The organism is Ruegeria sp. YTSA105, assembly GCF_059610225.1.
Genome location: NZ_JBXWNE010000006.1, coordinates 1 through 57,671 on the forward strand (window position 1 = coordinate 1; position 57,671 = coordinate 57,671).

Genomic DNA, 57,671 nt, shown 5'->3' on the forward strand with positions numbered 1-57,671 from the left:
TGTTATACCCCTGAAACTCACGGGTATGAATCACGCAGGCGGGATGACGGCAACCAAATTAATAGGTCCAGAACCTAGGGATTGTGCCGCTCAAAGGCGATAGGGCTGGCTAGGACGGTTGGCAAGATCGCGATGTGGCCAAGATCTTGGAGAAAGCTAACAAGTATAGAAGTGGCTACCTTGCCCGCGCAATCAGGCGCCGGGTAAGTGAAGTTTTTGCTAAGTATTAGCTAGAGCTTCACGCCGCCGCGACTGGGCCTGAAGTCCGAACCTTTTGGCCGTTGCTATCAGCGGACCCGGTTTCGGTTGGCGTTCCCTTGGCGACTTGCACCTGATTGCGCCCTTTGTCTTTTGCCATATACAGCGCGTCATCGGCGGCGCGCATCAAATCTTGCGGCATGGTGCCGTGCGCCGGGTAATGCGATACACCAACCGAAATCGTTATTCGCGGCAGCGACTTGTCACCGTATCGGACCGAAACCGCTTCGACCGACTGCCGTAATTTCTCGGCACGGCTCACCGCGTCATCCGGGGTGTTGTCCGGCAAGATCAGCATGAATTCCTCACCACCAATACGGCAGGCAACCTCGTCCCGGTCACAGCCCTGTTCCAAGGCGGCTCCGACTGCGCGCAGCACCATGTCGCCTGCATCATGGCCATGAGTGTCGTTGAACTTCTTGAAATGATCGACATCAACGGCGATCAGGCTCAGCGGTACACCGGTCTGTTGACTGCGTGAAATAGACTTGCGCAGGGTTTCCGTCATATGACGACGGTTGAACAGTCCGGTCAAAGGATCACGCACGGACTGGTCGTGCAGCTGATCGCGCATCCTCACATTTGCAATGGCCATGCTGATCTGTTCAGCGCAGAGCTGCGCCAGTTTCCTGCTGACGTGAAACTCTTCTTCGCAGTTTTCATGTGCCCGAAGATGCAACAATCCAACCGTCTCGCCATGAGCCAGAATCGGAAAACAGAAATATTGGCGCCCGTCATGCGGTTCCGCATGTTCGCAGATGAAATCAATCTCGGAGGCGCCGAATTCATAGGTACGCCCCCGGCGCAGACCCCAGCACCCCTCGGGGTGGATATGTGCCTTATGGGTGCCGCCGTTCCAACTGGCACAGCCATCAAGCACATCGCGCGAGTTCGAGTAGACGTAAACGCTGCCCTCTGCTTCGGGCAGGATATGGGTCATAAAGCGCGAAACCATATCGAACAGTTCATCCAGCGAACGGCTGGATTGCAGCCATTCGTTCAGCTCCCCTAGCAGCCGCACCTCACGCGCCAGGCGGAGCTGGTCTGCCATCAGATCACGCTCTTTCTCGGATTGTTTGTGCAAAGAGCGCAGTTGCGCCCGGTTGGTCCTGTAGGTCACCAATGACACCATCGCCAGCGCCAACAGGGCCACACCGCTTAGAACGATCAGCGAAATTCTCAGCCGGGTTATGAAGGTCGCCCGCAAATCCGAGATATCGGTAAAAAACTCTATCGCACCGATGAAGCGACCGTTTTTGGTAACCGGCATAAAGACTTTGACTATGTGATGCGCACTGGAGTTCTGAATGTTGCCTGTGTGCAAGTCCAAGCCGTCAATCTCGGATAGGGGCACAACCTCTTGTAAATAGTACACCATTCCCCGGGCAACATCGGCGCGAAAGAACGCGCTGTCTTCGCGCAGGCCGACCTCACCTTGACGAGTGGACCAGACCACGCGTCCACTCGTGTCGAACAACCTGAACCGGTAGACATCCGATGCTTCGGGCATCGAGGTCAGAAACTCTGCGTCATGCCCGTCTATATGGCCGGTTCGCAGCGTTGTTTCGGGGTCTTCAAGATGCAAAACAACCCGGCGTTTCCACAATTCTGACTGTTTGAGGATATCTGTCCGCAGCATCCGTTCCACCAAGGGCGCAGGAAGCCTATAGACACCCCAACCCGCACCAATGGCGAGGCTGATCAGCAATAGGGTGATCCCGGTCCATTTGAGTCGATGATTGATCGTCCCCCGCTCAGCCAATGCCATATCCATATGCTCCCAAACCTTTGGGCCAAGCATCTGACCTAAGGCTTTACAGAGAGTTAATGGCATCAGTCGAACACCGCTTCATTTGGTTAGAATTGAACGCAAGGAAAATCTTAAAAGCTTGTGAACAAGCCGTGAACAAAGCCTTTCCCTTTGCGCCCATCCGGCGTAGTTTGAGAGTATGAGCAGTTTTGACGAAATGGACGCCTTCGAGGGCGCATTGCTGTCGGCGCGGGCGATGCCTGCGGTGGCTGTCGACTATTTGAACGACCTCAACCCGGCACAGCGCGAAGCGGTCGAGCGGCTGGACGGTCCGGTTTTGATGCTGGCAGGTGCCGGCACGGGCAAGACCAAGGCACTGACCGCGCGGATCACCCATCTGCTCAGATCGCATCGGGTACGCGAGAACGAGATTTTGGCCGTGACCTTCACCAACAAGGCCGCGCGCGAGATGAAAGAACGGGTCGGGCGCATGCTGGGCCGACCTGCCGAAGGGATGCCGTGGCTGGGAACGTTCCATGCGATCTGCGTCAAACTGTTGCGCCGCCATGCCGAACTGGCGGGCCTCAAGTCGAATTTTACCATTTTGGATACGGATGACCAAAAGCGCTTGCTCAAGCAACTGACTCAGGCAGCCAATATCGACGACAAACGCTGGCCTGCGCGGATGCTGGCCGGGATCATTGATGACTGGAAAAACCGCGCGCTGACGCCAGATAGGGTGCCTGCTGCGGATGCCGGAGCTTATAATAACAAAGGCATTGAGCTTTATGCCCAATACCAGACCCGCCTGCGTGAGCTGAATGCGGTGGATTTCGGCGATCTGCTGTTGCACATGGTCACGATCTTTCAAACCCATCCGGATGTTCTGGAGCAATACCAGCGCTGGTTCCGCTACATCCTTGTGGACGAGTATCAGGATACCAACGTCGCTCAGTATCTGTGGCTGCGTCTGCTGGCCGGGGGGCATAAGAATATCTGCTGTGTTGGCGATGACGATCAGTCGATCTATGGCTGGCGCGGGGCCGAGGTAGGCAACATCCTGCGGTTCGAGAAAGATTTTCCCGGTGCTTTTGTGGTTCGGCTGGAACAGAACTACCGCTCGACCCCGCATATTCTGGCGGCGGCTTCGAACGTTATTCGGGGCAATGAAAGCCGGTTGGGCAAAGAGCTTTGGACCGACAGAGAAGAGGGTGAAAAGGTTCGCCTGATTGGCCATTGGGATGGTGAGGAAGAGGCGCGTTGGATCGGAGAAGAGATCGACGCGATGCAGAGCGGGACGCGTGGCGTGCGCCCGATCAACTTAGATGAAATGGCTATCCTCGTGCGCGCGTCGCACCAGATGCGCGCGTTTGAGGATCGGTTCCTGACTATCGGGATGCCCTATAAGGTGATCGGCGGGCCGCGGTTTTACGAGCGGATGGAGATTCGCGATGCCATGGCCTATTTCCGGCTGGTGGTCAGCCCCGAGGATGATCTGGCGTTCGAGAGGATCGTTAACACGCCCAAGCGCGGCCTTGGGGACAAGGCGCAGCAGACCATTCAAGTGGTGGCGCGTGAAAACGGGGTGTCCCTGGTCGAAGGCGCGCGGATCGTGGTCGAGCAGGGGTTGATCAAGGGCAAGGGCGGCAAGGCGCTGCGCGAGTTGATCGACGGGCTGGCTCGGTGGAATGCGATGACACGCGGACCACGTATCGAAGTGGATGATGACACCGTCATTGATGACGGGGTGTCTCCGATCCGCTATGGCGCGCCCGAGCACACGCATATCGAACTGGCGCAGATCGTGCTGGATGAATCCGGCTATACCGCCCATTGGCAGAATGAGAAAACGCCCGAGGCGCCGGGGCGGCTGGAAAACCTCAAGGAACTGGTCAACCAGCTGGACAATTTCGAGAACCTGCAAGGGTTCTTGGAACATGTCAGCCTGGTCATGGACAATGAAAAGGAAACGGATGGGGCAAAGGTCTCGATCATGACTCTGCATGCGGCCAAGGGGCTGGAGTTTCCCGCCGTGTTTCTACCGGGTTGGGAGGACGGGTTGTTCCCGTCGCAGCGGTCGATGGACGAGACCGGAATCAAGGGGCTCGAAGAGGAACGGCGCCTGGCCTATGTGGGCATCACCCGTGCCGAAGAGGTCTGTACGATTTCCTTTGCCGCCAACCGCCGGGTGTTCGGGCAATGGCAGAATTCGATGCCATCACGGTTTATTGACGAACTGCCCGAGGAGCATGTCGAGGTTCTGACGCCTCCGGGACTCTATGGCGGGGGGCAGCCCTCGGCCGGGATCGAAACCCGTGCGGCTGAGGCAAATGTCTATAACTCACCCGGCTGGAAACGGCTGCAGGCGCGGCAGGGACAATATGGCATGTCGCAACCGCGCGAAACCCGCAACACGGTGATCGACGCAACCGCGGTGGCAAGTTTCACACTGGGTGAACGGGTGTTTCACAAGAAATTCGGCTATGGCGCAGTGGAGGGCATCGAGGGCGAAAAGGTTGAGGTCGCGTTCGACAAGGCGGGCACCAAGAAGGTTGTCGCCCAGTATCTTTTTCCGAAGGACGACGTTCCGTTTTAACCAAAAGGAATGCGCCTGACGGCGCATGCTCAATGTTTTGAAAGGCGCCTGGGTGGGCGCCTTTTTCTTTGGGGGAAACGAAAAACGGCGGTTCCCAGGGAGGAGGAAGGAAACCGCCGTTCTTTTCAACACCAAGGCAGGGAGGAGGAGAGCCCCGATGTATCCGAACCCGGGTTTGATCCCGGTATGAGGAAGACGCGGCGACGTCAGGGAGGAGGAGAGACGTCGCCGCGTACTTTCAACATCAGGGCAGGGAGGAGGAGAGCCCCGATGTATCTGCTTCCGGCGTTCAGGGCCGGTATAAAAGGCGGCAACGTCAGGGAGGAGGAGAGACGTTGCCGCAGATTACAGACCCAAGGGAGGAGTAGGGTCTGATCTCTGTATTGCTGTGCGCTTAACGCGCGAATTGTTCTTCTGCGGCCTGCATTGCCAGCCGACGGATCATTGAGCGGTGCAGGCCCAGGTCGGCCAACTCGCGATCGGACAGCTCGGACAGTTCGTTAACCGTCTGGCGGTAGGCCCGATAGCGTGCAAACCGGGTTTTTGCGGTTTCGATCATCGAAGCCAGGCCGAATGCCGGAGCGCTTCTCAGAGCGGTTTGTTGTGTTGCTACACCCATCTGCGTAACCCGTTTCGTATGTTGGTGCCGAAGTGTTTCGGCGTTTGCTTGAGGATGAAAATAAGCAAATGCTGCGATTGCACAATAGTTGACGTCGTCAATGCTGCTATGCAGCAAATGCATGGATATCAAAGAGTTGAATGTTGGCAATCGAATATGTCTTAAAAATATGGGTTTGAGTTGCGCCAAGGGTGTCGCTTCTAATGCGGTTCCACTGAAAACAATAGGATCGTGACGTAAGGTCCGATTGCTTCGGTACGGTTATCGAAGCAGCCGAACGGCTGTGCTCGTGCGTATATGGGAAATCGTGGGTTCAGGTGGTTTTTAGTAACTTGGGAGTGCGTGGGAACCGAGCCACCTTTGTTGATTCGTAGTTTGGAATGGAGGATTTGCTGGCTCTATCTACGGGGAATCGACGAAAGTAAAAAAATGTTGGGAATTCATGGGACGCTCAGAATTTCTCTGATTTATCTATATATGGTTACTATAAGGTAGTTGTATCCTAATTCTGGTGTATAAATTGAGTTTCCATTCATTTTCTTATCGATTACATTGTGAGTTGGGGCATGAGTGTGAGAAATTTTCTATTGATTTCCATGAATTCCCATGCCATCCCTTAGTTATCCGATGAGGACGAGGCACATGGGGCGCTAAACGACCCCGAACCAATAAAATCAGGTTTCATACAGGCTTCTCGCTTTCATCAACCAAGAGATCCGGCGCGCGGGCGAGCAGACATCCCCCCAGGTGGCGCGCGCAGCTGGACATCCCGCAAAGCGGGTCAATGCGGCGGGTTGATCAGTGGCAGCAGATCAACCCGCCGTTTTAATTCTGGGGGGAGTGAGAATTTCAAGTGGGGCGCAAGCGAAAGGGACAGTCGTCTTGGCGCGCAGGTTTAGAGGTGAAAGCCACCATAAGGTGGACACGAAGGGCAGGGTATCAATCCCGGCCTCGTTTCGCCGTGTGCTTGAAGCTTCTGATCCCAACTGGAAGCCCGGTGACAATCCCGAACTTGTAATTGTTTATGGCGACCACAGGCGCAAATTCCTTGAATGCTATACTATGCAGGCGATTGACGAGGTTGACGCCAAGATCGATGCGCTTCCGCGCGGTTCGATGCAGCGGAAAACCCTGCAGCGTATGTTCCACGGGCAATCCTTTCCGACCAATGTGGACGAGACCGGGCGTCTGGTCCTGCCTGCCAAGCTGCGCAGCAAGATTGACCTAGAGGGCGAAGCCTTCTTTATTGCTGCCGGCGACACGTTCCAGATCTGGAAGCCTGAAACCTACGAGTCTGATGAATTGGCGGCGGCCGAAGAATGGCTGGATGATCAGCCCGAAGATTTTGACCCTCTGGTGTTCCTAGATGGCGTCGGGGACGCGTGACGGCATGGCCGGTGCGCAACCCTCTTCTGACAAACCACATATTCCGGTATTATTGCGCCCTTTGCTGGCTGCGGTCTCTCCGGTGTCGGGTGTTTGGTTGGACGGAACCTTTGGTGCCGGGGGATATACCCGTGGCCTGCTCGAGGCAGGCGCGGACAAGGTCGTCGGCGTTGATCGTGATCCGCTGGCCTTTGAAATGGCCGCGGACTGGGCCAAGGGCTATGGCGATCGGCTGGTGATGCAGCCCGGCGTCTTTTCGCGTCTGGACGAATACGCGCAGGACTTGGACGGGGTGGTGCTGGACCTTGGGGTTTCCTCCATGCAGCTGGATTTGGCCGAGCGTGGCTTTTCCTTTATGAAGGACGGCCCGCTGGACATGCGCATGAGCCAGGACGGAGAAAGCGCCGCTGATCTGGTCAACACCGCAAGCGAGGAACAACTGGCCGACATCCTGTTTCACTATGGGGAAGAACGCGCCAGCAGGCGTATTGCCAGAGCTATCGTCAAGGCGCGGGCGGAAGAGCCGATCACAACCACTTTGCGGTTGGTGGTGCTGATCGAATCCTGTTTGCCAAGGCCAAAACCCGGTCAATCGCATCCCGCCACACGCAGCTTTCAGGGGCTGCGCATCGCTGTGAATGCTGAATATGAAGAATTGTTCCAGGGCCTGATGGCCGCTGAGCGCGCGCTGAAACCGGGCGGGCAGCTGGCTGTTGTGACATTCCATTCGATCGAAGATCGCATGGTAAAGCGGTTCTTTCAGTCGCGGGCGGGCAAAACCGGCCGGGCCAATCGCTATGCGCCCGAAATTGAGCAGGACCTGCCGCAATTTACGCTTAAAACCCGTAAGGCGGTGGGGCCGGACGATCAGGAATTGCAGGAAAATCCGCGTTCGCGCTCAGCCAAGCTGCGTGTTGCTGTGCGCACCGAGGCTCCGGCAGGGGAAATTGAAGCCCGTGCCATTGGGATGCCGCAACTAGGGGGAAGGGCAAAATGAAGAGTGTATTGTATGTGTTGACTGCCTTGGCCGTGTTCGGGGTGGCCCTTTGGGCGTATCAAGAGAACTACCGCACCCAGCAAGTTGTGAAAGAAACGCAAACACTGCAACGAGAGATCGGCGTGGCACAGGTCCGACTGGCCGTTCTGAATGCGGAATGGGCTTATTTGAACCGTCCTGATCGTCTTCGAGAGCTGGCGGATCTGAATTTTGAACGTCTCGGCCTGCTGCCCTTGCGAGCTGAGCAGTTTGGACGCGCGGATCAGGTTGCCTATGCTGAGGATCCGGATCTTCCGATTGTCGATCCCATCGAATTGCAGGCGATAACCAACATTAAGGCGTTGGGAGAGGTGCAATTCCCATGACGCGCACGCCCCTCCGCCCTCTGGCCCGTGTCCTGGATGCGCGCGCACGCGGTGAAAACCCCAAGGTTATCGAGCGCGAAAACATCCAGAAGCGCCATGAAGATATGAAGGACAGGGCCCGCGCTCGGGCCGAGGGCCGTTTGCTGGTGCTGGGTCTTTTCTTCTTTTGCGCCTTCTCGGTGGTTGGCGTTCGGATGGGGATGCTTGCGACATCCGAGGCGCAAGAACCCTTGGCCAACGCCCCCGGTGCCACAATCGCGATGCAGCGCGCCAATATTGTTGACCGCGAAGGGCGCATTCTGGCCACCAACCTGGACACCTATTCCGTCTATGCCCAGCCGCCGTTGATGATCGATCCGATTGCCGCCGCGGATCAACTGGTCGCAATCTTCCCGGATTTGGAAAAAGACCGTCTGATCAAGGATTTCACCGGCAACCGCAAGTTCCTGTGGATCAAAAAGCGCATCTCGCCCGAGCAGAAGCAAGCCGTGCATGACATCGGTGATCCAGGTATTCTGTTTGGCCCCCGCGAAATGCGCCTTTACCCGAATGGCAAGCTGGCAGCACATATCCTTGGCGGGTCAGGTTTTGGGCGTGAAGGCGTGAGCGCTGCCGAGGTGATAGGCGTGGCCGGGATTGAAAAGCAATTCGACGATTATCTGCGGGACCCTGCCAACGGAAACAAGCCGCTGCAACTCTCGCTGGATCTGACTGTACAGGCCGCTGTCGAACAGGTGCTTTTTGGTGGCATGAAGATCATGAACGCCAAAGGCGCCTCAGCCGTTTTGATGGATGCGCATACGGGCGAGGTCATCTCGGCGGCGTCGCTGCCATCCTTTGATCCCAATGATCGCCCGCGCCCCCCGACGTCGGGGTTCGATCCATCGGACAGCCCCTTGTTCAACCGCTATGTGCAGGGCGTTTACGAGCTGGGATCTGTGTTCAAGATATTCACCGCCGCGCAGGCAATTCAGCTTGGTCTGGTGAACTCTGAAACGATCATCGACACCTCGGGTCCGATGAAAATCGGGCGTTTTCCGATTGGTGAGTTCAACGGCAAGAATTACGGCAAGATCAGCGTGGCGGATGTGATCGTCCACAGCTCGAACCGGGGTACTGGGCGTCTGGCGCTGCAAATTGGCGCGCAGCGGCAACAGGAATTCCTGCGTTCGCTGGGCATGTTCGAACCGACCCCGTTCGAGATTGTCGAAGCAAAAGGTGGCGAGCCGCTCAAGCCCAAGAAATGGGGTGAGCTGAGCACAGTGACCATTTCTTATGGCCATGGCTTGTCGACCAGCCCGATGCATCTGGCGGCGGGATATGCGGCGATTGCCAATGGCGGGTATTATGTCAGCCCAACGATTCTGCGCAGGAGCGGGTCACAATATGGCCCGCGCGTGATGTCTCTGGGCGCTGCGACGCAGGCGCAGAAGATGCTGCGCAAGGTTGTCACCGACGGCACAGCGAGCTTTGGCGATGTCGCCGGCTATGACGTGGCAGGTAAAACCGGTACGGCAGACAAACCGAAGCCGCGCGGTGGGTACTATGATGACAAAGTCATCGCCACTTTTGCGACGATCTTCCCGGCCTATGATCCGAAGTACGTACTTATCGTCACTCTGGATGAACCTTCCATCGTGGCCTATGGCGAAAAACGCCGTACAGCAGGGTGGACAGCCGTACCTGTGGCTGCGGAGCTGATCGGGCGTGTCGCGCCCTTGTTGGGATTGCGCCCCCGGCTTGAGCCTGAGGCGCGCGCTGCTATAACGCTGACCTCGAATTAGGCGTCCGGCGAAAGGTGGGTCATGGGCACTAGGACTAAGAAACTCAGCCAACTGGCCCTGACCGCACGTGCGGGTGCAAACCCTGAGATTACCGGGTTGGCCGTTGATAGCCGCGAGGTCAAAGACGGTTATCTGTTTGCGGCACTTCCGGGAACGCGCGTCCATGGCGCAGAGTTCATTCAATATGCTCTGCGCATGGGGGCCGCCGCAATCCTCACCGATGCCGAAGGGGCCGAGGTCGCAGCGGGCGTGCTTGCGGGGTCGGATGCCGCGCTGGTGGTGGTTGAAGACCCAAGGCAGGCGCTGGCAGGATGCGCAGCACTGTGGTTCGGAAAGCAGCCTCAGACCATCGTGGCTGTGACGGGGACCAATGGTAAAACCTCTGTCGCGACCTTTGTCCGCCAAATCTGGATGGAACTGGGTCATGCGGCCGTCAACCTGGGCACAACCGGGGTCGAGGGCGCATGGACTGCCCCTTTGGCGCATACAACGCCCGAACCGATCACCCTGCATCGGTGTTTGGCCGACGCGGCTGAGAACGGTGTGACACATGCCGCGATGGAGGCATCCTCGCATGGTCTCGAGCAGCGCCGCCTGGACGGGGTACAGTTGGCGGCAGCGGGTTTCTCGAATTTCACCCAGGATCATCTGGATTATCACGAAACCTTCGAGGCGTATTTTGCCGCCAAAGCAGGACTTTTCGACCGCGTGTTGCCTCAGGACGGCACGGTTGTGGTCAACATGAGCGATCCAAAGGGTGGGCAGGTTCGTCGTATCGCTGAAACCCGTGGGCAAAATGTGCTGACCGTTGGATTGGGTGATGCAGATCTGTGTCTGCTCAATCAGCGCTTTGATGCAACCGGGCAGGATCTGCGGTTTTCGTGGCAGGGTAAGGTATATCAGACCCGATTGAACCTGATCGGTGGGTTCCAGGCTGAAAACATCCTGCTGGCATGTGGGCTGGTGATCGCTGGTGGCGAAGATCCCAGGCGTGTTTTCGAGACCCTGCCACATCTGACGACGGTCCGGGGACGGATGCAACTGGCTGCGACGCGTGAAAACGGGGCTGCTGTGTTTGTCGATTACGCCCATACGCCAGATGCTGTGGCCACGGCACTCAAGGCTTTGCGCCCTCATGTTATGGGCCGGCTTATCGCCGTCATCGGTGCCGGCGGAGATCGTGATGCGACCAAGCGCCCGCTGATGGGCAAGGCTGCGGCCAATAACGCTGATGTGGTATTTGTCACCGACGACAATCCTCGCACCGAAGACCCAGCTACCATTCGTACCGCTGTGATGCTGGGCGCGCCCGAGGCAACCGAAGTGGGTGATCGTGCCGAAGCCATCCTGCGCGGCATAGATGCCCTGCAACCGGGTGATGCCTTGCTGATCGCCGGAAAAGGGCACGAGACAGGACAGATCGTGGGCGATCAGGTATTGCCATTCGATGACGTTGAGCAAGCCAGCATTAGCGTGGCCGCCCTGGACGGGAGGGTGGCATGACGCTCTGGACTGCGGCCGAGGCCGCTGCGGCCACGGGTGGGCGTGCCACCGCCGATTGGCAGGTCAATGGCGTATCCATCGACACCCGCACATTGCAGCCCGGAGATCTGTTTGTTGCGCTGAAGGCGGCGCGCGATGGCCACGATTTTGTGGCGCAAGCGCTTGAGAAGGGCGCAGGCGCAGCGCTGGTCTCGCAGATACCCGAGGGCGTTTCCCCGGACGCGCGGTTACTGATCGTCGAAGACGTACAGACCGGGCTTGAGGCACTGGGGCAGGCGGCCCGCGCCCGGACCGAGGCGCGCGTGGTTGGCGTGACCGGTAGCGTTGGTAAGACATCGACCAAGGAAATGCTAGCCAATATTCTGGAAACGCAGGGGAAAACCCATGCCAGCGTTGCCAGTTACAACAACCATTGGGGTGTGCCGCTGACGCTTGCCCGGATGCCGCGTGACACCGAATTTGCCGTGATAGAGATCGGGATGAACCACCCCGGAGAGATCGCTCCGCTCGCGCGTCAGGCCCGCCCGCATGTGGCCTTGGTTACCACCGTCGCGGCAGTCCATCTTGAGGCGTTCGACTCGGTCGCCGGTATTGCAGAGGAAAAAGCCGCGATATTCGAAGGGTTGGCTCCAGGCGGCGCGGCCATCGTGAATGCGGATATCGAACACGCCGACATCCTGCGCCAAATTGCAAATGAGGCCGGGGCAGGGATCGTTGGTTTTGGGCGCGCTGCGTCAGATTACGTGCTGACCGGAGTTGTGCAAAAACCTGACTCGGTCCATGCAACGGCCAGCGTCGACGGAAAAGACATCTCTTTTGATGTGCAATCAGCAGGCACTCATTTCGCCATGAATGCGCTTGGGGCATTGGCCGCCTGCGTTGAACTTGGTGTTGACCTGAACGACGCCATCACCGGCCTGCGCAACTGGTCGCCGGTAAAAGGTCGCGGCGTTCGCGAGCAGATTTCGCTGGCCGGTGGTGGTCAGATCGAATTGCTGGACGACAGCTATAACGCCAATCCAACCTCGATCGAGGCCGCTTTGGATGTTCTGGCCGCCTCACAGGGCAGGCGCCGGATCGCATTTCTGGGTGATATGAAAGAGCTGGGCGCGCAAGAGATCCCCATGCATGCAGCGATGGCGAATGTCGCGGCTATGACGCAGATGGATCAGGTTCACTGCATTGGCCCGCTTATGAAAGCGCTTTACGATGCGTTGCCAGCGGAAAAGCGCGGACTTTGGTTTGAGACCAGCGTTGAGATGGCTGAACGGCTGCCAGAGCTGATCTGCGCAGGCGACACTGTTCTGGCCAAAGGATCACTCAGCATGGCGCTGGCGCGAATTGTTGACGGTTTGCGGGAAATGGGGCAAGGGGACGCGCTTGAGCCATGATCGCCGCACGGGAAAGGTATTGATATGCTCTATTGGTTGACCGGCCTGTCGGACGGAGGGGATTTTTTCAATCTCTTCCGGTACATCACGTTCCGGGCGGGCGGTGCCTTTATGACAGCGCTGATTTTCGGGTTTATCTTTGGCAAACCGCTGATCAATGTTCTGCGCCGCAAGCAGGGCAAAGGGCAACCGATCCGGGATGATGGCCCCGAGGGGCACTTTTCCAAGGCGGGCACGCCGACCATGGGCGGCTTGCTGATCGTGGGCGCGCTTGTCACATCGACACTGGTTTGGGCACGGTGGGATAACCCTTATGTCTGGATGGTCTTATTCGTGACGCTGGCCTATGCCGCCATCGGGTTTGCAGATGACTATGCCAAAGTCTCCAAACAGAACACCAAAGGCGTTTCGGGAAAAATGCGGCTGGGACTTGGGGTGATTATCGCGGTTTTGGCCTCGGTCTGGGCCACGATGCACCACCCTGAGGCGCTGCAGAATCAGCTTGCGGTACCGGTCTTCAAAGACACGCTGCTTAACCTGGGGATTTTCTATATTCCTTTCGCGATTGTCGTGATCGTTGGGTCCGCAAACGCGGTCAACCTGACCGACGGGCTGGACGGTTTGGCGATCATGCCCGCAATGATCGCCGCATCGACCCTGGGGATCATCGCCTATGCGGTGGGCCGGGTCGACTTTACCGAGTATCTGGATGTGCATTACGTGCCCGGAACCGGCGAGATTTTCATTTTCACCTCGGCCCTGTTCGGCGCTGGCCTTGGGTTCCTATGGTATAACGCGCCGCCCGCAGCCGTGTTCATGGGCGATACCGGATCGCTTGCATTGGGCGGCGCTTTGGGCGCGATTGCGGTGGCCACCAAACACGAGCTGGTGCTGGCCGTCGTCGGAGGTCTGTTCGTAGTCGAAGCGCTGAGCGTGATCATCCAGGTGCTGTACTTCAAACGCACAGGACGCCGCGTGTTCCTGATGGCCCCGATCCACCATCACTATGAGAAAAAGGGGTGGGCCGAGCCCACCATCGTGATCCGGTTCTGGATCATTTCTTTAATCCTGGCGATGATTGGGCTTGCGACGCTGAAGGTCCGGTAGGCTCCCGCCAGGTTCGGAGGACAGCCGGCCCGCCGCCTCCAGTTGGGCCGGGCTCGCGCTGCGCACGAACCTGCTGTCGATCTTGCCAATGGCAGGTTCATCTGTGCAGTGTGTCGGCGCATTTGAAGTCGAAAGAAGGTGGGAAATATGATCCCGGTCAAAGGGTTTTCAGGACAGAAAGTTGCGGTTCTGGGGCTGGGTCGGTCTGGCCTGACCACGGCGCGCGCCTTGCGGGCCGGTAATGCCGAACCCGTCTGCTGGGATGATAATCCGGCTGCACGCGCGGCGGCCGAAGCCGAAGGGTTCACATGCTGCGATCTAGGCCGTCACCGGGCGTTTGATGAGGTTGCCTGTCTGATTGTCTCGCCGGGGATCCCACATCTGTACCCAGAGCCTAACCCGGTCGTGGCTGCCGCGCTTGAGGCCGGGGTACCGGTGGATAACGATATCGGTTTGTTTTTCCGCTCGTTCGCTGGGCCGGAATGGGACAATCTCGATACTCCGCCCCGCGTGGTTGCGGTGACCGGGTCGAACGGGAAATCAACCACCGCCGCCCTTATCCATCATATCCTTATCGAAGCCGGCCGTGAGGCACAGCTGGCGGGGAATATCGGCCGAGGCGTTTTGGACATTGATCCAGGGGGCAATGGCTCGGTCGTGGTGTTGGAGTTGTCGAGCTATCAGACAGAGCTTGCGCGGTCGCTGACACCTGATGTGGCCGTTTTCACCAATCTGTCACCGGATCATCTGGATCGTCACGGTGGCTTGGGGGGCTATTTTGCCGCCAAGCGCCGTCTGTTTGCCGAAGGTGGCCCTGACCGTGCCGTGATCGGCGTGGATGAGGACGAAGGCGCCTTTCTGGCTGGTCAGCTGGCCGAAGCGCCAACGGATGACCGGGTGATCCGTATTTCGGTTGCCCGCAAGTTGACCGGACCCGGATGGCAGGTATTTGCGCGCAAAGGGTTCCTGTCGGAGTATCGCAAGGGGCGACAGGCGGGGTCGATTGACCTGCGCGAGATCAAAGGTCTGCCCGGTGCACATAATCACCAGAATGCCTGTGCCGCCTACGCCACGTGCCGCGCGTTGGGGTTGGCCCCTCGGATCATTCAGGATGCGTTGCACAGCTATCCGGGCCTGCCGCATCGCAGTCAGATCATCGCCGAAGCGGATGGGGTCACCTATGTGAACGATTCAAAGGCGACCAATGTCGACAGCGCAGTAAAGGCGTTGAACGCGTTCAAGAAGGTCCGCTGGATCTGTGGCGGGCTTGAGAAAGAGGGCGGGTTGTCTGCACTCAACTCAGCCAGTGAACATGTGCTCAAGGCTTATGTGATCGGGCGCGAAGCTGCCGGATTTGCAATGCAGTTACAGGCAGATACCCTGGTTTGCACAACAATGGCAGAAGCCGTTGAACAGGCAATGAACGACGCGCAGTCGGGTGAGACGATTCTGCTGGCCCCTGCCGCAGCCAGTTTTGATCAATATGACAATTTCGAACAGCGCGGTGAGGATTTTGCTGAACAGGTTCGCAAACGGCTTTAGGACACGCCATTTGCAATAGATCGCCGGTTGGGCCAAGCTGAGATGCTATCAGCTTGACGCGCCATATTTTTTGGTTTTGCTACCCGTCAAATTCAACACGAGGTTATGACTATGCCATATCGTAAGTTTTCCCTGATCCTGCCTGCCATTCTGATTGCGGGTGCCTGCACCAACACTGGCGCAAACTACCAGCCGATCATCGATGGTCCGGTTGGCCCTAATTACAACGTTGATCTGCAGCAGTGCCAACAGCTTGCGGCATCGCAGGCATCTGTTGATGGCACCACGGCCGGGAATGCAGCCATCGGCGCCGTTGGCGCAGCCGCAGTGACCGGGATCGTACAGGACAGCAGCGATAATCTGGGCCGTGCAGCGGTTGCAGGTGCGTTGGTTGGCGCCGGTGCGGACGTGATCAACAAGAACCAGAACAAAGAAGTGTTGGTGCGTAACTGCATGCGTGGCCGTGGGTACAACGTCGTCGGCTAGTGCCGCGCAAATACCGTGTCGGCTAACCACGACTGGCGATTGCAGTTCCAGCGGCATGGCCTGAGGACCATGCCCATTGGAAATTGTACCCGCCCAGCCAACCGGTGACATCCACCGCTTCACCTATCGCATAGAGGCCGGGGACATCCCTGGCCTCCATCGTTTTTGACGACAGATCATCGGTGTCGATGCCGCCCAGCGTGACCTCGGCGGTGCGATAGCCTTCGGTCCCGGACGGGGTCAGATGCCAGTTCGACAGGGCCTCGACCAGGTCCGAAAGGGCGGTGTCCGATTGGTCGGCCAAATTGCCTTGCATGGGAATGTGTTGGCTCAGGAAATCGACCAATCGCGCGGGTAACTGCCGGGAAAGTTCAGTAGTCAGGGCTTTGCGTCCGCTGTTTTGGCGCTGATCTCGCAGCAGGTCGAACAGTGGCATATCCTGGATCAGGTTGACCCGGATCGCCTCACCCTCGCGCCAGTATGAGGATAGTTGCAGCGCAGCTGGTCCGCTGAGGCCGCGATGGGTGAAAAGCAAAGCCTCGTCAAAGCTGGTCCGGTCGTTCGACAGCCGCGTCGGCAGCGAGACACCGGACAGGTCCTTGAATCTGCCGTCGGTAAAGGTGAACGGCACCAGAGCCGCGCGTGTCTCGGTCATCCGCAATCCAAACTGGTGTGCGATGTCATAAGCCAGACCCGTCGCCCCCATTTTAGGGATCGACTTGCCACCCGTGGCCAGAACCAGATTGGTGCAGGTCAGGGCATGACGCTGTCCCTCGCGTTCAACCGTCAGCGCGAAACCAGTGTCGGTTTTGCACAGGTCCTTCATCTCGGTCCTTACCCACAGCTCGGCCCCGGCGCGCTCTATTTCATCCAGCAACATTTGGATGATCTGTTTCGAGGAACCGTCGCAGAACAGCTGTCCCAGTGTTTTCTCGTGCCAAGCGATGTCATGACGCCCGACCATTTCAATGAAATCCCACTGCGTGTAGCGCGCCAATGCGGACTTACAGAAATGCGGGTTCTGAGACAGGAAGTTGCCCGGCCCCGCGTACATATTGGTGAAATTACACCGCCCGCCGCCCGAGATGCGGATTTTCTCACCCGGCGCCTTCGCGTGGTCGATCACCAGAACGCGCCCAACGCAATGGGCGGCACACATCAAGCCAGCAGCACCGGCGCCCAGGATGATCGTATCATAAGTCATGCGCGGGGGATGGCGTGGAATGGCTGGGATGGCAAGGGGGAGACGTAAACACGCGCTGCAATCGTCCGTCCGTGACTGTGGATCCGTCCTCTGATTGGTTTGGGAAAATGGAATGAAATTGGCAGTTGGAACATTTGTGATATTGGCCGGAATACCATGTGCCAGAATACGCCCGACAAGGAAGCTCAATATGACGCACTGCACAGGAGGGCGGTTCAGTGATCACGCGCATTTCCCAAGTCACAGTTCAACTGGGAAAAAAGGCTGAATTGGTCGAATCCAGGAGGATAAAGCACTACGATCTTGTTCCCTAGGTGTTCCGAACGCCCGGGACGGGAAGCCCTGAAGCGGATCACTGGCTTGAAGGCGCCAATTTCCCTCTGTTGCGGCGTCATTCCACTAGCCCAAACACTAAAACCCCTGTAGACTCGCTCGTAGACCCCGAAAACGGGGCGTTGACGAGGCAGATAGTGGCGGTATCTCATGACTGAGATGGTGTATGGCGCGGTTCAGGACCAGCGCGGAGAACCGATTCTACCAAAGTGGTGGCGGACGATTGATCGTTGGACGATGTCCTGCGTACTGATCCTGTTTGTCATCGGGCTGTTGCTGGGGCTGGCCTCATCGCCGCCGCTGGCTGGTCGCAACGGGTTCGACCCGTTCCATTACGTCGAACGCCAGGCGCTGTTCGGCGGATTGGCGCTTGTTGCGATGCTGCTGACCTCGATGATGTCGCCCACACTGGTTCGACGTCTGGCGGTGTTGGGGTTTCTTGCTGCTTTTGTCGCGCTGGTCTTCCTTCCCGTCTTTGGCACAGATTTTGGCAAAGGCGCGGTGCGCTGGTATTCGCTTGGCTTTGCCTCGCTGCAGCCGTCTGAATTTCTGAAACCCGGGTTTATCGTTGTGGCGGCCTGGTTGCTGGCCGCGTCACAACAGATCAACGGCCCGCCCGGTCGGCTATGGTCTTTTGCGCTGTGCATGGCGATTGTCGCCATGTTGGTTATGCAGCCCGATTTTGGTCAGGCCTGCCTGATCCTGTTTGGCTGGGGCGTGATGTATTTCGTTGCCGGTGCGCCGATGTTGTTGCTGGTTGGTATGGCGGGGTTTGTCGTGCTTGGCGGTATGTTCGCCTATTCCAACTCGGAACATTTCGCCCGACGTATTGACGGATTTCTGAACCAAGAGGTCGATCCGACCACCCAGCTGGGCTATGCCACCAATGCGATCCGCGAGGGCGGGCTTTTCGGTGTCGGCGTGGGTGAAGGGCAGGTTAAATGGTCGCTGCCCGATGCCCATACGGATTTCATCATCGCTGTCGCGGCCGAGGAATATGGCCTGATCCTGGTGCTGATCATCATCGCGCTGTATTCCCTGATCGTCGTGCGGTCATTGCTGCGGCTGATGCGCGAGCGCGACATGTTCATCCGTCTTGCGGGTACCGGTCTGGCCTGCATGTTCGGGGTTCAGGCGATGATCAATATGGGCGTCGCCGTGCGCCTTTTGCCTGCCAAAGGCATGACTTTGCCGTTCGTCAGCTATGGTGGGTCCTCGCTGATTGCAGGTGGTATTGCAATCGGCATGCTTCTGGCGTTTACCCGCACCCGCCCTCAGGGCGAACTTGGTGATATTCTACGCGGACGAGGCTGATGGGCAAACCCTACCTTCTGATTGCGGCTGGCGGGACCGGGGGCCACATGTTCCCGGCTCAGGCGCTAGCCGAGGCGATGCTGCACAGGGGCTGGCGTGTGCGCTTGTCCACCGATACGCGCGGCGCACGATATACGGGTGGCTTTCCGCATTCGACTGAAATTGTCGAGGCGTCCTCGGCAACCTTCGCTCGTGGCGGACTGCCCGCCAAACTGATGGTCGGTCCCAAGATCGCAGGTGGTGTCGCCGGTATGGCGTTTCAGATGCTGCGCGACCGACCGGACGTCGTGGTCGGCTTTGGCGGTTACCCCTCGATCCCAGCGCTGGGCGCTGCGACGATGTTGAAGATCCCGCGCATGATCCATGAGCAGAACGGCGTTTTGGGCCGCGTGAATCAGCTGTTTGCGACCCGCGTGGCGCAGGTGGCTTGTGGTGTCTGGCCGACTGATCTGCCGGACGGTGCAAAGGGCATACATACCGGCAACCCGGTTCGGGCCGCCGTGCTGGACCGGGCTGCGGCGGGCTATATCCCACCGGGCGATTACCCGATGTCGATCCTGGTGATGGGTGGCTCGCAAGGTGCGCGCATCCTTAGTCAGATTGTGCCCGAAGCGATTGCCGCGCTGCCTGATGAGATGCGCCGACATATTCGTGTCGCGCATCAGGCCCGCGACGAAGACGGCGCCCGTGTTTCCGCGTTTTATGACGACCACGGTATCCGTGCCGAAGTGAAACCGTTCTTTCAGGATGTGCCCCGTCGCATGTCTGATGCGCAGCTGGTGATATCACGCTCAGGCGCGTCAAGTGTGGCGGATATATCCGTCATCGGGCGGCCCTCGATCCTGATCCCGTATGCCGCCGCAGCGGGCGATCATCAGACCGCCAATGCACGCGGGCTGGTTCAGGCCGGAGGGGCAATCATGATCCCCGAGAACCTGCTTGACGTTCCTTCGCTGACACAGCAAATCACCGCAGTTCTGACAAACCCCGAAGCCGCGCAAAAGATGGCCCATGCCGCCTTATCGACCGGCGCACCGGACGCGACCGAGCGCTTGGTCGCCCAGGTCGAACAGTTGGCGCAGAAGGAGACCGCATGACCCCAGCAACCAAACTGCCGCAGGATGTCGGGCCGATCCATTTCGTGGGTATCGGCGGGATCGGGATGTCGGGCATTGCCGAGGTGCTTTTAAATCTGGGCTATCGGGTTCAAGGCTCGGACCTGAAGGCGTCGAAGATCACCGACCGTTTGGCGGGTCTGGGGGCCGAGATCTTTGTCGGTCAAAGTGCTGAAAACCTTGAGAACGCCGCCGTGGTTGTGGTGTCGACCGCGATCAAACCGGGCAACCCGGAGCTGGACGGCGCCCGTGCGCGCGGCCTGCCAGTGGTGCGCCGGGCCGATATGCTGGCCGAGCTGATGCGCCTGAAATCCAACATCGCCATTGCCGGAACCCATGGCAAAACCACCACCACCACGATGATGGCGGAACTGATGGTGGCGGGGGAGTTTGACCCGACCGTGATCAATGGCGGCATCATTCACGCTTATGGCTCGAACGCGCGGATGGGGCAGGGCGAATGGATGGTGGTCGAGGCGGACGAATCCGACGGCTCGTTCAACCGTCTGCCTGCGACCATTGCCATTGTCACCAATATCGACCCCGAGCACATGGAGCATTGGGGCGATTTCGACCAGCTGCGCGACGGGTTCTACGAATTTGTCTCGAACCTGCCGTTTTACGGGCTTGCCGTCTGCTGCACCGACCACGCCGAAGTGCAAACACTGGTGGGTCGCATCACAGACCGGCGCGTGCGGACTTATGGTTTCAACGCGCAGGCGGATGTGCGGGCCGAGAACCTGACCTATAAGGGCGGCGTCGCACATTTCGACATTCACCTGCAATACGAAGACAAGAGGATCGAGGGTTGCACCCTGCCGATGCCCGGCGACCACAACGTCTCGAACGCATTGTCGGCCGTCGCTGTTGCCCGCCATCTGGGCATGAAAGCCGCCGAAATCCGCGAAGCGTTGGCTCATTTCGGTGGCGTCAATCGTCGCTTTACCAAAGTGGGTGAGGTCGATGGCGTCACGATCATCGACGATTACGGTCACCACCCGGTTGAAATCGCAGCGGTTCTGAAAGCCGCACGCCAGGCCACCGAAGGCCGAGTGATAGCGGTCCATCAACCCCACAGGTATTCGCGTTTGTCTAATCTGTTCGATGATTTCTGTACCTGTTTCAATGACGCCGACGTTGTTGCCATCGCCGATATTTTCGCTGCCGGAGAGGACCCGATCGAAGGGGCGTCCCGCGATGACCTGGTTCAGGGGCTCATCCGGCATGGGCATCGACATGCCCGCGCTTTGATGGACGAATCCGATCTTGAACGCCTGGTTCGTGAACAGGCCCGCCCCGGAGACATGGTTGTCTGCCTTGGTGCCGGTACGATCAGCGCCTGGGCCAATGGCCTGCCTTCGCGCTTGCAGAAATAACAGGCGATGTGACGTAATGGACTCTTTTGTGGTGCAACCCTAAAGAGTGATCGTGCAACCGCAGAAAAAGCGGTCTCGGAGGCAAGATTTGGCGTATTCGGTATTATTTGCAGGGTTGTGGGTCATAGCATCGACTATCGTGGCCATGCTACCGATGCGCCTGCAATTTCCACCGGGGATTGTGTTGGTTATCGTTGCGCCGGCGCTGATTGTCTGGCTGGGTTACGATTTCGGCTGGTTCTTTTCGGTCCTGGGCTTTGCGGCTTTTGCATCCATGTTCCGAAACCCAATTCGCCACTATTGGCAACGTTGGACAGGCCGAGGGGACGACGAATGAATTGGTCCATTGCCCTTGCCGCCCTGTGGGGAGTTGTTGCGAATGTCCTGGCGATGATCCCCAGCAAGGATAATCACTGGACCCGCGCCTATTTCTTGATTGCTGCGGGTATTCCTATCGTTGGCTATGTCACGCTGCAGAACGGTCCGTGGATCGGGTTGATTGTTCTGGTTGCTGGGATCTCGGTACTGCGTTGGCCCGTGATTTATCTGGGCCGGTGGTTGCGTCGGATCCTGGGTGCCGCGCAATAGCGGATACAGCTTGCTTTGGCGGTTCGAATCCGCGAATTAGCGGCCATGACTTCTGTTCCCTCGCCACGCGGCAAGCTCACCCAGAACCGCCCGCTGAATGATCTGACCTGGTTGCGGGTCGGAGGACCGGCGGATTACCTCTTTCAACCCGCCGACCAGGAAGACCTGCAGCAGTTTCTGCGCGACTTGCCTGACGATATCACGGTTTTCCCGATGGGCGTCGGCTCAAACCTGATCGTCCGGGACGGTGGGCTGCGCGCCGTAGTGATCCGGTTGGGCCGGGGATTTAATGGCATCTCGATTGAGGGCAACATTGTCACCGCAGGCGCGGCAGCGCTGGATGCGCATGTGGCGCGCAAGGCAGCTGATGCGGGCGTGGACCTGACGTTTTTGCGAACCATTCCGGGGTCGATTGGCGGCGCTGTGCGGATGAATGCGGGATGTTATGGCAGCTATACGGCGGATGTTCTGTGCAAGGCGACGATCATTACGCGGCAAGGGCAGGTCGTCGATCTGACGCCCGAAGAACTGAATTTTCGCTATCGTCAGTCGGATCTGCCTGAGGGTGCGGTGCTGATCTCGGCCACGTTCGAAGGCCCCCTAGATGATCCTGATGAACTGCATGCCCGCATGGACTCGCAGTTGAAAAAGCGGGATGAGACCCAGCCGACCAAAGATCGCAGCGCGGGCTCGACCTTCCGCAATCCGGCCGGGTTTTCCTCGACGGGCCGCGCAGATGATGTGCATGACCTCAAGGCCTGGAAGGTGATCGACGACGCGGGAATGCGGGGCGTGATGCGGGGCGGAGCGCAGATGAGCCCCAAGCATCCCAATTTTCTGATCAACACCGGCTCTGCCACCGCTGCCGACCTCGAAGGGTTGGGCGAAGATGTGCGAAAAAAGGTTTACGAAACAAGCGGCATCACGCTAGAGTGGGAAATCATGCGGGTCGGTGATCCGCTGACAGATTAAAGCTCCGACCGTCAGACCCAAAACAGGCAAAATAGGGCGACGGATCAAAGGCATAAAGCAGGACGGACCACCACATAAGGTCCGCAGGATTTGAGGCGCACGACGTGGGTAGTTCGAGCAGGACAAACCCCAAAGTGGCGGTATTGATGGGTGGACCCTCGGCGGAACGTGAGGTGTCTCTCAGCTCTGGGCGCGAATGCGCAGCCGCCCTAAGGGGAGAAGGCTTTGAAGTGGTCGAACTGGACGCAGGTCCGGACCTCTGTGCGCGCCTTTTGGATATCAAGCCGGATGTGGTCTTCAACGCTCTGCATGGTCGCTGGGGCGAGGATGGCTGCGTGCAGGGTCTGCTGGAGTGGTTGCGTATTCCCTATACCCATTCGGGTGTGCTGGCTTCGGCGTTGGCCATGGACAAGCAGCGCAGCAAAGCAGCGTTCCGTATCGCGGGTCTGCCAGTCGCCGAAAGTGTGATCGAGGCCAAATCCGAAGTTGCCGCGCGTCACACGATGGAACCGCCCTATGTGGTCAAGCCCAACAACGAGGGTTCCAGCGTCGGCATTTATCTGGTGCATGAGGGCGCCAACACTCCACCGAATCTGGCAGACGACATGCCCGAGCTGGTAATGGTCGAGCAATATGTGGCTGGCCGTGAATTGACCGTCACCGTCATGGGCGACCGCGCCCTGACCGTGACCGAGATCATGACCGACGGCTGGTACGATTATGATGCCAAGTATAAGCCGGGCGGGTCGTGGCATGTACTGCCTGCTGAAATCCCGCAGGACATTTTTGACCTTTGTATGGGCTTTGCCAAACAGGCGCATGATCTGTTGGGGTGCAAAGGCGTCAGCCGCACAGATTTTCGGTGGGATGACAGCAAGGGCGCAGAGGGCTTGTTCCTGCTGGAAACCAACACCCAGCCAGGAATGACGCCTACGTCACTGGCTCCGGAACAGGGCGCGCACTGCGGGATAACCTTTGGCCAGTTTTGCGCATGGATGGTGGAGGACGCATCATGCGACCGCTGACAGCCACCCGTGCGCCGGTTATCCACCGGTCAAAGCCACTTGCTGGTCCGGATGCCGATTTCGCTTCGGGGGACCGCAACAATGTAGAACCCAAGTTCCGCCTGCGGCGGCTTTGGGGGCGTAAGTCATCGGCGTTTGATCCGGCGCCGTCTCGCCTAAGCTATCGGTTACAGCGCTGGATGTTGACGCCTGGTGTTCGCCGTGGCCTGAAATACGGGCTGCCGGTCTTCGCTGTGTGTGCTGCGCTTGGCGGGTATTTCAGCTCTCAGGACCGGCGCGAAGCGATTGTGGCTCATGTCCATGATGTGAAAATCTCGATCCAGCAGCGACCAGAATTCATGGTCAACCTGATGGCGATTGATGGGGCGGGAACCAACCTTTCGGAAGACATTCGTGAAGTGGTGCCGCTGGACTTCCCAATCAGTTCCTGGGACCTGGATGTCGAACAGATGCGCGAAACGATCACAGGATTGGATCCGGTTAAATCAGCCTCTGTGCGCATCCGTCCAGGAGGTATCCTGCAGGTGGATGTTGTCGAACGGCAGCCCGCCATTGTCTGGCGTACCCGCCGAGGGGTCGAATTGCTGGATGAAACTGGCGCGCATGTTGAAATCATCGCATCGCGGCAGGATCACTCCAATCTGCCACTGATCGCGGGTGAGGGCGCGGATTCCTATGTACCCGAAGCGCTTCAACTGACGGCCACAGCCAGCAGTCTTGGCAATCGGGTGCGCGGTCTGGTGCGAATTGGCGAACGTCGCTGGGATCTGGTTCTGGATCGCGGTCAGCGCATCATGTTGCCGACAGAACGGCCAGTGCGCGCATTGGAACGCGTGTTGGCCGTGAACGAGGTTCAGGATCTTCTGGAACGCGATGTGGCCGTAGTGGATATGCGCCTGGGTCAGCGACCGACAATCCGAATGACCAAAGCCGCCAGCGAAGACTGGTGGAATACAAAAGTAAATGTGAGTAGTGGGCAGTAACGACAATGATGACCGATCTTTATCAGTCCCAACGGGCCATGCGGCAAATGCGCAGGCAGGCGATGCAACGCGGCGTTGTCGCTATTCTGGATGTCGGGAGCTCAAAGATTTCCTGCCTTGTGCTGCGGTTCGACGGCGCCGGGCGTTTGCACGAGGACAGTGGCATCGGGTCTCTGGCCGGACAATCCGGGTTTCGGGTGATCGGTGCCGCGACCACGCGATCGCGTGGGGTTCAGTTTGGCGAAGTCACTGCGATGCAGGAGACCGAGCGCGCCATTCGCACCGCGCTTCAGGCCGCGCAGAAAATGGCAGATATCCGGGTCGACCATGTGATCGCCTGTTTCTCGGGGGCAAACCCGCGGTCCTATGGTTTGGATGCCCAGGTGGATCTGGAAGGCCAGCTTGTCACCGAGGCCGAAGTCGGCCGGGTTCTGAATGCCTGTGACGTGCCCGACTATGGTGCGGGCCGCGAAGTCCTACATGCTCAGCCGGTGAATTTTGCGCTGGATAACCGATCGGGCCTGATTGACCCAAGGGGTCAGATGGGGCAATCGCTGGCCGTCGATATGCACATGCTGACCGTGGACGCGGTCTCGATCCAAAACATCGTGCGCTGTATTAAACGCTGTGATCTGGAATTGGCCGGTATCGCGAATTCGGCCTATGTCTCGGGCATCTCGGCGCTGGTTGAGGATGAACAGGAACTGGGTGCGGCCTGTATCGACATGGGCGGTGGCACCACCAGCGTGTCAATCTTCATGAAGAAACACATGATCTATGCCGATTGCGTGCGCATGGGTGGGGATCACGTGACCAGTGACATCTCGATGGGGCTGGGCGTTCCGGCCTCTGTGGCCGAGCGGATCAAGACCTTCAATGGCGGCGTTCACGCGACCGGCGCGGATGATCGTGACCTGATCGACATCGGAGGGGATACCGGTGATTGGGAACATGACCGTCGTACGGTCAGCCGGGCCGAGCTGATCGGCATCATGCGCCCGCGTGTCGAAGAAATTCTGGAAGAAGTGCGTGTCCGGCTGGATGCTGCCGGGTTTGAGCATATGCCCAGCCAGCAGATCGTGCTGACCGGTGGCGGCAGTCAGATTATGGGGCTCGACGGGTTGGCCTCTCGTATTCTGGGGCAACGTGTTCGCCTTGGTCGCCCGCTGCGGGTCCATGGGTTGCCGCAATCGGCCACGGGGCCGGGGTTCTCTTCGGTTGTGGGGCTAAGCCTGTTTGCAGCCAACCCACAGGATGAATGGTGGGATTTTGAAATCCCCGTAGACACCTATTCCGCACGCCCGTTCAAGCGCGCTGTGCGGTGGTTCCGTGACAACTGGTAAGGCCGCGATCGCGGCGCTGGTCATGGCTGTGCCGTCAGCGATAGAGGCTCAGACCCGTATCACACCCGAAGCCTTCCTGGGGGCCGTTCAAGGAAAGACCGTAAAGTTTCACGTCTATGACAGCGGTATGCTGGTCGGCACCGAAGAGTTCCTGAGCCCGACTCTCTCGGTCTGGCGTATGGAGGGCAAGGGTTGTGTGTACGGGAAAATTACAACTCCTAATGGGCAGATTTGCTTTCTGTACGACGATGACGAGGATGGTCTGCCAGTTTGCTGGTGGCCGTTTTTGTATGAAGACCAGTTGATGGTGCGAATGGTCGGTTTCTCCAGGACAGAAATTCAAGAGGTCAGGGACATTTCTGAGAAAGGTCTTAACTGCCCAAGTGCCCCAATTAGCTAAAGAAATATCTTGCAGGGGCTGTCAAAATCCCGCAAGATATCCACAGGGCCCGTCAGAGGCCTTGCGAGAGGGCTTGAGCAGTTTTCCGCAGACAGAATGTGAATAAATTGCAAGTGACGCGCCCGTCAGCAGTGGCGCGAGCGTCGCATGTTTTGTGGTGCTTTGAGATAATTCCGCAACATCTGGCAATCTCTGCCAAATACTGTTTCCAGGTGCCTTATTTTCTCCATATTTTGTGGATTTTCGCGATTTTTGGCGTGACGTTTGCCGTTTGGATCGGTAGGATTGTTAGTGGATAGGTAAGAAAAACACCGCGTTGGCGGGTTATATAAACAGGCGGACAGAAGCATGACATTGAATCTTTCGATGCCCGGGCACGACGAGCTGAAGCCTCGGATTACAGTTTTTGGCGTTGGCGGAGCGGGCGGTAACGCCGTCAACAACATGATTGAAAAACAGTTGGACGGTGTCGATTTTGTCGTTGCCAACACCGATGCCCAGGCGCTGCAGCAAAGCCAGTCTTCGTCACGAGTTCAACTGGGCGTGAAAGTCACCGAAGGTCTGGGTGCGGGCGCGCGTCCGACGGTGGGTGCGGCAGCGGCCGAAGAAAGCATCGAGCAGATTGTAGACCATCTGGCAGGCGCGCATATGTGCTTCATCACGGCCGGTATGGGTGGTGGCACCGGCACGGGTGCCGCACCGATCATCGCGCAGGCAGCGCGTGAATTGGGTGTTTTGACCGTCGGTGTTGTGACCAAGCCTTTCCAGTTCGAAGGCGCCAAGCGGATGCGTCAGGCCGAAGACGGTGTTGAAGCCTTGCAGCGCGTAGTCGACACGCTGATCATCATTCCAAACCAGAACCTGTTCCGTCTGGCCAACGAAAAGACCACGTTTACCGAGGCGTTTTCGATGGCGGATGACGTTCTGTATCAGGGTGTCAAAGGCGTGACCGACCTGATGGTGCGTCCGGGCCTGATCAACCTCGACTTCGCGGATGTTCGCGCCGTTATGGACGAGATGGGCAAGGCGATGATGGGCACGGGCGAAGCCACCGGCGAAGATCGCGCCGTACAGGCCGCCGAGAAGGCCATCGCCAACCCGCTGTTGGACGAAATCAGCCTCAAGGGCGCCAAGGGCGTTCTGATCAACATCACTGGCAGCCACGACCTGACCCTGTTCGAACTGGACGAAGCCGCAAACCGTATCCGTGAGGAAGTGGACCCAGAGGCGAATATCATCGTCGGCTCCACGCTGGATACCGCAATGGAAGGCGGCATGCGCGTTTCGGTTGTGGCAACAGGTATCGACGCCAGCGAAAAGCAGGATGATGTGCCTGTCGCGCGTCGTTCGATGTCGGCACCGCTGACCCGTTCGGTTTCTGCAGAGGAAGCGGCCCTGGAAGAAATGTCAGTGGCGGCAAGCGCCGAACCTGAACCTCAGCCCGAACCAACGCGTGAACCTTCGCTGTTTGAAACAACTGAAGAGCCGATGGAACCGCAGTTCCAACCGCGCGCAGAACAGGATGATGACGGCCTGCCACCCCCGGCCTATCAGCCGCGCGTGGCCGAATTCGAGCCGACTCCCGAGCCAGTCGAATACGCCCCAGAAAGCTTTGTCGCACCTCAGCCGCAAGCACCCGCAGGATCGCCGTCACCTGAAGCGCTGAGGCGCTTGCAGGCAGCCGTCCAGAATGTACCTCCGGCTGAAAGAGGTCATCCTGCGCCTCGACCGCAGGAGGTCTCCGATAATCATGGGGATGCCGACCGCCCGCGATTTGGTTTTAACCGCCTGATTGATCGCATGACCGGCCACGCAGCCGATACTCCGGCGCAGCAACCGGCCCGCCAGCAGCCGGTATTGCGCCAATCTGACGCTACGGCACCTGCACATGTCGAGGACGACCCGGAGCAGGATCGGATCGAAATACCGGCCTTCCTTCGCCGTCAAGCCAACTGATCGCGGTAACAATATACTAAAGAGGGGCTGCCATTTGGCGGCCCTTTATTATTTTAAAACAGTGCATTATCCCTATGTGAGCAGGGTTTTGCCGACCTGTCACATTCATGTTTCATTCGGTTGCAAAGAGTGAGTTGAGCCTTTTGACCTGCTTCCTTAGTTGAATGCCAACACGGCCATCACAGGTCGGACGCCACTCACCGAGGTCACACTTGCAACATACGCTCAAATCTCCGATCACGTTTACAGGCCTAGGGCTGCACAGCGGTAAGCCTGCGACGATGATCCTGAAGCCGGCTGCTGCTGGCCACGGCATCTGGTTCAAACGGACGGATATCGAGCTGGGCAATGCGTTGATCCCTGCAATCTACGATGTGGTCGATCGTACCCCGCTTTGTACCCGACTGGTCAATGAAGCGGGCGTTACGGTTTCCACCGTCGAGCATATCATGGCAGCTTTGGCTGGATGCGGTGTCCACAATGCGCTAATCGAGATTGATGGCCCCGAGGTGCCGATCATGGACGGGTCTTCGATTGAATTCGTTCGTGGCATCATGTTGAAAGGCGTGCGTCGTCAGGCAAGCCCGGTCCTGGCCTATGAGGTTCTTAAACCTGTGACCGCAACCCGTGAGGGTGCCAGTGCTTCGATTGCGCCTGCGGACGGTTTGATTATCGATTTTCATATCGATTTTGAAGACAGCGCCATTGGTCGTCAGACTAAGACGCTGGATATGTGCAATGGCTCTTTTGCACGCGAGCTTAGTGATTGCCGGACATTTTGCCGTCGTACCGACGTCGAAGCGATGCGCGAGAACGGCTTGGCTCTTGGCGGCACGCTTGAAAATGCTGTGGTCGTTCAGGGCGACGAAGTTCTGACCCCGGGTGGCCTTCGCCACGCAGACGAGGCAGTGCGTCACAAGATGCTAGATGCTCTGGGTGACTTGTATTTGGCGGGTGGACCGATTCTGGGTCATTTCACCGGCGACAAGTCTGGTCATGCGATGACAAACACGCTGCTGCGCAAGCTGTTTGAAACGCCCGGTGCTGTGCGTCCGATCCTGTGTACCCCCGAACAGGCCGCGCGTCTGCCCGGGCAGGGTCTGGTCTGGGACGAAATCCCCGAAGTCGCCTGATTGGTTCCACTCTGCTGACAAATCCGCCAAAGGGCCTACTAAGGCGTTTTGCACTGGAATTTTATGTGCTAGACCAAGGCCCAAACCGGGGTATTCCCATTAAGCAAGACGACAAGGATTGGCGGAATGATAGGCACCAAAGCGGCGGTCAGATTCGCAGGGGCGGTACTTCTGACAGCAGTTTTGACAGCGTGCAACAGCGGGGGCGCTGACCGCAATCAGAACCTAGAAGGGTTCACCCCCGAACAGATTTTCACGCGTGGGGAATTTGAGCTGTCAGAGAATCGTTCCGACGATGCTGCGTGGTACTTCTCTGAGGTTGAACGTCTTTACCCTTACTCTGACTGGGCAAAGCGCGCGCTGATCATGCAGGCGTTTTCGTACCACGCAGATGAGAATTACGAAGAAAGCCGTGCAGCAGCACAGCGCTATATAGATTTCTACCCAACTGACGAAGATGCGGCCTATGCCCAATATCTGTTGGCACTCAGCTATTATGACCAGATTGACGAGGTGGGCCGCGATCAGGGCCTGACGTTCCAGGCGCTTCAGTCATTGCGCACGGTGATCGAGGTCTATCCGGACAGCGAATATGCCACCTCCGCCGTGTTGAAATTCGATCTGGCCTTTGACCATCTGGCTGGCAAAGAAATGGAGATCGGACGTTATTATCTGCGTCAGGATCACTATACTGCCGCGATCAACCGGTTCCGCGTTGTGGTAGAGGATTTTCAGACAACTTCGCATACCGCCGAAGCGCTCTATCGCCTGATCGAGGCCTATCTCTCGTTGGGTCTGGTGGATGAGGCGCAATCGGCCGGTGCAATTCTGGGTTACAACTACCAATCCTCGGAATGGTATGACGCTGGCTATAAGCTGCTGACCTCTCGCGGGCTGAAACTCAAAAGCCGCGGCAACAACTGGCTCAGCACGATTTATCGCCAGACCGTCAAAGGTCAGTGGTTGTAATCGCCATGGCTAAAGGCGTGGGACGCTGAGACCCGATGCTGCGCGCCCTTGATATCCGCGATATGCTGATCATCGACCGGTTGGAACTGACGTTCCAGCCGGGATTGAACGCGTTGACCGGCGAGACCGGCGCGGGCAAGTCGATCCTACTGGATTCGCTTGGGTTCGTTCTGGGCTGGCGCGGGCGGGCAGAGCTGGTGCGTCAGGGGGCCGCTCAGGGTGAAGTTATGGCCGAGTTCGAGCTGCACGAAAACCACCCCGCACATGCGATTTTGGCCGAAGCCGGATTGCCCGGAGGTGAAGAGCTGATCCTGCGCCGCGTGAACACAGCCGAGGGTCGGAAAACCGCATGGGTCAATGACCGGCGTTGCTCGGGCGAGGTGCTGCGGGCCTTGTCGGAAACCCTGGTGGAACTGCATGGCCAGCACGATGATCGCGGCCTGCTGAACCCGCGGGGCCACCGCGCGATGCTGGATGATTTTGCCGGGGCAGGGGGGCAACTGGCCACTGTGCGCTCTGCATGGTCCGAGATGTCGCGCGCGCGCAAGCTTTTGTCTGAGGTCGAATCTGCCTTGGCTGCCATACGGGCAGAGGAAGAATTTCTGCGCCATGCGGTCACTGAGCTTGATAAGCTTGATCCGCAGCCCGGCGAGGATGCCGAACTGGATGCAAGGCGCCGCATGATGCAGGGGGCAGAGCGGATTCGCGATGACGTCGCCCGTGCCTATGACTTGCTTGGCAGTGATGGGGCCGAGGGCGCGATGTCTGATGCTCTGCGCTGGTTGGAAGGCGTGTCCGATAATGCGGGCGGGCAGTTGGAAGAGCCTGTTGCCGCACTGGGGCGTGCACTGGTCGAATTGGGCGAGGCGCAAGATGGCGTTAATGCCAGTCTTCAGGTGCTGGACTTCAATCCGGCTGAACTGGAGGCAGTCGAGGAACGGCTTTTCGCCATTCGTGCGTTGGCCCGAAAGCATGACGTTGCCCCGGACGACTTGGGCGGGTTCGCGGAGACTTTGCGTGAGCGGCTGAACCGTTTGGATGCTGGTGACGCTGATCTGGCCGACAGGCGCGTTGCGGTTGAGACTGCGCAGGCAGTTTATCACAAGGCTGCGGAGGCACTCAGCAGCCTGCGCCAACGGGCAGCGGGTGAACTTGACACCGCTGTGATGGCCGAGCTTGCACCGCTGAAAATGGAACGCGCTGTGTTCCAGACCGAGATCACCCCGTCCGATCCCGGCCCCGAAGGTGCGGATGCTGTGGCGTTCACCGTTGCCACCAACCCCGGTGCACCGTCTGGACCGTTAAACAAAATCGCCTCGGGCGGTGAACTGAGCCGCTTCTTGCTGGCGCTCAAGGTCTGTCTGACCGGCGATGACAGCGCGCGCACGATGATCTTTGATGAGATCGACAGGGGTGTTGGCGGCGCGACCGCGGATGCTGTTGGCAGGCGTCTGGCTGCGCTCGCGCAGGGGGGGCAGGTGTTGGTTGTGACGCATTCGCCGCAGGTCGCCGCCCGTGCCGCCTATCACTGGCGTGTTCAGAAACATGTGACCGACGGGCAAACCCTGTCGACCGTGGTTCCATTGGCCCAAGCCGACCGGGTGGACGAAATTGCCAGGATGGTCGCCGGTGACACGATCACGGACGAAGCGCGTGCCGCTGCCCGTGCTCTTCTGGACGCATAGGCCCTCACAGACGCGCGATCCGGCTTTTATCCGTGCCCTCCGTGGCTTAGTAAGGGGTGTATCCTGATCCCCCGAGGGCAAATGACCCAGTCAACCCGCACCGTTCTGCGCAACCAGCTCAATCAGGCTCTGGCCGCGATGAAGGACGCGTGGCGGGTGATGCGCAGGCGCGGGCCCAGCCAAATTCAGTTCTGGTTCATCGCGCTGGCGATTGGGATTGCCGCAGGCTTTATGGCATTGGGATTTCGTAAGGCAATTCAGGCATTGCAGGCCTATGTCTACGACACCGGGGATATCTCGTTACTGCACAGCCATGTGGAAAAGCTGCCGTGGTTCCTGATCCTGATCACACCGATCATCGGCGGTCTTATCGTTGGCATCATCCTGCACCGGTATACCGATGACGGGCGCGTGCGTTCAGTTGCCGATGTAATCGAAGGCGCTGCCCTCACCGATGGTCGGGTCGAAGGCAAGGCGGGTATCGCGTCTTTTTTCTCCTCGCTGATTACGCTGAGCACAGGTGGATCTACGGGTCGAGAAGGGCCGGTTGTGCATATGGCAGGCGTGATCTCGACCTGGGTCAGTAATCGTATCCATGCCGACGGAATTACCGGGCGTGATTTGCTGGGATGTGCGGTGGCGGCGGCAGTTTCGGCCAGTTTCAACTCACCCATTGCCGGTGCTTTGTTCGCGCTTGAGGTGGTGCTGCGCCATTTCGCGGTGCATGCTTTTGCGCCCATCGTTATCGCTTCGGTCGCCGGGACGGTGATTAACCGGCTGGAATACGGCGACGTGACCGAATTCACGCTGGATACGCCCGGATCCCTGCAATTCTATGTCGAGCTGCCCGCGTTTCTGATCCTTGGGTTGATCTGCGGGTTGGTGGCCTTGCTTCTGATGCGGTCGATCTTCTTTGCAGAAGATATTGGCAATCACATTCAAAGCCGGCTTTCCTTGCCCGGATGGCTGCGCCCCGCTGTGTCGGGCGCCATGCTGGGCCTTATCGCGATCTGGTTCCCTCACATCATTGGCGTTGGATACGAAACCACGATCCGGGCTCTGGCCGGAGATCTGGTTCTGACAACTGCCATTCTGTTCGCAATCATCAAAACTGTGGCTGTTGCGATCACGATGGGGGGACGTATGGGTGGCGGTGTGTTTTCACCCTCTCTGATGATAGGTGCGTTAACCGGGTTGGCATTCGGGTTGATTGCAACGGGTTTGCTGCCCGATGTATCGGGTACCCATACCCTCTACGCATTTGCCGGGATGGGCGCGGTGGCCGCTGCCGTGCTTGGTGCCCCGATTTCGACCACGATGATTGTCTTTGAACTGACCGGAGATTGGCAGATCGGTCTGGCGGTGATGGTGTCGGTTTCAATGTCCACGGCGCTGGCTTCGCGCCTCGTGGATCGATCCTTCTTCCTGACCCAACTGGAACGGCGCAATGTGCATCTGGCCGCGGGGCCACAGGCCTATCTTCTGGCGATGTTGCGCGCAGGCGCAGTGATGCGACCGCTTGGCGATGCACGTTCAATCACCCGGGAAGAAGCACAGGTTTTGATTGATCAGGGTCTTTTTGTTCAAGCAAGCGCTACGCTTGAGGCGGCGATGCCGTTCTTCGACCGAGACGAAATCCTCTGCATACCGGTGGTGGTGAGCGGTGATGACGGAGCTGAGACGCCAGTCGGTACGCTCTACCATATTGATGCGCTAAAGGCCTATAACCGCGCGTTGGCAGCCACGGCTGCGGAAGAACATTCATAACAGAGGCCCCTGTAACATTGGTCATTGTCCATCTTGTTCCTTGATACAGGCGAGGCATTGAAGCGATACGATCTTTGGATCTGCACTTGCCGGGCGTGGCCAGTCGAAATCCAGAGGCTCATGTGTTCGATCAGACAAGCTGTGCAGAACTGAGCTTTCTAGCTGAAAAACATTAGGCCTTGGAGCGCTGGTGAAGGACTAACTTTACCTCACTGACGCTCTGGAATTTGTGGAACGACGCGCAACTTTGAGCCGCCGACAGCTTCCCAGAATCTTTTCGAGCCAGCGGGTCATGCAATATTGGCGGTAACATCGAGAAATTCTGATCTATTGCGGACTTTTGTCGGTATTTGGTCAAAGAACGGCAGAGCGGCGCAGCCCAATTCAGCGCCGGCTGCGCCAATGTCTGATTTTGGAAGTTAGATTCAATTTCCGCAGAATCCGGTTTGCACACTCTTTGTCTGTCATCGCGCTCTGAGGGCAACAATCCGAGCTAGTGATGAACTTTGCGCCAACACCGCACCTTACGATCTGTTGGCATTCGCAGCTGGAAGGAGGCCATCCGGGCGCAACAGCAGCAGCAAGATGACTGAGGCCAGAACCATTGCATCCCGGTATGGGGCCAGACTGTCTGGCAGGAAAGCCTGTAGCAGAACCTCCAGCCCGCCGACGATGAACCCACCAAGGACAGCGCCGCCCAAGCTGCCCAAACCCCCAAGTACGGTCGCAATGAAGGCCTTGAGAACGGGGAAAAATCCCATCAGTGGATCCACTGACCCGCGTTGTGCCGTCCAGATGACAGCGGCAATACCCGCAAGTAGCCCTGACAGGGCAAAAGCCACAGCAACGACCCGGTTGGCCTTGATACCCAGCAGTTTGAGCATCTCGATATCTTCGGCAGCGGCGCGCATGGCCATGCCAATCGTTGTGCGCCGCAACACGAATGTCAGGCCTGCAAGGGCTGAAAATGTTACGATGATTGATACGGTCGGGATAATGCCAAATGTCGTCTGGCCGATATGATACGTGCCAGACCATGACGCTGGAAAAGAGATCGGGACGGGTCTGGCGGAAATTCCGTTCTGGAACAGAACTTTGAGGATCTCGGATACCGCGAAAGATGTGATCAAAAGTGCAACGACATCCGCGCCGCGCATGGCGCGAAACGCTGTACGCTCCATTGCCATGGCCATGAACACAGAAGCGCCAAGCCCGACAACAAGAGCGGCGATCGGCGGCAGGCCAAAGCTCATGGCCAGAAAGATGCCATAGCCCCCAAAAGTCATGATTTCGCCATGCGCGAAATTGATCAACCGCACAATAGAGAACACAATCGCCAGCCCCAGGGCCAGCATCGCATAAATTCCCCCAAGGCTAAGCGCGTTGATCATTTGTTGAAGAAGAACTTCCATCGCTCAAGCCGCCAGATATGCGGATTGCAAGACCGCGTCATTTGCTAGTTCCGATGGTGCACCGGCAGCGGCAACAGCGCCATTCGCCAGCACCACGGCATGATCGGCAATGTCCAGGGCAAGAGCCGCGTTTTGCTCGACCAGAAGCACTGAAATACCGTCGGCTTTCAATTCTTCTACGATGTCGAAAATCTGATCCACGACCTGCGGCGCAAGACCAAGCGACGGTTCGTCCAGCAACAGCAAGCGCGGTCCGCTCATCAAGGCACGTCCCACCGCCAGCATCTGTTGTTCGCCCCCCGACAAAAGCCCCGCCATCTGACGGCGGCGTTCGCCCAGGATCGGGAAACGCTCTTTCATCTCGGCCAAACGTTTGGCGCTGAGCTTCTCGTCGCCCAGAATTGATCCGGCCAGCAAAAGATTTTCTTCGACCGTCAGCTGCGCAAACACGCGGCGTCCTTCCGGTGAGATGGCCACACCCGCCCGCACAATGGCGTCGGGTTTGGCCCCTGTCATATCCTTGCCAAAAAGGGAAACAGCGCCCGATACCACGGGCAAAGCACCTGCGATGGCCATGACCGTCGTTGTCTTGCCTGCGCCATTGGCCCCTAAAAGCGCCGTTATGCCGCCTTTGGGGACGATCAGGTCAATGCCCTGAACCGCGCGGATTGGGCCATAGCGGACGTGCAAGCCTTGGATATCGAGTGCTGTTTCCATTGGGTTCAGACCTTACGGCTGTGGCAGGATTGCGGGATCAGCTGAGGTGCGCAGGACAAACTCTTTTTCGCCTGCATCGGTAATCCGCGCGACCACAACATCACGCAGAGGCATCCGGTCGGTCCCCGCGAAAGTGAAGTTGGACATGATACCCTCACCATTCTCAATGCCGGCCATTGCGGCAGTCACGGCAGCAGGGTCTGTCGTGCCAGCCGCTGCGACAGCATCCTCGATCATATGCGCAATATCGCAGCCATTGACGTAGTAATTGTTGTCAGGCGTGATCCCCTTTGCAGCAGAGAACCGAGCGATGAAATCGGCATAGGCAGAGCCTTCGTCTGGGAAGCCACCAGATGTATGCGCTACGCCTGTGACGACATCACCAAGGCCGCGTACGGTTGGTGAATCGAGTACGTCACCTCCCATCACCTGGGTATCAACCCCGGCACCGCGCAGCGCACGGATGAAGGCCGGGAAATCAGGCTCCCAAGCCCATGTGACGATCACATCCGGGGTGGTATCCGCATTCTTGATGGTCGTCACGATGGCAGAAAAGTCCGGCTGGTTCAGCGAATAGTTGCTTTCCCCGACAACGGCACCACCAAGCGATGTGAAGGCCTCGCCAAAGTACTCGGGCCCACCCAATGTGTAGGCACTGTCTGGGGATTTCACGAGCCAGACACGTTCGAACCCTTGCTCGCGTGCGTGGCCTGCCAGTACGGCGGCCTGTTGGTTGTCCGCAGGGTAACTGCCAAAGACATGTTCACCGACTTGCGTCAGAACCGGGGCTGTTCCGGCAAAGGTCATTGTTGGGATGCTGTCAGCCGCTGTGATCTGGGCCGCGGCGATTGTCGGATCGGCATCGGCTGACGCCACGATGAACTGCGCGCCGTCATCGATCATTTCCTGTACGACTTTAACGCCTTCGGCGATGTCAGACCGGGTGTCGCGCACGATCAGCTCAACCGGTGTTGTGCCGTTCAGGCCCCCCTTGGCGTTCATTTCGTCAATGCAGAACTGGAACCCGGCATAGGCGGGTCCATCATAGGGGGCCAGATAGCCCGATTGCGCGGACATTACGCCGATTTTATAACTCTCAGCCATCGCTGTTCCAGCCAGGCCGGTGATAACTGCTGTTGAAAGAAGAAGGGCATTACGTATCATTTTATTGCTACCTCTGTTGGTTGACTTCGGTTGGTTTCGCTAATTTCTGCTTTTTGGGCTGTGCGCCCTTTGCCGATGTAAGCCTCGATGACTTTGGGATTTGCGCGCACGTCTTCAGGCGTGCCTTGCGCGATGACGCCACCTTGGTGCATCACCACGATCCAGTCCGACAGGCGGTTCACGAACCTCAGGTCATGATCGATCAGAAGGACACCGATGCCGCGTGTTTTGCCGACCTTAATCAGCCGATCAGCCAGGTCATCTGTTTCGCCGGGATTCATGCCAGCGGCCGGTTCATCCAGTAAAAGAATCTTCGGGTCTTGTGCCAAAGCGCGGGCGATTTCCAGGCGCTTGCGGGCACCATATGGCAGGCTGTCGGCGCGATACCCGGCGACTTCCCCAAGATCAAAGGCATCCAGTTCACGCAGGGTGATAGCCGCGGCAGTCTTGCGGTCGTGACCTGCGGCCAAAGCGGCAACAAGAACATTTTCGTAGGCTGTCAGACCGCTGAACAGGCGCAAGTTCTGGAAGCTACGCGAGACACCAAAGCCTGGCACTTTGTGATGCGAGACACGGGTCAGATCAACCTCGCCCATATGCGCAGAACCGGTGTCCGCCTGATAGGCGCGTGTCAGCAAGTTAACAAGCGTGGACTTGCCAGCACCGTTGGGGCCAATCAGGCCAGTGATGCGCCCAGTCGGAGCTTCGAAACTGACGTCTCTTACGGCTTTGACGCCTGCGAAACTTTTTGACAGGTTTGATGCTTTCAGCGTGGCTGGGACGACGGACTCGGGGGTGCGCGCAGGAGTTACTCGGGGCTTCAGGCGCCCGAGCAGATTTGCATCGGCGCCAGGGCCAAGTTCAAAGCCTCCGACCAGACCCTGAGGTCGCGCCCAGATCACCAGCAGGATGGCAAGCCCCAGGACAATCGTCGTCAGGCCAAAGACCTCGGGCAAGGTGACGCCAAGCACAGTTGAGCCGCCTTCGAACTGGCGCACAGTGTCCTGCAGCAGCGTCACCGCGATCACCCCGACCACTGCGCCGCCAACCGATGACATTCCACCGACAATCATCATGACCACCTGCGCAAAGACGAGCCCAAGGTAGAAGGATGCGGGTGAAAATGCCCCCAGCATATGCCCATAAAGTGCACCCGCGACTGTCGCCATGGTACCAGAGGCACACCAAGCGATGAATCTTGTGCGTCGGGCATTGATGCCAAGTGCTGTTGCGGCATCCTCATCGTCACGGGCCGCGCGGGAAAACAGACCCAAACGGCTTTCGCGATACCAACGGGCCAGCAGGATTGCACCCGTGGCCGCGCCGAGGGCCAGAACCAGGTCTGTCACCCTTGGCACACCGTAAAACGTCTGGCTGCCGCGTGTGATCTCGCGTGCGGCGATGGCCACGCCATGGGCGATGATCAGCAGGCCAAGCGTGGCAATCGTGGCAGACGCACCCACAAGCCGAGCGATGGCGCTTCCGGTTAGGGCTGCAAAGGCAAGTCCCGCAAGGGCGACCACCGGCAGCGACACCCAGATCGTTACTTCATGGCCTGCCAGAAATGACGGAAGATCCGGCAGGGCAGAACGTTGAAGAGCAGCAGGCATGGTGAGAATGCCTGACAGATAAGCGCCTAGCGCCAAAAACGCGCCATGCCCGAAAGACACAATGCCCGTGTTGCCGCAATAAACCGCAAGGGCCACTACAGCGACCACATTGACACACATCTGTACAGCAATCCGCTCGCCAGTGCGTCCAAAAATCAACGTCAGCCCAAGCACCACAGCCAGCAGCACAGCAACCGCCGCCGCCGTCCGGAGCAAGTTGGACGCCCGCAAGCGTCCGGGATGTGTATGAAGGGGGACGATGCTCATGAGGGAATGTCCCCTACTGCTGTAAGGATTGCGTCTGCCAGCAGATCCGCCCACAGCCCGACTTGCGATTGTTCGCGGATTTGATCGTTTCGAATTTCAATCAGGCAATGCACGAGCTCACGGGGTTCTGCATGCGCTGGAATAAACCAATCGCCCTCAGTTTCGATCTGATAGGGCTTGTTCAACGCAAAGGCCATGTCAGGGCGGCGCTGCGCGATATGTGCCATCAATGCTTTGGCAGCACCGCCTGTTCCGCGGCTTAAAAAGCCTGCCTGCCAAGGCCGGTCCTTGCCATCGAGATGCGGTGTAAAGGAATGGATCGAAAACGCGGCACGACGCGGACGGTTGGCAAAGAGCCGATTCAACTCTGCATCCATAGGTCGAAAGATTTCATCGACACGCATGGCCCGGCTCAATTCGGTGATCGCGCTGTTCCCCGGCACCTCAACCTGGTCGCTGATCGCAGGGACCGCCAAGGGGCTGTCAGGGGGACGGTTACAGTCAAATACCAGCCGTGAGTAATTTTGGACGACGAGAGGCGCGTTCAACTGTTCAGCCAACTGGCGCGCTACATCCTGAGCACCAATGTCCCAGCCGCGGTGGCTTTCAATGACGTCGCGGGAGACTCCCAAATCTCCAAGCATCTCGGGGACTGCATTGCCTGCATGCTCACACAGCAGCACGATCTCCGACGTGCTATCTGCATTAACGACGTCAATCGGCGCAGGATCGTTCGGCCCCAATAAGGTATGAGTACACAAATTCATGCAGCTTGGACCGCACGGTGTGTGCATCGTCTTATCATACCGAGCAGATCCTTGGGGTCGTGCGGGTCGGCAAACAGATCCAGCATTTCGCTTGGGGCGCCGTCAGTCGCTTTTTGGTGCAGCCAGCGCGTGGCCGAGAAATCCTCGACCACAAAGCCAACACCATCAAAAACCGTGATCTGATCTTCGGAGGTTCGTCCCTTTTTAGAACCGGTTAGAACCTGCCACAGTTCGTTGACCGCGTGATCCGGGTCGAGTTGCTGGATATCGCCCTTGATGCGCGTCTGTTTTGGGTACTCTACAGAAATGTCATTGCGCATCAGAATATCCCGTTGCCGATACTCGCAGCGGTTTTAGCTGATTTGGGGGCCAGTATACGCGTCACCATCGCCGATGTTGCCACCGTGCGAAGCGCCGTCAGAAGGGTCATTTCAGAAAAGGGCTGTGGATAGCCGGTATCAACAGAGGCCAGCACACCAACGGCGGTTAGGGTTTGCAGGCCGACCTTGGTGTTCGATCGGTGCCCGTTCGCGGACTTGAAGGTGTGATCCACACCATCAGAGGTTGGCATCAGTTCAATCACACCCGCCTTAGAATGGGACGCCACGCGCGGTGTCTTGTCAAATACCGGCCAGCGTTTGAAATCGGCTTCGATCATATTGGCCAATTCTGCAAGGCAGTCCCGTAGGCCATGCTTATGGACCAGGGCCCGCATGTTTTCGACGCTGACAAATGGAACCAATGCTCTGTCAGAGGGCGCGCTCATCAGTATGTTCCTTCATACGCGGCGCATTTCTGTGCTGTGTCCATGCCTTTTACCGCGTCGATTTCTGCAGCCTTATGGGCGGCGTAGACGCTCGCGAAATCTGGACCAAACCAACCGGTGACTGTCGTATCCGCCTGAAACGCCTCGAGGGCGGCCTCAAGCGTTTCGGGCAGGCGCACAAATCCACGCGCCGTGAGATCGTCCGCTGACAGAAGCGACAGGTCTTCCTCGGTCGGCGCAGGCGCTTTCAGCCCATCTTCGATCCCCTGAACACCAGCATGTACAACAGCGGCCAAAGCCAGGTAAGGCGACGCCGCTGCATCCGCCGCTCGGTATTCAATGTTGAATTGTCTGGCGATTGAAGCGGGGTCCTTTGCCGTCACAGGGCAGACCCTCAACGAGGCCTCGCGGTCTCGGAACCCGAGATTGTTATACGCAGCCGACCACCGGTGCGGAGTAAGGCGTTCGTATGACACGACAGACGGTGCCGTCAGCGCTAAAATGTTAGGCAGGTATTTTAGCACGCCAGCAGCGAACCCATCAGTAAGTCTGGACATCCCGCAGGGGCCGCTTGCATCAAATGTGACCGGCTCGCCGGCATCGTCGACAAAGCTCATGTGGATATGAACGCCATTGCCGACGCTCGCCACATCGCGGATTGGCGTAAAGGTTGCGGCCTCACCCAGATGACGCGCTGCCGAGCGAGTAAGCTCGCGCAGGATTACCGCCTCATCTGCCGAGCGCACACCCTTGGCAGGGCCGATAACGACCTCGTATTGATTGGGGCCAAATTCCTTCATGATACTGTCTGGTTCAAGCCCGTTTTCGGCGAGTGTCGCCATCAGCACTTCGCAAAGCTTCCGCTGAATCTCGAACCCTTCGCGTCCGTATCCCTGATTTTCCACCGCCGGTGGGCTTTTCAGTTGAAACTCGTGCTCGAACGCCGAGATCAGATGAATGCCCGCCACATCATGCAGGCGCTTCAGCGCGGATTTGAGGATAGCGCGCGTACAAAAGGCCCAAGGATCCCCGTCAAGCGTGACGACATCGCCCATCAGGAAATGCTCGGTCACATCTCCAAATGTCGCCCGGGCCTCTGCGTTTGCATCGGGAATCAAAAGCAAATCACCTAGCGCGCCGAACGGGCTGTCAGCGATTATGTCGAAACAGGTGATCTGCACATTGGTAGGGGTCCAGCCGACCCCCCGCACCAGCCGTTTTTCCAACTGATCAGCGGGAAAGGCTTTGCCGCGCACCTTTCCGGCAACATCGGATATGGCAGCAAAAATTAGCGGCAGGGTCATTTTTCATTTTCCTCTTGAGTAAAGCGCAAAGCATCCCAGGCCTTGATACGGTCTCGGGTCTGATCCCAGTTGTCCTCGGCGATCCGCGTCACGATGGCCTCGGTCACCGAGAGAGCCGCTGAGTAAGTATCCCACAAGGTGCCGCTATCAATTGGCACCGGCATGACCTCATGGGCGTGTTTGGCAATCGGTGAAATCCATTTGTCCGTCATCAGGATCACACGGGCATTCCGATCGCGTGAGGCAACAAGCGACAGCTGCTCCAGCGCCGGTTGGTAGCGGCGAAAATCAACAGCATAAAGGATATCCCCGGGCCGCATCCGCAACAGATATTCTGGCCAGCCTTCAGGCGTATCAGGCAGATGAAACACATCCTTGCGGATCTGACGCAGGTGGAACGAAAGATGCTTGGCGATCGTATCGCTGATCCGGCCACCCAGCACGTAAACGCTGCGTTTCGGGTCGGTCAGAAGGGTGCAGATCTGGTTAAACTGATCTTCGGTGATCGCATCAGCCGCCATGGCCATCTGGCTGGCCGATTTGGAAATAAAGTCCTTCAGATATCCCCCATGAACGGGCCGTTCCGCCTGGTGGAGTTGAACCGGCGAGCGGTGCCCTTCTTTCAATTCCGCGATAAGATCACGTTGGAAATCCTGATATCCATCAAGTCCAATCTTGGTAACAAACCGTGAGATTGAAGGCGGTGACACCTCGGCGTGTTTTGCCAGCTCCTGGATCGAGGAAAGGCCAGCAAATGGGTAATCCGACAGGATAGCTGCAGCAAGTTTGCGCTCTCCGCTGGTTAGCATATCGGCTGCGTTTTCGATGCGGTCTCTGATCAACATGCGCTATATGGTGGTGGAAAAATATTTTCTGTCAATCTAAATTGAATTGACTTTGGAATTTTATTTTCTTTTAGTATGGACGTCATGATCGCCCTCATTCATAAAATTAGACCTCTTGGGCAAACATTTGAAAGCAGAGACAGACATGGAATTGACCCGCGATCTTCCACTAGAACATGACCAATCGGGATTGCTGTTTATTGACGTGCAGAACTTTGCAGCCCACAGGGATGGTGCCGAATTCGAAGGGCTGACAAATGCCGAGTTTGACGCAAAGTTTGGCTGGTTTTTTGAGCAGCTAAAATCCCGTATCGTACCTAATATGCAAGCCTTGCAAAAGGGATTTCGCGCGGCGGGAATCGAGGTTCTTTACACAACGATTGAAAGTCTGACCAAAGACGGGCGCGACAGATCTCTGGATTACAAAATCACGGGCTTCAACGTGCCCAAAGGATCCTGGGACGGCAAGGTGATCGACGAACTGGCACCAGCCGATGATGAGATCGTGTTTCCAAAATCTTCGTCCTCAGTCTTTGTCTCGACCCACATAGATTACGTGTTGCGCAATCTCGGCATAAAGCAATTGGTGCTGGCAGGGATCGTGACCGATCAATGCGTCGAAAGCGCAATTCGCGATGCCTGTGATCTGGGCTATCTGGTCACCCAAGTAACGGATGCCTGCATGACCTACACGCAAGAGCGTCACGACAATTCCCTGCAAACGATCAAAGGCTACTGCCGTCAGGTGACGACAGCCGAATTGCTTGACGAAATCGGTCGTGGCTAGGTCGGTGAGGCGCCCAGCCGATCCGTTTGACGGCGCGTCTCAGGCGTTACCCACACCCGTTTTCTCGCTAAATTCCGATTTTTCCCTGCGCGTCAGTCCAACCTGTCATCATCCAAAAAATCGCTCAGAAATATTTGGCGAGGCACACTCAAAACAGCATGTGAGATCAGAGACAAACCCACACTTTTCGGTAAAACGTCCAAGCATTATCTGCCCTCACCACATGTTTTCCTTGATGCAGCGAATGCCAGTTTCAGAGTGACATAGTAAAAAGGCTACATAAGTGGTCACGGATTTGCCGATACACAAAGTAAATGCCAGGTTGAAACCTTTTTTTTGATCGGTACCGGGGCCTTGGGAACAGCGGTAGGGCCACGAGCGTTGTAATTGCGGCTCCAAGTGGTTACATAGGAAACACTAAAGTTCTGGTTTTCTGCAGCCCAGGCGTATCGCCTGCTAGAGTGAACTAAGTTCTTCCATCATGAAAATTCAGCTGTCACGTCCTCTACTTGGATTTGATGTTTGGGAAAGTTGCCGATGTTATCGCGCACGACCACATCGCTTGTGATGTTAGTTGATCCGTTTGTGGTGATCAGACGCACCGATGGCTTGCCAATAAACCACAACGCAACCGTTGATCAAATGAGCTTCCGATAGGCAAGAACTGCGCCTATCGACCATCGCGTCCTGAGAATGGCCTGGGCGCAAGATTAAGATTGCGCAGAAAGACATAAAACAGCGAGGCGGCGCTTTCTCCGCCAGAGGAACTAAAATGACATTTCCAGAATGGACGAAACCAGGCATCTACGGTGCTTTGTGTGGTGCGGTTGCGGTCTCAATCCTTGGCTTTACCTGGGGCGGATGGACAACCAGCGGCAGCGCTCAAGAGTTGGCAAAAGACCATGCAAGCGAAGAAGTAACGCTTGCGATGGTGCCGGTCTGCCTGAACAGGTCAACCGCTGATCCCAAGCGCGAAGAAATAATAGAAGCACTGCAAGAGGCCTCTGGCTTCAACCGCCGCAAGGCCATGATGGATACAGGTTGGGCAACACTGCCGGGGTCAGATTCGCCAAGCCGCGACCTCGCAGATGCCTGTATCGCGGGGCTTGAGCTGGATGGATCATAAGGCAAAGGCAATGCCGCAACTCCTTCGGACGACTTGGCGCGCAAATCTGTCACTAGGCATTCAGATGAGTGCGGCGCTGATTGGGTTTACACTCTGTGCTTTGCTTTTATTTTCGATGCCTGCATTCTCTCAATCTACATCGCAATCGGTGCCAGAAAATGCCACTGCAACGAGTTACGGTGACGGTTGGAAATGCAACGCCGGGTATAGGTTGAGTGGCGACGTCTGCGCAGCTGTCGTAGTGCCAGAAAATGCCTATCCGACCAACCGTACCTATGGTTTAGGTTGGGAATGTCTTCATGGTTTTCGCGAGAACGATGAAGCGACCTGTGTTGCGGTGATTGTACCCGATGGCGGATTCCTTGATTCATCAGGTGAACGCTGGCATTGCTCGCGCGGTTTTCTCAAAATCGACGATACGTGCCAAGAAATTGTCGTACCCGCAAACGCTTATCTGGCTGATACGACCTATGGACCCGCGTGGGAATGCAAACGTGGGTTCGAAGCATTGGACGACCGTTGCGTCGCCATTGTGGTCCCGGCTAACGCGTATTTGAATTCATCAGGATACGGCCAACCCTGGACATGTGAACGTGGATATTTTGTAAAGGATGGCACGTGCGCGGCCGTCGTGATCCCTGAACATGCCTACTTGGACGATGCAACGTACGGCACGGGATGGAAGTGCGAGCGGGGATACGCGACCTCAGGTGTGAATTGCGAAACAATAGAGTTTCCTGCGAATGCCCATCTTGACAGGTCCGGAAACCGTTGGAACTGCAACAAGAATTTCAAGTCATCTAAAGGTCTGTGCGTTCTCGATAACTGAGCGCGCGGCGCGACTACTTCGACTTTGGTATCCGATGGTGACGACCGTGTTGCCTTGGGTGTCGACCACACAAAGGAAACATCATGAAAACCGACTTTAACGTGGCAAACACGATCCGTCGTCCTGTTAGCGGGGCGCAGGCGCCGCCATTTACCAGCGACGAACCCATAAGATCAACTTCTGCCACTCAGATCATCTTGCCGCCAACTGCGATTGTCTATTGCCAAGGTAACTTTGCCAAGGCGGATGGCAAAACTGCAAATGGCCTCGTTCGCCATTCAGAGGCCTACAGGATCCTGTCTGTCATCGATAGCGATCACGACGGCAAAGACAGCGGGTTGGTTCTTAACGATACTGTAAACCACATTCCGGTCTTCAGAAGTCTGGACGCTGCTGTTGTCCATGAAGCTGTAATCCCGGATACCCTCATTTACGGGATGGCACCATCTACGGGCAGGCTCTCATCGACAGATCGTGACGTTGTTCTCGACGCGATATCACTTGGTATGAACATCGTCAGTGGATTGCATGAGTATCTGGGCGATGATCCAGAAATCGCCTCTTTTGCGGCCGAACGCAAAGTCACCATCCGAGATATTCGCAAACCTAAACCCAGCAAAGATATGCGCCTGTTCGATGGAAGTATTGCAGGTGTGAAAGCACTGCGCATAGCTGTTCTTGGGACCGACTGCGCCATCGGAAAGCGGACAACAGCGACTGTATTAGCCCGTGCCTTGAACACAAGAGGCATCAAGACTGTCCTTGTTGGTACGGGCCAGACAGGTTTGATGCAGGGTGCAAAATATGGGGTGGCAATGGATGCCGTACCACCGCAGTTCTGTTGCGGCGAACTTGAAGGCGCGATCGTCGACGCTTCCGAGTCTGAACGACCCGATGTCATTTTGATCGAAGGCCAAGGGGCGTTGAGCCATCCGGCATTCTGCACATCCGCCTTTATCCTGCGGGGCAGCCAGCCGGACGCCGTAATCCTCCAGCACGCTCCAAAGCGCGCGCATCGCTGTGACTTTCCCAATATGCCGATGCCCAAGCCTGCAAGTGAGATTGCCCTAATCGAAGCATTTGCTGACACAAAGGTCATTGGTGTCACGCTCAATCATGAGGGGATGTCCGAGGCCGAGGTAACCGACACGATCGCCGCACAGTCACAAATACTCGGGCTGCCGGTAACGGATGTACTCAGCCGGCCGGCTTCGCATTTGCTTGCAATGGTTGTTGCCGCTTATCCTGGGTTACATCACTCGACACCCGTGGCTGCGATATGAGTACCCCTCGCATTGAGGTGCATCTGAGCAAGATACGTCACAATGCGAAGACTGTTGTCGAGCGCCTCAAGACACGCGGCATCGGTGTCACCGGTGTGACCAAGGCAGTGTGCGGGCATCCAGCCATCGCTCAGGCAATGCTCGACGGCGGCGCTGTGGGGCTTGCGGAAGCGCGGCTTAGTAACGTGCGAAGGTTACGCAACGCGGGCATGACATGTCCGATCACATTGATCCGTACACCAACGCTGAGCCAGGTCGATCAGGTCATCCAATACTGTGAGGCGAGCTACAATACAGAAATCCTCGTGATTACCGCTCTGGCCGCCGCCGCGATCCGGAAAGACTGCATTCACGGCATTATCCTGATGGTTGAGATGGGCGATCTGCGCGAAGGGATCATGCCAAAGGACCTCGGCTCGGTTGCACAGCAAGTGGTGGACATGCCCGGCGTTACACTGAAAGGCATCGGAGCGAACTTTGCATGTCTGGGGGGAATTGCCCCGAATGCTGCAGATATGGAGGCCCTATCTGACCTGGCTAATGAAACAGAGGGGCAGTGTGGTCCCTTCCTTCACACGGTATCTGGCGGAAACTCGGCCAACCTTCCTTGGGCCCTCGGCGGACACCCAGCTTGTCGCATCAACGATCTAAGGCTGGGGGAAGCAATACTTCTGGGCGTTGATCCGGTTTCCGGAGATCAAATAGGCGGGATGTATACGGATGCCTTCATACTTATCGCTGAGGTAATTGAAACAGGGTCCAAACCTGCATCTCACCCTCAGAGCATCTGCGATCCGGTATTCAAAAGACTTCACCTCGTCCCGAAAAGCGGACAGAGCACACAAATAATTCTGGCCGTTGGTCAGCAAGATACGGACATTTTGGGGCTTTCGATGCCCCCTGGATACAGGTTTATCGGTGCAACAAGCGATCATCTTGTCGTTGGCACTTACCATTCGACGCAAAGCGTAGGATCGGAAATGAAGTTCCAAATGAACTATAGTGCATTGATGAATGCTATGTCCGCTCCTGACGTTAAGACAAAGCTGCTCCGTGGCAGTCATTCACGACATGCGCATGTCTCTCAAGGATCAGGCAATCACCTGGCATCGATTTGAACACTCAACTGATAAATGCACCGTTGAAAACGGTTAGGAGAATAACCATTGGCAAAGCTGACAAAAAAAACTGTCTTCAATGCACACGTTCCCAAGGCGGAAACACCGATGGACAAAACAACGCGGATCGTTAGAGAAATGGTCAACGAAGAAGCAGAGCAAAGACAGATCAAGAATGCCCGGCTCCGCAAAACTCGGCTCGAAAGGGATGCGAATACATTATCTGAAGCCTGTCCGCCGAAGCCCGTCAAAAAGCGGTGACAGGATTGTCGCCCCTTCTTTTTGCGCGACTGGAATGATCGAAACACGAACAAAGCGGCTAGCGAACATTGTTTTTCCCATGCATCAATCGCACCCATACTCATTTTACGGATACTGCCATGACAATCTCAGATGAGAGCTCAGAAAAAATTCACTATATCTGCCAGACATATGTGGAAAATAAGCCCGGTCGCGGAGGGCAAGGAAACTTGAAAATTGGTAAGCAATTTGAATATTCCACGGCGGCAGAGGCACAAAACAGAGCAGAAAGGGAAGCGCTATCCGACGATTGCGCTGGCGCTGATGCCTACATGGTCAGTGAGGACCCGAACAGTGGCGAGGTCGGGGCGCCAAGCTTCATCATTAGGCTTGGAAATGTTCCGGAATTTGATGAGTTTTAGATCTTGAGCAGGCTTCAGTTTAACTCTCTAAACTCACCTTGTTTGCGGCATTAGATCGACCAAAAACAAATCTATTTGGTGCCAGAAAAACAGACCATTTTGGGCGTGGGTTTTGCCAAGAAACTGCGCCATGAATACCGGAAAAAAGCAGTTTTTAGTGTAGGTGCAGCGAGAAATCCCAAGGTGCAGGTCGGGCTCGTTTGATACTTTCGTGGTATCCAGCGTAAAGGATCGTTCACTTACTTCGATCCAGATTTTGACGTGAAGGCCAAAGCGATCTGGCCTTTCATATTGTGCAACAACTCGATTGAGTAGAGGTATTGCGCATCTGGGACATGCGTCAGATTTGTTCGACCTTCACGGAATCAAGCGGGTAGAAGGCGACATGGCCTTTGATGTCTAAGGCAGAATGGATCGGGTCTTCATAGCTCCAAGCAGCGTTTTCAGTGACCGAGGATTTGTTGACGATCGAAAAATGCGTGGCTTGGCCCTTGTGTTTGCACTGCGTGACCTTGTCGGTAACATCCAGAAATGCCATCGCGATATCGGTACGAGGGAAATAGATGACCGGATCAAGATTGCCCTCGAGCAATTCCAGAGCATTTGTGGTTTCACCCAGAATGGCGCCTCCTGAACGGACGCTCCATTTGCCTGGTGTCTTGCGAATGGTGATCTCGGTCATCTTTGCTCTTCCTCTGGTCCGGTTTCCCGCTTGTCCACTGCCCGGTATATGTAACGATGCGATGTCAGATCGGTGCGGTTGCGGCATCCAACCACAGTTGGGCGTCATCTCCCAGCCTTGGTCGAACTTTTTCGGCAACTTCGCGGTGATATGCGTTCAGCCAGTCGCGTTCGACTGCCGTCAGCATATCGGTCAGAACCAAGCGTCGGTCGATAGGGACATAGGTCAATGTGCGCCATTCCAACATGGGACGTTCCGCGTCACCACTGGGCAGGGTAGGGGCAGATTGCACCACCAAAAGGTTTTCAATCCTGATTCCAAACGCACCTTCGCGGTAGTAACCCGGCTCATTCGACAAGATCATGCCCGGCAGCAAGGGCTCATGGCTGGCTTTGGACAGACGCTGAGGGCCCTCATGCACACTCAGATAGGCACCGACGCCGTGCCCGACACCGTGATTAAAGTCCTGACCCGCTGCCCATAGGGGCATACGCGCCACGGATTCGATATCACGTCCAGCCAACCCGGCAGGCCAGCGCAGCATAGACATGGCGATCATGCCTTTCAGCACGCGAGTAAAGCAGGCTTTTTCTTCTTCACCCACATTGCCGATAGCAATGGTCCGGGTAATATCAGTCGTGCCATCCAAATATTGTCCGCCGCTGTCCAGCACCAGGATATGACCGTCTTGCAGCAGGCTGTCGGTTTCCTCGGTCACCCGGTAATGCATGATCGCGCCATTGGGTCCTGTCCCTGCAATCGTATCGAACGAGATATCCTGCAGGGCATTATCCTTGCGCCGGTTCTCCTCAAGCCGAGTGACCACCTGCGTTTCCGTAACATAGCCAGCGGCTTGCGCATCCAGCCAGCACAGCGTTTCGATCACAGCGACAGCATCGCGCAGATGTGCCTCGGCACTGCCTGCGATTTCGGCAGGGTTCTTGCAGGCTTTGGGCAGCGCACAAGGGTCGCCGCCATCGACCATCTGCCCTTCTAGTACATCGGCCACTGCCTGTGGCAGCGTACCAAGATCAACCTGAACCTTACCGTCAAGCGCTGCGACAGCCGTCAAAAACGTGTCCGGCGCATGAACTGTGACTGAATCGGCCATCGCCACGTTCAGCTTTTGGTGCGCCATGAACAGATCCACGCGGCCATCCGCATGCAGTATAGCAAACCCATGCGCCACCGGGTTGTACCCGATATCGGAGCCCCGAATGTTCAACAACCACATGATCGAGTCGGGCAGGGTAATCACCGCTGCGCCACAGCCCGTGTCCTGCAGGGACTGCGCCAGACGCGCGATTTTGCTGTCTGCGCTTTCGCCCGCGAATTCGATCGGGTGCAGCTTTACCGGGTTCATTGGTGGATCGGGTTGATCCCACCAAACCCGGTCCACCAGATTGTCGCTGCGCACCAGTGTAATATCTCGGCCTTCAAGGTCGGTCTGCGTTTTCGCGATCTGACCCGCCGAATGTAGCCACGGATCAAAGCCAACCCGACCACCCTGCGGGAGTTGTTCCGTTAGCCACGCGGCAAGGCTGACCTCGGGCCATGGAACAGGTGTGTAATCGGCGGCGACCTGCGCTTTGACCTGCGTGCGATAACGTCCGTCAATGAAGACGCCGGCCTTATCTGCCAAAACCACGCAGAACCCGGCCGAACCTGTGAACCCGGTCAGCCAGGCAAGCCGTTCGTCGCGCGGGGCCACATACTCGCCTTGATGCACATCTGCGCGCGGGACCAAGAAACCGTCCAACCCATCGCGTGTCAATTCGGTCCGCAGATCGGCCAGCCGAGGCGGGCCCTGTTCCGGCCGTGCGGTCACGGCGAAGGACTGAAACATGTCATACCTCTATCAGTTTGGAGCGCGCGACGCCATGTTATGGAAAAGGCGATTCAGCCTACTCTCTTCATTCCCATCACCCGCGCTCGTGCGCGCGGATCACTGTCAAACAGAGCGGCCAGTTGCTCGGTCATGGCTCCGGCCAGTTGCTCGACATCCGTGATGGTCACGGCGCGGTCGTAATACCGGGTCACGTCATGGCCGATGCCGATGGCAAGCAATTCCACCATCTTGCGCTTTTCGACCATCCCGATCACATCGCGCAGGTGCTTTTCCAGATAGTTTGCAGGGTTCACGCTGAGCGTTGAATCATCGACCGGCGCCCCGTCCGAGATTACCATCAAAATCTTGCGCTGCTCGCGCCGTGCCGTCATCCGGCGATGCGCCCATTCCAGCGCCTCGCCGTCGATATTTTCCTTCAGTAGCCCTTCTTTCATCATCAGCCCCAGATTGGGCCGGGCGCGTCGCCACGGGGCATCCGCGCCTTTGTAGATGATATGGCGTAGATCGTTCAGACGACCGGGCTGCTGTGGGCGGCCATCGTTCAGCCAGGCTTCGCGCGCCAGCCCGCCTTTCCACGCTCGCGTGGTAAAGCCCAGAATCTCGACCTTGACGTTGCAGCGTTCCAGCGTGCGTGCCAGAACATCCGCGCAGATCGCCGCGATCGAAATAGGTCGCCCGCGCATCGAGCCCGAATTATCCAACAGCAGCGTCACCACCGTATCGCGGAACTCAGTATCCTTCTCGACCTTAAAGCTCAGCGGTGTGGTTGGGCTTGCAACAACACGCGCCAGACGGCCGGCGTCCAGAATGCCTTCTTCGCGGTCGAACTCCCAGCTGCGGTTCTGTTGCGCCTGCAACCGGCGCTGCAATTTGTTGGCCAAACGGCTGACGGCACCTTTCAGCGGTTCTAGCTGTTGATCCAGATAGGCCCGAAGGCGTTCCAGCTCAGCGGGCTCCGCCAGATCCTCGGCGGCGATCTCTTCGTCATGGGTGCTCAGGTAGACCTTATAGTCGGGATCAGCATCGGATGCAGGCGGAGGGGCAGGCGGCTCCAGCGGGGCCTCGCCCTCGGGCATCTCGGCCTCTTCTCCCATTTCATCCTCGGCCATCTCATCCATGGAGACTTGGGCCTGAGACTGATCCTGCTGTTCTTCCTGTGACTGCTCAGGGGTCGCATCCGCGTCCTGTTCGTCCTGATCATCCTGACCAGTGCTGTCGGGGTCGGGCTGTTCTTCGGCGTCGTCTTCGGCCTGATCTTCCTGATCTTCGTCCAGCTCATCCGGGTCATCGCCCAGCTGATCGCCATAGCCCAGATCCTTGATCATCTGGCGTGCAAACTTGGCGAATTCGGCCTGGTCCGAAAGCACCTCGTCAAGGTTCTCCAGTACGCCCCCTGCCTGATCTTCGATAAACCCGCGCCACAGGTTCATGACATTGTCAGCCGCAGGCGGCAGGTCGCGACCAGTGGCCAGATGCCGGATCAGATAGCCGGCGGCCACCGAAAGAGGCGCGTCAGCTGGCTGTTTGCATTGATCATACCCACGCCGGATCGCTTCGTGCCCGATCTTGACGTCGATGTTGGACGCAGTGCCTGGCATGTCCCGCGCACCCATCGCTTCGCACCGGGCAACCTCCATCGCCTCGTACAGATCGCGGGCCATGTCACCTGGAGGCGCATAGCGACTATGAGTAGCATCATCGTGATAGCGTCGCTGCAAAGCCAAAGCATCCGCGGTCCCGCGCGCCAACAGAACCTCTTCCCGCGTCATGCGCCGCGAGACCTGAGGCAACCGCATCGACTCACCCGACAGGCCCGACGGGTCGACCGTATAGCTCACCGTAAGTTCCGGATCGTCGGCCATCACTTTGGTGGCTTCGGCCAGAGCTTTCTTGAACGGATCAGCGGGGTTGTCTTTGGGTTTGCTCATCGGTGGCAGGTCCGGTCTTGTTCTACTCGGGCAACCTAGAGCCAATCATAGGTCTTGACCATAGGGTCGGCCTTGTTTTCCGGGTAATCAGCGGCACGCCCGAATTGCAAAAACGCCAGACCTGTAGAAAAGAGGCAACGCCCGGCTTCTGCGTGGCCTGTGATTCTAACTGGGGGTGACTTTTCCGTCAGTACAATGCAAAACGAACGGTACACGAACGCGTGATATAGTTATTTGTTTGGGACGGTTTAATGGGACTCAGAAGACAATTTCGAAAATTGTTCGGGATCAAAAGACAGACCATAGAATTACAGCCCTCGGGCTGGCTAGCCGAGAATGTTTTCTGTCAGTCACCCTCAACGCCGCTGAGTGAGATAGTTCACGTTTTCGATCCCAAATACAAAGATCCTGACCCAATCAACCTGGTGCATATCGTCAATTTCTTTTCTGTCGACGGAGCGATGAATGATGTCCAGCGCGCTACGTTGGATAGCATGGTGACTGCCAAATCAGATCCGTTGGCTGGTGAAGGTGAAACAACATTGGTGCAGGTTCCGGTGCATGGGGACGAAGATCTGATTCAGGCCCATTACGGCATGCAAGTTGCGACAAAACTGGAACGCACGGTTCTGGATGTCGGAACGTTTCGAATTCCTCGGCCTTTGCCACTTTTGTTTGATGTTCTGGAAAAGGGTGCATCCGTTGCTAAACCCGGAGATTTTGTAATCTACACTAATGCAGATATTTGTCTTCAGCCCTATTTTTATGGCGCGGTACGTCAGCTTATTGCGGGTGGTTTCGATGCCATCACGATCAATCGTCGGACATTTGGCGATGCGCATGGGTTTTCCCATGACCCCCTGTCTATGGGCGAGGTTGGTATGCAGCATCCGGGTTTCGACTGCTTTGTTTTTTCCAAAGAAGTTTTCGACCAATTTGTCCGCACAGATTCCTGCCTCGGGATGTCTGGGGTCATACAACCAATGCTATTCAACCTCGCTGCGCACTCGAAACGAATGCTGATGCTCAAGAATGTCAGTCTGACGTTTCATTTCGGCGATGATCGGCCGTGGAAAACCCAGGACTTTGATGATTATGCCATGCATAACTTCACAGAGGCGGCGGATAGTTTAACCAAATTGGCGGAAGACGTCAGTAAACGCGGTCATCTTCGCGAATTCTGTGACAATCACATTGGAATCTGGAAACTTGACGACGATGGATTGTTGGCTCCAGATGCGGCTCAAGAAGTTGCACAGGCACATTTGGCCAATAATGCATAAAAGCTAACTTTCGTAGCTTTTGATGATGTGGCCCTGCAAGAGCTTCCGAAAGCCTGTGCCACGCACAAGCCCCCGGAAATTCCGTATATTTTGTTATCCCAAGCTGGTGCTTGCAGCGCTTTCCGGGAGTTCCTCGTCAAAACACCGCTGATAGAACTCGGCCACTGTCTGGCGCTCCAGCTCGTCGCATTTGTTCAGAAAGGATAGGCGGAAAGCATAGCCGACATTGCGGAAAATCTCGGCGTTTTGGGCCCAGTTGATTACCGTTCGGGGGCTCATCACGGTCGAAAGATCACCGTTCATGAACGCGGTCCGAGTCAGATCGGCAACGGTGACCATCTGAGCGACGATCTTGCGGCCCTCGGCCGTGTTGTAGTGCGGCGCTTTGGACAGAACGATCATCGTTTCTGCGTCATGGCTAAGGTAGTTCAGCGTCGCGACCAGAGACCAACGGTCCATCTGGGCTTGGTTGATCTGTTGTGTGCCGTGATACAGGCCGGTTGTGTCACCCAGGCCAACAGTATTGGCGGTGGCAAACAGGCGGAAATACTTGTGCGGGGTCAGAATCTCGTTCTGGTCCAGCAGGGTCAGGCTGCCATTGGTTTCCAGAACGCGCTGGATCACAAACATCACGTCTGCGCGCCCGGCGTCGTATTCGTCAAAGACGATCGCAACAGGGTTACGCAGAGCCCAGGGCAGAATTCCTTCGTGGAAATCCGTAACCTGCTTGCCGTCGCGCAGTTTGATCGCGTCCTTGCCGATCAGGTCGATCCGGCTGATATGGCTGTCGAGGTTCACACGCACAGCCGGCCAATTCAGGCGTGCGGCAACCTGTTCGATATGGGTCGATTTACCGGTGCCGTGATAACCCTGAATCATCACGCGGCGGTTATGGGTAAACCCTGCGAGGATTGCCAGCGTCGTATCTGGGTCGAACTTATATGTCGGGTCGATCTCGGGAACCCGTTCTGTCTGTTCGTAAAAGCGTTTGACCTGCATGTCAGAATCGATGCCGAACACATCTCGGACCGAAATCTCTTCTGTTGGTTTTGCGTTTGCGTCAATCGGCCAATCCATGCCTGTCGTCCTTATCCTGATACCGCGGCCCCCGCGCGGGCTTCTGAACCCGTGTGTGGTGCAACATATTGCGGGTAAGGGCAAGGGGAAGCGGCGAGGCTAAAAGACTGAGGCGCAGTTTCATTCGTATTGACGCGCTCGGCATACCGCCTCCGTTCGTTTCAGATAAACGCACAGTGCCCAATCGGATTACACATAAGGAGATGGTCTTGGTGAAATTGCACTTTTACATCAGGCGATATTGTTGGCCAGCAGGCAACACTATGCATTCAAATATGAAAATATCACTTAGTTTGGGGGTAACTGTGTTTTAGACTGAACATATTGGTGAGTTTTGATGGGTTCCGAGTGAGGTAGTTTATGAGAAGCTTGGTTAAGGCTGCTTTTAGTTCTGTACTTTCCATGGTCATTTGTTGGCGCATTCGGTCGTCAGCATCCTGGGCCTGACCAATGGCTTTTGATGCCCTTCTCCATACTGTCAACAGCACTGGCCGCGGAGACCTGATCGTTCAGGACACGACCGTTCCTGCCATTATCTCTGGCTCTACGATCTCGTTCGATGGTGGGGCAACGTTCCAGACCTACACATATCTTGGCCAAGGCAATTACCGTGGCACAGGGGAATCTGGCGAGTTCATTCGGGTGGGCGGCCAGGTTTATGCCTGGGACACGGCGAACCCGACGGGCCCGATGACATTGGGGAACTGGAAGATCACGACCTCGGATCTTGATCCAACAGACCCGCCTTGTTTTGTTTCCGGGACTTTGATTGATACCGACAACGGACCGGTCCCGGTCGAGAAATTGGTTGTTGGCGACAGGGTGCTCGTCTCGAATGGCGGGGCACTGCCTATTGTCTGGATCGGCAAAAGGGCTCTTAGCACTATGGCTTTGCACAGCAGGCCAAAGTTCAGACCTGTCTGCATCCGGAGAAATGCCCTGGGCAAAGGGGTGCCGGATCAGGATTTGTACGTGTCGCCTCAGCATCGGATCGTGCTGGAAGGCTGGCGGGCCGAGTTATTGTTTGGCGAAGCAAAGGTTTTTTCGGCTGCCATCCATTTGGTCAATGGCGATACGGTCTATCAAGTGTCGCCCGATAAGCCGGTAGAATATTTTCACATTGCCTGCGAACGGCACGAGATTTTGACATCCAATGGCGTGCGCAGCGAAAGCCTGTTTCTGGGCGACAGGGCGCTGCAATCCTTTCACCGCGAAGACGTCGACGAATTGCGCGCGCTATTCCCTGAACTGTGTGCTGAGGCGTCGGTTCCTCGAACGCGGTTACGTTGCTTGAAACGCCCCGAAGTGCTGGCGCTGCAGGGTATGGCCAGCAATTAAAACGCCTATTTAAAGTTCCGGCTGTCTTTGATCTGGTCCCAGGCCCAGACAACTTCTTGCAGCTGCTCTTCCTGCGAGCGGTCGCCGCCGTTCATATCGGGGTGCAACACCTTGATCAGCTTTTTATAGGTCTTTCGGATTTCGGCCTTGGACCAGCTGTCATTGGCTTCCAGAATCTCGATAGCGCGACGTTCGGTCGGGGGCAGGCGGCGGCCGCCTCCGCCTGTAGTGCGCCCTTTGTTCTGGGTACTGTTCGCGCCCAGCACCTGGTGCGGGTCTTCGATTCCCAAACGGGCCCAGGCACGTGCCTCGGGATCGCCCATGGGTTTGGTTTCACGCTCCCAGACTTTGTCCTTAGACTGTTGAGCATTCATTTCGGCCTCGGTCGTGCCGTCGAAGAAATTCCATTTCTGGTTATACTCGCGCACATGCTGCTGGCAGAACCAGAAGAAATCATCCAAAACATCCGGTGCTTTCGGGGCCCGAAATTTACCAGGCTCTTCACAGCCCTCATGGTCACAGATTCGCACCGAAGTTTCAGACGCGCCAGACATACCACGCCGTCCACGCGGGTTTTTTTTCTTCGCGCTGGAGACGGACATATCGAATCCAAATGGGTCTGATTTCGTCATGCTATGATCCTTAAGAACGCATCTTCTCGACTCGGAGGCAGCAGTTTAGTCTAAGCAGCCGAAAGTAGAAGAGGGGGGCGGTAATATTTTTGCCGCTGAGCGTAAAAATGACCGTGACCGAAGAAATGCGAAGCCGCCTGCAATCGGCGTTTGATCCACATGAGCTTGAAATCGTTGACGACAGCGAAAGCCACCGCGGGCATGCCGGATTCCAAGAAGGTGGTGAAAGCCATTTCAACATCCGAATCCGCGCAGCTGCATTCGAGGGGCAATCTCGC

General features: G+C 57.1%; 50 protein-coding genes and 1 pseudogene (1 of these 51 running past the window's edge). 35 read left to right on the forward strand and 16 right to left on the reverse strand.

What is annotated here, in order from left to right; translation table 11 throughout:
• Positions 1-238: 238 nt before the first annotated feature.
• On the reverse strand, positions 239-2,026 hold the full coding sequence (locus AC2FH2_RS09405; RefSeq protein WP_142635191.1) for a sensor domain-containing diguanylate cyclase: 1,788 nt from the start codon (positions 2,024-2,026) through the stop codon (positions 239-241).
• A gap of 181 nt (positions 2,027-2,207) precedes the next feature.
• On the opposite strand from AC2FH2_RS09405, the gene AC2FH2_RS09410 reads away from it, so the two are divergent.
• Positions 2,208-4,604 (forward strand): ATP-dependent helicase, encoded by a 2,397-nt coding sequence (locus tag AC2FH2_RS09410; RefSeq protein WP_496823384.1) that lies wholly within the window; start codon positions 2,208-2,210, stop codon positions 4,602-4,604.
• Between the two features lie 394 nt (positions 4,605-4,998).
• On the opposite strand, the gene AC2FH2_RS09415 is transcribed toward AC2FH2_RS09410, so the two are convergent.
• Positions 4,999-5,223, reverse strand: a complete 225-nt coding sequence (locus AC2FH2_RS09415; protein WP_142635057.1) for a DUF1127 domain-containing protein — start codon at positions 5,221-5,223, stop codon at positions 4,999-5,001.
• A 918-nt stretch (positions 5,224-6,141) separates the two neighbouring features.
• On the opposite strand from AC2FH2_RS09415, the gene mraZ reads away from it, so the two are divergent.
• The 9 genes from mraZ (at position 6,142) to AC2FH2_RS09460 (ending at position 15,784) form a co-directional block, all read left to right on the forward strand.
• On the forward strand, positions 6,142-6,609 hold the full coding sequence (gene mraZ, locus AC2FH2_RS09420; RefSeq protein ID WP_271950297.1) for a division/cell wall cluster transcriptional repressor MraZ: 468 nt from the start codon (positions 6,142-6,144) through the stop codon (positions 6,607-6,609).
• Positions 6,610-6,613: 4 nt separating this feature from the next.
• Positions 6,614-7,606: a 16S rRNA (cytosine(1402)-N(4))-methyltransferase RsmH gene (gene rsmH, locus AC2FH2_RS09425; protein ID WP_496823475.1), complete on the forward strand. Its 993-nt coding sequence runs from the start codon at positions 6,614-6,616 to the stop codon at positions 7,604-7,606.
• The gene (gene ftsL / locus AC2FH2_RS09430) at positions 7,603-7,971 is read left to right on the forward strand and encodes a cell division protein FtsL (RefSeq protein WP_142635053.1); all 369 of its coding nucleotides are present in this window, start codon (positions 7,603-7,605) and stop codon (positions 7,969-7,971) included. The genes rsmH and ftsL overlap by 4 nt, the downstream gene beginning before the upstream one ends.
• Positions 7,968-9,755 (forward strand): peptidoglycan D,D-transpeptidase FtsI family protein, encoded by a 1,788-nt coding sequence (locus AC2FH2_RS09435; protein WP_142635051.1) that lies wholly within the window; start codon positions 7,968-7,970, stop codon positions 9,753-9,755. Before ftsL ends, AC2FH2_RS09435 begins: the two co-directional genes overlap by 4 nt.
• 21 nt (positions 9,756-9,776) lie before the next feature.
• Positions 9,777-11,258, forward strand: a complete 1,482-nt coding sequence (locus AC2FH2_RS09440; protein ID WP_496693958.1) for a UDP-N-acetylmuramoyl-L-alanyl-D-glutamate--2,6-diaminopimelate ligase — start codon at positions 9,777-9,779, stop codon at positions 11,256-11,258.
• Complete coding sequence (locus tag AC2FH2_RS09445; RefSeq protein ID WP_496823385.1) at positions 11,255-12,649, forward strand: UDP-N-acetylmuramoyl-tripeptide--D-alanyl-D-alanine ligase; 1,395 nt, start codon at positions 11,255-11,257, stop codon at positions 12,647-12,649. Before AC2FH2_RS09440 ends, AC2FH2_RS09445 begins: the two co-directional genes overlap by 4 nt.
• A gap of 24 nt (positions 12,650-12,673) precedes the next feature.
• Positions 12,674-13,756, forward strand: coding sequence for a phospho-N-acetylmuramoyl-pentapeptide-transferase (mraY, locus tag AC2FH2_RS09450; protein ID WP_496689709.1), 1,083 nt, complete (start codon positions 12,674-12,676; stop codon positions 13,754-13,756).
• Between the two features lie 147 nt (positions 13,757-13,903).
• Entirely contained in the window at positions 13,904-15,298 is a 1,395-nt protein-coding gene (gene murD, locus AC2FH2_RS09455) for a UDP-N-acetylmuramoyl-L-alanine--D-glutamate ligase (RefSeq protein ID WP_496823386.1), read from the forward strand.
• 111 nt (positions 15,299-15,409) lie between these two features.
• Positions 15,410-15,784: a glycine zipper family protein gene (locus tag AC2FH2_RS09460; protein WP_246097157.1), complete on the forward strand. Its 375-nt coding sequence runs from the start codon at positions 15,410-15,412 to the stop codon at positions 15,782-15,784.
• 22 nt (positions 15,785-15,806) lie between these two features.
• Here AC2FH2_RS09460 and AC2FH2_RS09465 read toward each other — a convergent pair whose 3' ends face one another.
• On the reverse strand, positions 15,807-16,988 hold the full coding sequence (locus AC2FH2_RS09465; RefSeq protein ID WP_496690899.1) for a BaiN/RdsA family NAD(P)/FAD-dependent oxidoreductase: 1,182 nt from the start codon (positions 16,986-16,988) through the stop codon (positions 15,807-15,809).
• Between the two features lie 483 nt (positions 16,989-17,471).
• Here AC2FH2_RS09465 and ftsW point away from each other — a divergent pair, with 483 nt between their 5' ends.
• The 15 genes from ftsW to AC2FH2_RS09540 all read left to right on the forward strand — a co-directional run bounded on the left by ftsW (position 17,472) and on the right by AC2FH2_RS09540 (position 33,947).
• Entirely contained in the window at positions 17,472-18,635 is a 1,164-nt protein-coding gene (gene ftsW / locus AC2FH2_RS09470; protein ID WP_142635039.1) for a putative lipid II flippase FtsW, read from the forward strand.
• Positions 18,635-19,732, forward strand: a complete 1,098-nt coding sequence (locus AC2FH2_RS09475; RefSeq protein ID WP_142635037.1) for a UDP-N-acetylglucosamine--N-acetylmuramyl-(pentapeptide) pyrophosphoryl-undecaprenol N-acetylglucosamine transferase — start codon at positions 18,635-18,637, stop codon at positions 19,730-19,732. Before ftsW ends, AC2FH2_RS09475 begins: the two co-directional genes overlap by 1 nt.
• Entirely contained in the window at positions 19,729-21,126 is a 1,398-nt protein-coding gene (murC, locus tag AC2FH2_RS09480) for a UDP-N-acetylmuramate--L-alanine ligase (RefSeq protein ID WP_142635035.1), read from the forward strand. Before AC2FH2_RS09475 ends, murC begins: the two co-directional genes overlap by 4 nt.
• Before the next feature lie 88 nt (positions 21,127-21,214).
• Complete coding sequence (locus AC2FH2_RS09485; protein WP_142635033.1) at positions 21,215-21,463, forward strand: DUF2484 family protein; 249 nt, start codon at positions 21,215-21,217, stop codon at positions 21,461-21,463.
• The gene (locus AC2FH2_RS09490; protein WP_142635031.1) at positions 21,460-21,714 is read left to right on the forward strand and encodes a DUF2484 family protein; all 255 of its coding nucleotides are present in this window, start codon (positions 21,460-21,462) and stop codon (positions 21,712-21,714) included. The genes AC2FH2_RS09485 and AC2FH2_RS09490 overlap by 4 nt, the downstream gene beginning before the upstream one ends.
• 45 nt (positions 21,715-21,759) lie before the next feature.
• Entirely contained in the window at positions 21,760-22,686 is a 927-nt protein-coding gene (gene murB, locus AC2FH2_RS09495) for a UDP-N-acetylmuramate dehydrogenase (RefSeq protein WP_496743197.1), read from the forward strand.
• 104 nt (positions 22,687-22,790) lie between these two features.
• Positions 22,791-23,711: a D-alanine--D-alanine ligase gene (locus tag AC2FH2_RS09500; RefSeq protein WP_496823387.1), complete on the forward strand. Its 921-nt coding sequence runs from the start codon at positions 22,791-22,793 to the stop codon at positions 23,709-23,711.
• A complete protein-coding gene (locus tag AC2FH2_RS09505; RefSeq protein ID WP_496823388.1) occupies positions 23,699-24,694 on the forward strand; it encodes a cell division protein FtsQ/DivIB in 996 nt (331 codons plus the stop codon). The genes AC2FH2_RS09500 and AC2FH2_RS09505 overlap by 13 nt, the downstream gene beginning before the upstream one ends.
• Before the next feature lie 8 nt (positions 24,695-24,702).
• The gene (gene ftsA, locus AC2FH2_RS09510; RefSeq protein WP_496696066.1) at positions 24,703-26,037 is read left to right on the forward strand and encodes a cell division protein FtsA; all 1,335 of its coding nucleotides are present in this window, start codon (positions 24,703-24,705) and stop codon (positions 26,035-26,037) included.
• The gene (locus tag AC2FH2_RS09515; RefSeq protein WP_271950279.1) at positions 26,024-26,437 is read left to right on the forward strand and encodes a hypothetical protein; all 414 of its coding nucleotides are present in this window, start codon (positions 26,024-26,026) and stop codon (positions 26,435-26,437) included. Before ftsA ends, AC2FH2_RS09515 begins: the two co-directional genes overlap by 14 nt.
• 348 nt (positions 26,438-26,785) lie before the next feature.
• Positions 26,786-28,393: a cell division protein FtsZ gene (ftsZ, locus tag AC2FH2_RS09520; protein WP_271950278.1), complete on the forward strand. Its 1,608-nt coding sequence runs from the start codon at positions 26,786-26,788 to the stop codon at positions 28,391-28,393.
• A 212-nt stretch (positions 28,394-28,605) separates the two neighbouring features.
• On the forward strand, positions 28,606-29,526 hold the full coding sequence (lpxC, locus tag AC2FH2_RS09525; protein WP_185956629.1) for a UDP-3-O-acyl-N-acetylglucosamine deacetylase: 921 nt from the start codon (positions 28,606-28,608) through the stop codon (positions 29,524-29,526).
• Positions 29,527-29,652: 126 nt separating this feature from the next.
• Complete coding sequence (locus tag AC2FH2_RS09530; protein ID WP_142635022.1) at positions 29,653-30,495, forward strand: outer membrane protein assembly factor BamD; 843 nt, start codon at positions 29,653-29,655, stop codon at positions 30,493-30,495.
• 35 nt (positions 30,496-30,530) lie between these two features.
• Entirely contained in the window at positions 30,531-32,180 is a 1,650-nt protein-coding gene (gene recN, locus AC2FH2_RS09535) for a DNA repair protein RecN (protein ID WP_496823389.1), read from the forward strand.
• 81 nt (positions 32,181-32,261) lie between these two features.
• Positions 32,262-33,947, forward strand: coding sequence for a chloride channel protein (locus AC2FH2_RS09540; protein WP_281972772.1), 1,686 nt, complete (start codon positions 32,262-32,264; stop codon positions 33,945-33,947).
• A 524-nt stretch (positions 33,948-34,471) separates the two neighbouring features.
• Here AC2FH2_RS09540 and AC2FH2_RS09545 read toward each other — a convergent pair.
• The 8 genes and pseudogenes from AC2FH2_RS09545 to AC2FH2_RS09580 form a co-directional block, all read right to left on the reverse strand.
• Positions 34,472-35,359 carry a branched-chain amino acid ABC transporter permease gene (locus tag AC2FH2_RS09545; protein WP_142635016.1) on the reverse strand — a complete coding sequence of 296 codons (888 nt, stop codon included), beginning with the start codon at positions 35,357-35,359 and terminating at the stop codon, positions 34,472-34,474.
• Positions 35,360-35,362: 3 nt separating this feature from the next.
• Complete coding sequence (locus AC2FH2_RS09550; protein ID WP_142635014.1) at positions 35,363-36,076, reverse strand: ABC transporter ATP-binding protein; 714 nt, start codon at positions 36,074-36,076, stop codon at positions 35,363-35,365.
• Positions 36,077-36,088: 12 nt separating this feature from the next.
• The gene (locus AC2FH2_RS09555) at positions 36,089-37,240 is read right to left on the reverse strand and encodes an ABC transporter substrate-binding protein (protein ID WP_142635012.1); all 1,152 of its coding nucleotides are present in this window, start codon (positions 37,238-37,240) and stop codon (positions 36,089-36,091) included.
• Complete coding sequence (locus AC2FH2_RS09560) at positions 37,237-39,117, reverse strand: branched-chain amino acid ABC transporter ATP-binding protein/permease (protein WP_496677580.1); 1,881 nt, start codon at positions 39,115-39,117, stop codon at positions 37,237-37,239. Before AC2FH2_RS09560 ends, AC2FH2_RS09555 begins: the two co-directional genes overlap by 4 nt.
• Positions 39,114-39,884, reverse strand: coding sequence for an N-formylglutamate amidohydrolase (locus AC2FH2_RS09565; RefSeq protein WP_185956628.1), 771 nt, complete (start codon positions 39,882-39,884; stop codon positions 39,114-39,116). The genes AC2FH2_RS09560 and AC2FH2_RS09565 overlap by 4 nt, the downstream gene beginning before the upstream one ends.
• Positions 39,881-40,650, reverse strand: a pseudogene (locus tag AC2FH2_RS09570) (Rossmann-fold NAD(P)-binding domain-containing protein). The gene AC2FH2_RS09565 and the pseudogene AC2FH2_RS09570 overlap by 4 nt, the downstream one beginning before the upstream one ends.
• On the reverse strand, positions 40,650-41,954 hold the full coding sequence (locus AC2FH2_RS09575; protein WP_496708784.1) for a glutamine synthetase family protein: 1,305 nt from the start codon (positions 41,952-41,954) through the stop codon (positions 40,650-40,652). The pseudogene AC2FH2_RS09570 and the gene AC2FH2_RS09575 overlap by 1 nt, the downstream one beginning before the upstream one ends.
• On the reverse strand, positions 41,951-42,799 hold the full coding sequence (locus AC2FH2_RS09580) for a MurR/RpiR family transcriptional regulator (RefSeq protein WP_496690886.1): 849 nt from the start codon (positions 42,797-42,799) through the stop codon (positions 41,951-41,953). Before AC2FH2_RS09580 ends, AC2FH2_RS09575 begins: the two co-directional genes overlap by 4 nt.
• A 145-nt stretch (positions 42,800-42,944) precedes the next feature.
• Here AC2FH2_RS09580 and AC2FH2_RS09585 point away from each other — a divergent pair, with 145 nt between their 5' ends.
• The 7 genes from AC2FH2_RS09585 (at position 42,945) to AC2FH2_RS09615 (ending at position 48,604) form a co-directional block, all read left to right on the forward strand.
• Positions 42,945-43,586 (forward strand): cysteine hydrolase family protein, encoded by a 642-nt coding sequence (locus tag AC2FH2_RS09585; RefSeq protein ID WP_496701675.1) that lies wholly within the window; start codon positions 42,945-42,947, stop codon positions 43,584-43,586.
• Positions 43,587-44,358: 772 nt separating this feature from the next.
• On the forward strand, positions 44,359-44,712 hold the full coding sequence (locus tag AC2FH2_RS09590) for a hypothetical protein (protein ID WP_496823390.1): 354 nt from the start codon (positions 44,359-44,361) through the stop codon (positions 44,710-44,712).
• Between the two features lie 64 nt (positions 44,713-44,776).
• On the forward strand, positions 44,777-45,541 hold the full coding sequence (locus AC2FH2_RS09595; protein WP_496823391.1) for a hypothetical protein: 765 nt from the start codon (positions 44,777-44,779) through the stop codon (positions 45,539-45,541).
• An 83-nt stretch (positions 45,542-45,624) separates the two neighbouring features.
• Complete coding sequence (locus tag AC2FH2_RS09600; protein ID WP_496823392.1) at positions 45,625-46,824, forward strand: N-acetyltransferase DgcN family protein; 1,200 nt, start codon at positions 45,625-45,627, stop codon at positions 46,822-46,824.
• Positions 46,821-47,942, forward strand: a complete 1,122-nt coding sequence (locus AC2FH2_RS09605) for an alanine/ornithine racemase family PLP-dependent enzyme (protein WP_496689722.1) — start codon at positions 46,821-46,823, stop codon at positions 47,940-47,942. Before AC2FH2_RS09600 ends, AC2FH2_RS09605 begins: the two co-directional genes overlap by 4 nt.
• Before the next feature lie 48 nt (positions 47,943-47,990).
• Complete coding sequence (locus AC2FH2_RS09610) at positions 47,991-48,203, forward strand: hypothetical protein (protein ID WP_281972780.1); 213 nt, start codon at positions 47,991-47,993, stop codon at positions 48,201-48,203.
• Positions 48,204-48,322: 119 nt separating this feature from the next.
• Positions 48,323-48,604, forward strand: a complete 282-nt coding sequence (locus tag AC2FH2_RS09615; protein ID WP_142634991.1) for a hypothetical protein — start codon at positions 48,323-48,325, stop codon at positions 48,602-48,604.
• Positions 48,605-48,944: 340 nt separating this feature from the next.
• On the opposite strand, the gene AC2FH2_RS09620 is transcribed toward AC2FH2_RS09615, so the two are convergent.
• The 3 genes from AC2FH2_RS09620 to cobT all read right to left on the reverse strand — a co-directional run bounded on the left by AC2FH2_RS09620 (position 48,945) and on the right by cobT (position 53,063).
• The gene (locus tag AC2FH2_RS09620; protein ID WP_281972781.1) at positions 48,945-49,286 is read right to left on the reverse strand and encodes a DUF427 domain-containing protein; all 342 of its coding nucleotides are present in this window, start codon (positions 49,284-49,286) and stop codon (positions 48,945-48,947) included.
• A 64-nt stretch (positions 49,287-49,350) separates the two neighbouring features.
• Positions 49,351-51,132, reverse strand: coding sequence for an aminopeptidase P family protein (locus AC2FH2_RS09625; protein ID WP_496823393.1), 1,782 nt, complete (start codon positions 51,130-51,132; stop codon positions 49,351-49,353).
• A gap of 53 nt (positions 51,133-51,185) precedes the next feature.
• Entirely contained in the window at positions 51,186-53,063 is a 1,878-nt protein-coding gene (gene cobT, locus AC2FH2_RS09630) for a cobaltochelatase subunit CobT (protein WP_496823394.1), read from the reverse strand.
• Between the two features lie 278 nt (positions 53,064-53,341).
• Here cobT and AC2FH2_RS09635 point away from each other — a divergent pair, with 278 nt between their 5' ends.
• Entirely contained in the window at positions 53,342-54,346 is a 1,005-nt protein-coding gene (locus AC2FH2_RS09635; protein WP_142634983.1) for a hypothetical protein, read from the forward strand.
• A gap of 93 nt (positions 54,347-54,439) precedes the next feature.
• On the opposite strand, the gene cobS is transcribed toward AC2FH2_RS09635, so the two are convergent.
• Entirely contained in the window at positions 54,440-55,423 is a 984-nt protein-coding gene (cobS, locus tag AC2FH2_RS09640) for a cobaltochelatase subunit CobS (protein WP_496690879.1), read from the reverse strand.
• A gap of 450 nt (positions 55,424-55,873) precedes the next feature.
• On the opposite strand from cobS, the gene AC2FH2_RS09645 reads away from it, so the two are divergent.
• Positions 55,874-56,761 (forward strand): Hint domain-containing protein, encoded by an 888-nt coding sequence (locus AC2FH2_RS09645; protein WP_496690878.1) that lies wholly within the window; start codon positions 55,874-55,876, stop codon positions 56,759-56,761.
• Positions 56,762-56,766: 5 nt separating this feature from the next.
• On the opposite strand, the gene AC2FH2_RS09650 is transcribed toward AC2FH2_RS09645, so the two are convergent.
• The gene (locus tag AC2FH2_RS09650) at positions 56,767-57,393 is read right to left on the reverse strand and encodes a J domain-containing protein (protein WP_496689725.1); all 627 of its coding nucleotides are present in this window, start codon (positions 57,391-57,393) and stop codon (positions 56,767-56,769) included.
• Between the two features lie 107 nt (positions 57,394-57,500).
• Here AC2FH2_RS09650 and AC2FH2_RS09655 point away from each other — a divergent pair, with 107 nt between their 5' ends.
• Positions 57,501-57,671 carry the 5' portion of a BolA family protein gene (locus AC2FH2_RS09655; RefSeq protein ID WP_142634975.1) on the forward strand. 84 nt of this gene lie beyond the right edge of the window, so the window shows 171 of its 255 coding nt (coding positions 1-171); its start codon is at positions 57,501-57,503; its stop codon lies beyond the right edge, outside the window.

Bases quoted from the DNA above. Each gene is read 5' to 3' on its own strand.
- AC2FH2_RS09415 (WP_142635057.1), bottom strand. From the start codon at position 5,223: ATGGGTGTAGCAACACAACAAACCGCTCTGAGAAGCGCTCCGGCATTC.
- AC2FH2_RS09565 (WP_185956628.1), bottom strand. From the start codon at position 39,884: ATGAATTTGTGTACTCATACCTTATTGGGGCCGAACGATCCTGCGCCG.
- AC2FH2_RS09650 (WP_496689725.1), bottom strand. From the start codon at position 57,393: ATGACGAAATCAGACCCATTTGGATTCGATATGTCCGTCTCCAGCGCG.
- AC2FH2_RS09530 (WP_142635022.1), top strand. From the start codon at position 29,653: ATGATAGGCACCAAAGCGGCGGTCAGATTCGCAGGGGCGGTACTTCTG.
- AC2FH2_RS09590 (WP_496823390.1), top strand. From the start codon at position 44,359: ATGACATTTCCAGAATGGACGAAACCAGGCATCTACGGTGCTTTGTGT.
- AC2FH2_RS09625 (WP_496823393.1), bottom strand. From the start codon at position 51,132: ATGTTTCAGTCCTTCGCCGTGACCGCACGGCCGGAACAGGGCCCGCCT.
- mraY (WP_496689709.1), top strand. From the start codon at position 12,674: ATGCTCTATTGGTTGACCGGCCTGTCGGACGGAGGGGATTTTTTCAAT.
- AC2FH2_RS09465 (WP_496690899.1), bottom strand. From the start codon at position 16,988: ATGACTTATGATACGATCATCCTGGGCGCCGGTGCTGCTGGCTTGATG.
- AC2FH2_RS09645 (WP_496690878.1), top strand. From the start codon at position 55,874: ATGGCTTTTGATGCCCTTCTCCATACTGTCAACAGCACTGGCCGCGGA.
- AC2FH2_RS09550 (WP_142635014.1), bottom strand. From the start codon at position 36,076: ATGGAAACAGCACTCGATATCCAAGGCTTGCACGTCCGCTATGGCCCA.
- murD (WP_496823386.1), top strand. From the start codon at position 13,904: ATGATCCCGGTCAAAGGGTTTTCAGGACAGAAAGTTGCGGTTCTGGGG.
- ftsA (WP_496696066.1), top strand. From the start codon at position 24,703: ATGACCGATCTTTATCAGTCCCAACGGGCCATGCGGCAAATGCGCAGG.
- cobT (WP_496823394.1), bottom strand. From the start codon at position 53,063: ATGAGCAAACCCAAAGACAACCCCGCTGATCCGTTCAAGAAAGCTCTG.
- murB (WP_496743197.1), top strand. From the start codon at position 21,760: ATGACTTCTGTTCCCTCGCCACGCGGCAAGCTCACCCAGAACCGCCCG.
- AC2FH2_RS09440 (WP_496693958.1), top strand. From the start codon at position 9,777: ATGGGCACTAGGACTAAGAAACTCAGCCAACTGGCCCTGACCGCACGT.
- AC2FH2_RS09405 (WP_142635191.1), bottom strand. From the start codon at position 2,026: ATGGCATTGGCTGAGCGGGGGACGATCAATCATCGACTCAAATGGACC.
- cobS (WP_496690879.1), bottom strand. From the start codon at position 55,423: ATGGATTGGCCGATTGACGCAAACGCAAAACCAACAGAAGAGATTTCG.
- murC (WP_142635035.1), top strand. From the start codon at position 19,729: ATGACCCCAGCAACCAAACTGCCGCAGGATGTCGGGCCGATCCATTTC.
- rsmH (WP_496823475.1), top strand. From the start codon at position 6,614: ATGGCCGGTGCGCAACCCTCTTCTGACAAACCACATATTCCGGTATTA.
- recN (WP_496823389.1), top strand. From the start codon at position 30,531: ATGCTGCGCGCCCTTGATATCCGCGATATGCTGATCATCGACCGGTTG.
- AC2FH2_RS09585 (WP_496701675.1), top strand. From the start codon at position 42,945: ATGGAATTGACCCGCGATCTTCCACTAGAACATGACCAATCGGGATTG.
- AC2FH2_RS09605 (WP_496689722.1), top strand. From the start codon at position 46,821: ATGAGTACCCCTCGCATTGAGGTGCATCTGAGCAAGATACGTCACAAT.
- AC2FH2_RS09435 (WP_142635051.1), top strand. From the start codon at position 7,968: ATGACGCGCACGCCCCTCCGCCCTCTGGCCCGTGTCCTGGATGCGCGC.
- ftsL (WP_142635053.1), top strand. From the start codon at position 7,603: ATGAAGAGTGTATTGTATGTGTTGACTGCCTTGGCCGTGTTCGGGGTG.
- ftsW (WP_142635039.1), top strand. From the start codon at position 17,472: ATGACTGAGATGGTGTATGGCGCGGTTCAGGACCAGCGCGGAGAACCG.
- AC2FH2_RS09490 (WP_142635031.1), top strand. From the start codon at position 21,460: ATGAATTGGTCCATTGCCCTTGCCGCCCTGTGGGGAGTTGTTGCGAAT.
- AC2FH2_RS09575 (WP_496708784.1), bottom strand. From the start codon at position 41,954: ATGACCCTGCCGCTAATTTTTGCTGCCATATCCGATGTTGCCGGAAAG.
- AC2FH2_RS09595 (WP_496823391.1), top strand. From the start codon at position 44,777: ATGAGTGCGGCGCTGATTGGGTTTACACTCTGTGCTTTGCTTTTATTT.
- AC2FH2_RS09475 (WP_142635037.1), top strand. From the start codon at position 18,635: ATGGGCAAACCCTACCTTCTGATTGCGGCTGGCGGGACCGGGGGCCAC.
- AC2FH2_RS09615 (WP_142634991.1), top strand. From the start codon at position 48,323: ATGACAATCTCAGATGAGAGCTCAGAAAAAATTCACTATATCTGCCAG.
- AC2FH2_RS09560 (WP_496677580.1), bottom strand. From the start codon at position 39,117: ATGAGCATCGTCCCCCTTCATACACATCCCGGACGCTTGCGGGCGTCC.
- AC2FH2_RS09540 (WP_281972772.1), top strand. From the start codon at position 32,262: ATGACCCAGTCAACCCGCACCGTTCTGCGCAACCAGCTCAATCAGGCT.
- AC2FH2_RS09410 (WP_496823384.1), top strand. From the start codon at position 2,208: ATGAGCAGTTTTGACGAAATGGACGCCTTCGAGGGCGCATTGCTGTCG.
- AC2FH2_RS09460 (WP_246097157.1), top strand. From the start codon at position 15,410: ATGCCATATCGTAAGTTTTCCCTGATCCTGCCTGCCATTCTGATTGCG.
- AC2FH2_RS09620 (WP_281972781.1), bottom strand. From the start codon at position 49,286: ATGACCGAGATCACCATTCGCAAGACACCAGGCAAATGGAGCGTCCGT.
- AC2FH2_RS09505 (WP_496823388.1), top strand. From the start codon at position 23,699: ATGCGACCGCTGACAGCCACCCGTGCGCCGGTTATCCACCGGTCAAAG.
- AC2FH2_RS09445 (WP_496823385.1), top strand. From the start codon at position 11,255: ATGACGCTCTGGACTGCGGCCGAGGCCGCTGCGGCCACGGGTGGGCGT.
- ftsZ (WP_271950278.1), top strand. From the start codon at position 26,786: ATGACATTGAATCTTTCGATGCCCGGGCACGACGAGCTGAAGCCTCGG.
- AC2FH2_RS09555 (WP_142635012.1), bottom strand. From the start codon at position 37,240: ATGATACGTAATGCCCTTCTTCTTTCAACAGCAGTTATCACCGGCCTG.
- AC2FH2_RS09600 (WP_496823392.1), top strand. From the start codon at position 45,625: ATGAAAACCGACTTTAACGTGGCAAACACGATCCGTCGTCCTGTTAGC.
- AC2FH2_RS09580 (WP_496690886.1), bottom strand. From the start codon at position 42,799: ATGTTGATCAGAGACCGCATCGAAAACGCAGCCGATATGCTAACCAGC.
- AC2FH2_RS09545 (WP_142635016.1), bottom strand. From the start codon at position 35,359: ATGGAAGTTCTTCTTCAACAAATGATCAACGCGCTTAGCCTTGGGGGA.